61 protein-coding genes (1 of these 61 cut by a window edge) are annotated in these 57,671 nt (G+C 42.6%); 5 read left to right on the top strand and 56 right to left on the bottom strand.

Annotated features, from left to right (window positions below; all coding sequences use genetic code 11):
- Positions 1-100 precede the first annotated feature (100 nt).
- Positions 101-856: a Tat pathway signal sequence domain protein gene (locus IGJ25_RS08430; RefSeq protein ID WP_081116842.1), complete on the top strand. Its 756-nt coding sequence runs from the start codon at positions 101-103 to the stop codon at positions 854-856.
- Positions 857-951: 95 nt separating this feature from the next.
- Here IGJ25_RS08430 and IGJ25_RS08425 read toward each other — a convergent pair whose 3' ends face one another.
- The 11 genes from IGJ25_RS08425 to IGJ25_RS08375 all read right to left on the bottom strand — a co-directional run bounded on the left by IGJ25_RS08425 (position 952) and on the right by IGJ25_RS08375 (position 13,178).
- Positions 952-1,407, bottom strand: coding sequence for an S-ribosylhomocysteine lyase (locus tag IGJ25_RS08425; RefSeq protein ID WP_008382180.1), 456 nt, complete (start codon positions 1,405-1,407; stop codon positions 952-954).
- A 12-nt stretch (positions 1,408-1,419) separates the two neighbouring features.
- Positions 1,420-2,064: a class I SAM-dependent methyltransferase gene (locus tag IGJ25_RS08420; protein WP_081116843.1), complete on the bottom strand. Its 645-nt coding sequence runs from the start codon at positions 2,062-2,064 to the stop codon at positions 1,420-1,422.
- 2 nt (positions 2,065-2,066) lie between these two features.
- Complete coding sequence (locus IGJ25_RS08415; RefSeq protein ID WP_438779238.1) at positions 2,067-3,212, bottom strand: cystathionine gamma-synthase; 1,146 nt, start codon at positions 3,210-3,212, stop codon at positions 2,067-2,069.
- Positions 3,202-4,167: a PLP-dependent cysteine synthase family protein gene (locus tag IGJ25_RS08410; RefSeq protein WP_074536418.1), complete on the bottom strand. Its 966-nt coding sequence runs from the start codon at positions 4,165-4,167 to the stop codon at positions 3,202-3,204. Before IGJ25_RS08410 ends, IGJ25_RS08415 begins: the two co-directional genes overlap by 11 nt.
- A 409-nt stretch (positions 4,168-4,576) precedes the next feature.
- The gene (locus IGJ25_RS08405; protein WP_081116845.1) at positions 4,577-5,677 is read right to left on the bottom strand and encodes a glycerol dehydrogenase; all 1,101 of its coding nucleotides are present in this window, start codon (positions 5,675-5,677) and stop codon (positions 4,577-4,579) included.
- 187 nt (positions 5,678-5,864) lie between these two features.
- On the bottom strand, positions 5,865-7,034 hold the full coding sequence (gene dnaJ, locus IGJ25_RS08400; protein ID WP_005225937.1) for a molecular chaperone DnaJ: 1,170 nt from the start codon (positions 7,032-7,034) through the stop codon (positions 5,865-5,867).
- Between the two features lie 126 nt (positions 7,035-7,160).
- Positions 7,161-8,990, bottom strand: coding sequence for a molecular chaperone DnaK (gene dnaK / locus IGJ25_RS08395; RefSeq protein WP_005225936.1), 1,830 nt, complete (start codon positions 8,988-8,990; stop codon positions 7,161-7,163).
- A gap of 52 nt (positions 8,991-9,042) precedes the next feature.
- Positions 9,043-9,630 (bottom strand): nucleotide exchange factor GrpE, encoded by a 588-nt coding sequence (grpE, locus tag IGJ25_RS08390; protein WP_005225935.1) that lies wholly within the window; start codon positions 9,628-9,630, stop codon positions 9,043-9,045.
- A 38-nt stretch (positions 9,631-9,668) separates the two neighbouring features.
- Positions 9,669-10,712 carry a heat-inducible transcriptional repressor HrcA gene (hrcA, locus tag IGJ25_RS08385; RefSeq protein ID WP_225001242.1) on the bottom strand — a complete coding sequence of 348 codons (1,044 nt, stop codon included), beginning with the start codon at positions 10,710-10,712 and terminating at the stop codon, positions 9,669-9,671.
- A gap of 183 nt (positions 10,713-10,895) precedes the next feature.
- Positions 10,896-12,086: a radical SAM family heme chaperone HemW gene (gene hemW, locus IGJ25_RS08380; RefSeq protein ID WP_081116846.1), complete on the bottom strand. Its 1,191-nt coding sequence runs from the start codon at positions 12,084-12,086 to the stop codon at positions 10,896-10,898.
- A gap of 444 nt (positions 12,087-12,530) precedes the next feature.
- Positions 12,531-13,178 (bottom strand): hypothetical protein, encoded by a 648-nt coding sequence (locus tag IGJ25_RS08375; protein WP_015509594.1) that lies wholly within the window; start codon positions 13,176-13,178, stop codon positions 12,531-12,533.
- Positions 13,179-13,295: 117 nt separating this feature from the next.
- Between IGJ25_RS08375 and IGJ25_RS08370 the strand changes: the two genes are divergently transcribed.
- Positions 13,296-14,162 (top strand): aldo/keto reductase, encoded by an 867-nt coding sequence (locus tag IGJ25_RS08370; RefSeq protein WP_016610157.1) that lies wholly within the window; start codon positions 13,296-13,298, stop codon positions 14,160-14,162.
- 141 nt (positions 14,163-14,303) lie between these two features.
- Here the strand turns inward: IGJ25_RS08370 and iadA are convergent, their stop codons facing one another.
- The 4 genes from iadA to truB form a co-directional block, all read right to left on the bottom strand.
- Positions 14,304-15,488 (bottom strand): beta-aspartyl-peptidase, encoded by a 1,185-nt coding sequence (gene iadA / locus IGJ25_RS08365; protein WP_074934019.1) that lies wholly within the window; start codon positions 15,486-15,488, stop codon positions 14,304-14,306.
- A gap of 30 nt (positions 15,489-15,518) precedes the next feature.
- Positions 15,519-17,210: a putative basic amino acid antiporter YfcC gene (yfcC, locus tag IGJ25_RS08360; RefSeq protein ID WP_170927566.1), complete on the bottom strand. Its 1,692-nt coding sequence runs from the start codon at positions 17,208-17,210 to the stop codon at positions 15,519-15,521.
- A 239-nt stretch (positions 17,211-17,449) separates the two neighbouring features.
- On the bottom strand, positions 17,450-18,403 hold the full coding sequence (gene ribF, locus IGJ25_RS08355; protein WP_081116847.1) for a riboflavin biosynthesis protein RibF: 954 nt from the start codon (positions 18,401-18,403) through the stop codon (positions 17,450-17,452).
- Positions 18,404-18,405: 2 nt separating this feature from the next.
- Positions 18,406-19,332: a tRNA pseudouridine(55) synthase TruB gene (gene truB, locus IGJ25_RS08350; RefSeq protein WP_005225927.1), complete on the bottom strand. Its 927-nt coding sequence runs from the start codon at positions 19,330-19,332 to the stop codon at positions 18,406-18,408.
- A gap of 122 nt (positions 19,333-19,454) precedes the next feature.
- Between truB and IGJ25_RS08345 the strand changes: the two genes are divergently transcribed.
- Complete coding sequence (locus tag IGJ25_RS08345) at positions 19,455-20,033, top strand: phosphatase PAP2 family protein (RefSeq protein WP_015509588.1); 579 nt, start codon at positions 19,455-19,457, stop codon at positions 20,031-20,033.
- A gap of 50 nt (positions 20,034-20,083) precedes the next feature.
- Here IGJ25_RS08345 and rbfA read toward each other — a convergent pair whose 3' ends face one another.
- The 12 genes from rbfA to IGJ25_RS08285 form a co-directional block, all read right to left on the bottom strand.
- Entirely contained in the window at positions 20,084-20,434 is a 351-nt protein-coding gene (rbfA, locus tag IGJ25_RS08340; RefSeq protein WP_005225925.1) for a 30S ribosome-binding factor RbfA, read from the bottom strand.
- A 33-nt stretch (positions 20,435-20,467) separates the two neighbouring features.
- Entirely contained in the window at positions 20,468-23,173 is a 2,706-nt protein-coding gene (gene infB, locus IGJ25_RS08335; protein WP_081116848.1) for a translation initiation factor IF-2, read from the bottom strand.
- 12 nt (positions 23,174-23,185) lie between these two features.
- Entirely contained in the window at positions 23,186-23,488 is a 303-nt protein-coding gene (locus IGJ25_RS08330; RefSeq protein ID WP_015509584.1) for a YlxQ-related RNA-binding protein, read from the bottom strand.
- A complete protein-coding gene (gene rnpM / locus IGJ25_RS08325; protein WP_005225922.1) occupies positions 23,481-23,777 on the bottom strand; it encodes an RNase P modulator RnpM in 297 nt (98 codons plus the stop codon). Before rnpM ends, IGJ25_RS08330 begins: the two co-directional genes overlap by 8 nt.
- Positions 23,778-23,793: 16 nt before the next feature.
- Positions 23,794-25,008, bottom strand: a complete 1,215-nt coding sequence (gene nusA / locus IGJ25_RS08320; protein ID WP_060792086.1) for a transcription termination factor NusA — start codon at positions 25,006-25,008, stop codon at positions 23,794-23,796.
- A gap of 21 nt (positions 25,009-25,029) precedes the next feature.
- Entirely contained in the window at positions 25,030-25,503 is a 474-nt protein-coding gene (rimP, locus tag IGJ25_RS08315; protein WP_225001243.1) for a ribosome maturation factor RimP, read from the bottom strand.
- Between the two features lie 207 nt (positions 25,504-25,710).
- On the bottom strand, positions 25,711-26,052 hold the full coding sequence (locus tag IGJ25_RS08310) for a DUF2752 domain-containing protein (RefSeq protein WP_225001251.1): 342 nt from the start codon (positions 26,050-26,052) through the stop codon (positions 25,711-25,713).
- The gene (locus IGJ25_RS08305) at positions 26,049-26,483 is read right to left on the bottom strand and encodes a DUF4234 domain-containing protein (RefSeq protein WP_121261544.1); all 435 of its coding nucleotides are present in this window, start codon (positions 26,481-26,483) and stop codon (positions 26,049-26,051) included. Before IGJ25_RS08305 ends, IGJ25_RS08310 begins: the two co-directional genes overlap by 4 nt.
- Before the next feature lie 153 nt (positions 26,484-26,636).
- Positions 26,637-28,577 (bottom strand): threonine--tRNA ligase, encoded by a 1,941-nt coding sequence (thrS, locus tag IGJ25_RS08300; RefSeq protein WP_081116851.1) that lies wholly within the window; start codon positions 28,575-28,577, stop codon positions 26,637-26,639.
- Positions 28,578-28,888: 311 nt separating this feature from the next.
- A complete protein-coding gene (locus IGJ25_RS08295; RefSeq protein WP_005225916.1) occupies positions 28,889-29,065 on the bottom strand; it encodes a 2-hydroxymuconate tautomerase in 177 nt (58 codons plus the stop codon).
- Positions 29,066-29,153: 88 nt separating this feature from the next.
- Complete coding sequence (locus IGJ25_RS08290; RefSeq protein ID WP_081116852.1) at positions 29,154-29,651, bottom strand: ASCH domain-containing protein; 498 nt, start codon at positions 29,649-29,651, stop codon at positions 29,154-29,156.
- Positions 29,621-30,493 carry an aminoglycoside 6-adenylyltransferase gene (locus IGJ25_RS08285; RefSeq protein WP_081116853.1) on the bottom strand — a complete coding sequence of 291 codons (873 nt, stop codon included), beginning with the start codon at positions 30,491-30,493 and terminating at the stop codon, positions 29,621-29,623. Before IGJ25_RS08285 ends, IGJ25_RS08290 begins: the two co-directional genes overlap by 31 nt.
- Before the next feature lie 140 nt (positions 30,494-30,633).
- Here IGJ25_RS08285 and helD point away from each other — a divergent pair, with 140 nt between their 5' ends.
- A complete protein-coding gene (gene helD / locus IGJ25_RS08280) occupies positions 30,634-32,913 on the top strand; it encodes an RNA polymerase recycling motor HelD (RefSeq protein WP_225001244.1) in 2,280 nt (759 codons plus the stop codon).
- 57 nt (positions 32,914-32,970) lie between these two features.
- On the opposite strand, the gene IGJ25_RS08275 is transcribed toward helD, so the two are convergent.
- The 24 genes from IGJ25_RS08275 to fabT form a co-directional block, all read right to left on the bottom strand.
- Positions 32,971-33,630, bottom strand: coding sequence for a hypothetical protein (locus tag IGJ25_RS08275; RefSeq protein ID WP_005225912.1), 660 nt, complete (start codon positions 33,628-33,630; stop codon positions 32,971-32,973).
- Between the two features lie 214 nt (positions 33,631-33,844).
- Positions 33,845-34,567, bottom strand: coding sequence for a YebC/PmpR family DNA-binding transcriptional regulator (locus tag IGJ25_RS08270; protein WP_005225911.1), 723 nt, complete (start codon positions 34,565-34,567; stop codon positions 33,845-33,847).
- 79 nt (positions 34,568-34,646) lie between these two features.
- Positions 34,647-35,813 carry a nucleotidyltransferase gene (locus IGJ25_RS08265; protein WP_081116855.1) on the bottom strand — a complete coding sequence of 389 codons (1,167 nt, stop codon included), beginning with the start codon at positions 35,811-35,813 and terminating at the stop codon, positions 34,647-34,649.
- A gap of 27 nt (positions 35,814-35,840) precedes the next feature.
- Positions 35,841-36,569, bottom strand: a complete 729-nt coding sequence (locus IGJ25_RS08260; RefSeq protein WP_016610179.1) for a class I SAM-dependent DNA methyltransferase — start codon at positions 36,567-36,569, stop codon at positions 35,841-35,843.
- On the bottom strand, positions 36,569-36,910 hold the full coding sequence (rsfS, locus tag IGJ25_RS08255; RefSeq protein WP_034695537.1) for a ribosome silencing factor: 342 nt from the start codon (positions 36,908-36,910) through the stop codon (positions 36,569-36,571). The genes IGJ25_RS08260 and rsfS overlap by 1 nt, the downstream gene beginning before the upstream one ends.
- A gap of 11 nt (positions 36,911-36,921) precedes the next feature.
- Positions 36,922-37,521: a bis(5'-nucleosyl)-tetraphosphatase (symmetrical) YqeK gene (gene yqeK, locus IGJ25_RS08250; protein WP_225001245.1), complete on the bottom strand. Its 600-nt coding sequence runs from the start codon at positions 37,519-37,521 to the stop codon at positions 36,922-36,924.
- Complete coding sequence (locus IGJ25_RS08245; RefSeq protein ID WP_005225906.1) at positions 37,511-38,152, bottom strand: nicotinate-nucleotide adenylyltransferase; 642 nt, start codon at positions 38,150-38,152, stop codon at positions 37,511-37,513. The genes yqeK and IGJ25_RS08245 overlap by 11 nt, the downstream gene beginning before the upstream one ends.
- 12 nt (positions 38,153-38,164) lie before the next feature.
- Positions 38,165-38,476: a ribosome assembly RNA-binding protein YhbY gene (yhbY, locus tag IGJ25_RS08240; RefSeq protein ID WP_005225905.1), complete on the bottom strand. Its 312-nt coding sequence runs from the start codon at positions 38,474-38,476 to the stop codon at positions 38,165-38,167.
- Positions 38,477-38,491: 15 nt separating this feature from the next.
- Complete coding sequence (yqeH, locus tag IGJ25_RS08235) at positions 38,492-39,610, bottom strand: ribosome biogenesis GTPase YqeH (protein WP_225001246.1); 1,119 nt, start codon at positions 39,608-39,610, stop codon at positions 38,492-38,494.
- A gap of 1 nt (position 39,611) precedes the next feature.
- The gene (locus IGJ25_RS08230; protein WP_081116856.1) at positions 39,612-40,136 is read right to left on the bottom strand and encodes a YqeG family HAD IIIA-type phosphatase; all 525 of its coding nucleotides are present in this window, start codon (positions 40,134-40,136) and stop codon (positions 39,612-39,614) included.
- Positions 40,137-40,494: 358 nt separating this feature from the next.
- On the bottom strand, positions 40,495-41,220 hold the full coding sequence (locus tag IGJ25_RS08225; RefSeq protein WP_005225901.1) for an amino acid ABC transporter ATP-binding protein: 726 nt from the start codon (positions 41,218-41,220) through the stop codon (positions 40,495-40,497).
- Between the two features lie 16 nt (positions 41,221-41,236).
- Entirely contained in the window at positions 41,237-41,926 is a 690-nt protein-coding gene (locus IGJ25_RS08220) for an amino acid ABC transporter permease (RefSeq protein WP_438779237.1), read from the bottom strand.
- Between the two features lie 22 nt (positions 41,927-41,948).
- Positions 41,949-42,794: a transporter substrate-binding domain-containing protein gene (locus IGJ25_RS08215; protein WP_005225899.1), complete on the bottom strand. Its 846-nt coding sequence runs from the start codon at positions 42,792-42,794 to the stop codon at positions 41,949-41,951.
- A gap of 190 nt (positions 42,795-42,984) precedes the next feature.
- Positions 42,985-43,770 carry an acetyl-CoA carboxylase carboxyl transferase subunit alpha gene (locus IGJ25_RS08210; protein ID WP_015509573.1) on the bottom strand — a complete coding sequence of 262 codons (786 nt, stop codon included), beginning with the start codon at positions 43,768-43,770 and terminating at the stop codon, positions 42,985-42,987.
- Positions 43,763-44,632, bottom strand: coding sequence for an acetyl-CoA carboxylase, carboxyltransferase subunit beta (gene accD, locus IGJ25_RS08205; RefSeq protein ID WP_005225897.1), 870 nt, complete (start codon positions 44,630-44,632; stop codon positions 43,763-43,765). The genes IGJ25_RS08210 and accD overlap by 8 nt, the downstream gene beginning before the upstream one ends.
- A 12-nt stretch (positions 44,633-44,644) precedes the next feature.
- Positions 44,645-46,009, bottom strand: coding sequence for an acetyl-CoA carboxylase biotin carboxylase subunit (locus IGJ25_RS08200; protein ID WP_005225896.1), 1,365 nt, complete (start codon positions 46,007-46,009; stop codon positions 44,645-44,647).
- A 7-nt stretch (positions 46,010-46,016) separates the two neighbouring features.
- The gene (gene fabZ, locus IGJ25_RS08195) at positions 46,017-46,445 is read right to left on the bottom strand and encodes a 3-hydroxyacyl-ACP dehydratase FabZ (RefSeq protein ID WP_005225895.1); all 429 of its coding nucleotides are present in this window, start codon (positions 46,443-46,445) and stop codon (positions 46,017-46,019) included.
- A 4-nt stretch (positions 46,446-46,449) separates the two neighbouring features.
- Complete coding sequence (gene accB, locus IGJ25_RS08190) at positions 46,450-46,932, bottom strand: acetyl-CoA carboxylase biotin carboxyl carrier protein (protein ID WP_016610184.1); 483 nt, start codon at positions 46,930-46,932, stop codon at positions 46,450-46,452.
- A complete protein-coding gene (gene fabF / locus IGJ25_RS08185) occupies positions 46,933-48,171 on the bottom strand; it encodes a beta-ketoacyl-ACP synthase II (RefSeq protein ID WP_016610185.1) in 1,239 nt (412 codons plus the stop codon).
- A gap of 12 nt (positions 48,172-48,183) precedes the next feature.
- The gene (fabG, locus tag IGJ25_RS08180) at positions 48,184-48,921 is read right to left on the bottom strand and encodes a 3-oxoacyl-[acyl-carrier-protein] reductase (RefSeq protein WP_008378189.1); all 738 of its coding nucleotides are present in this window, start codon (positions 48,919-48,921) and stop codon (positions 48,184-48,186) included.
- 9 nt (positions 48,922-48,930) lie between these two features.
- Positions 48,931-49,854 carry an ACP S-malonyltransferase gene (fabD, locus tag IGJ25_RS08175; RefSeq protein ID WP_225001247.1) on the bottom strand — a complete coding sequence of 308 codons (924 nt, stop codon included), beginning with the start codon at positions 49,852-49,854 and terminating at the stop codon, positions 48,931-48,933.
- A gap of 123 nt (positions 49,855-49,977) precedes the next feature.
- Complete coding sequence (locus IGJ25_RS08170; protein WP_005225890.1) at positions 49,978-50,202, bottom strand: acyl carrier protein; 225 nt, start codon at positions 50,200-50,202, stop codon at positions 49,978-49,980.
- Between the two features lie 52 nt (positions 50,203-50,254).
- The gene (locus IGJ25_RS08165; protein WP_016610187.1) at positions 50,255-51,217 is read right to left on the bottom strand and encodes a beta-ketoacyl-ACP synthase III; all 963 of its coding nucleotides are present in this window, start codon (positions 51,215-51,217) and stop codon (positions 50,255-50,257) included.
- Positions 51,218-51,226: 9 nt separating this feature from the next.
- On the bottom strand, positions 51,227-51,667 hold the full coding sequence (gene fabT / locus IGJ25_RS08160; RefSeq protein ID WP_008378199.1) for a fatty acid biosynthesis transcriptional regulator FabT: 441 nt from the start codon (positions 51,665-51,667) through the stop codon (positions 51,227-51,229).
- A gap of 320 nt (positions 51,668-51,987) precedes the next feature.
- Here fabT and IGJ25_RS08155 point away from each other — a divergent pair, with 320 nt between their 5' ends.
- Positions 51,988-52,929, top strand: coding sequence for a GIY-YIG nuclease family protein (locus tag IGJ25_RS08155; protein ID WP_225001248.1), 942 nt, complete (start codon positions 51,988-51,990; stop codon positions 52,927-52,929).
- A gap of 68 nt (positions 52,930-52,997) precedes the next feature.
- Here IGJ25_RS08155 and IGJ25_RS08150 read toward each other — a convergent pair whose 3' ends face one another.
- The 5 genes from IGJ25_RS08150 to ptsP all read right to left on the bottom strand — a co-directional run.
- Positions 52,998-53,228 (bottom strand): YkuJ family protein, encoded by a 231-nt coding sequence (locus tag IGJ25_RS08150; protein ID WP_005225886.1) that lies wholly within the window; start codon positions 53,226-53,228, stop codon positions 52,998-53,000.
- A gap of 83 nt (positions 53,229-53,311) precedes the next feature.
- Positions 53,312-54,187 (bottom strand): NAD(P)-dependent oxidoreductase, encoded by an 876-nt coding sequence (locus tag IGJ25_RS08145; protein WP_225001249.1) that lies wholly within the window; start codon positions 54,185-54,187, stop codon positions 53,312-53,314.
- Between the two features lie 74 nt (positions 54,188-54,261).
- The gene (locus tag IGJ25_RS08140) at positions 54,262-55,494 is read right to left on the bottom strand and encodes a glycosyltransferase family 4 protein (protein WP_081116859.1); all 1,233 of its coding nucleotides are present in this window, start codon (positions 55,492-55,494) and stop codon (positions 54,262-54,264) included.
- A 31-nt stretch (positions 55,495-55,525) separates the two neighbouring features.
- A complete protein-coding gene (locus tag IGJ25_RS08135; protein WP_081116860.1) occupies positions 55,526-56,536 on the bottom strand; it encodes a glycosyltransferase in 1,011 nt (336 codons plus the stop codon).
- Between the two features lie 264 nt (positions 56,537-56,800).
- A protein-coding gene (gene ptsP, locus IGJ25_RS08130) for a phosphoenolpyruvate--protein phosphotransferase (protein WP_005225882.1) crosses the window boundary here: on the bottom strand, positions 56,801-57,671 show its 3' portion. Its footprint extends 857 nt past the window's final position; 871 of the gene's 1,728 nt are visible here — the last part of the coding sequence; the start codon falls outside the window, past its right edge; it ends in the stop codon at positions 56,801-56,803.

Genomic DNA, 57,671 nt, shown 5'->3' with positions numbered 1-57,671 from the left:
TAAGCGATCTCTCGTAACTAAGATTGGCAAAATGCGTGATGAAATTCAAACACCTCTATTATCATGAGTCGTCTAAAAAACTTAGGAGTTGAAGGATAAAATGAAACTGAATCGTCCTCTGAAAAAAATCCGGGAGCATCGCAGAAGAAGTCTTTTGCTTTGTTTGGGCATTAGTTGTTTTTTACTCGGAGCTGTCCTCTTCTACAGCGAAACTCAGCCAGCAGCTGCCTACGAGCAGTTTTTAGAGATCGATTACTTAACTGCTTTACTGGAAGAAAGGCCTTCCCCTGAATCCATCAGCGATCTTGGCCTCGATCTCATCAAACGTAGTGATCGGGTAAACCAAGAGCGCAGTGCCATTAACCGAAAGCGGCGCCGCGAAAATGTGATCGTCACGGAAGAGACTAGAAAAGTTTTTTCTCCCGATCAAGGAGCAATGGTTGATGAAGTAAGAAAAGTAACCACTCGTTTACCTGATTCAGCCATTGATTTGTTATCAACGATGGCTGACAGCAGCGCTCTCGAGACAAAAAGAGTTCCTTTAGGTTCAAGGGACAAACTGTCCAAAATCAGCTTTGATTTTGACTCGGATAACGCGGGAAATGAACATTTATCTAGAATCACATTGGTTGATGTCCCAGAATTTTTCGGTATTGATTTCTCACAATTCGGGAAAGAGGATGATATTGAGGAGATCAAAGAGACATTGATCGAACAGTATGGTTTAGATGCTCACATCAGAGACGTTAGCGCCATTCGGAGACTTTTCTTTATTCATGAAGGATTTGAGTTTTACATTAGTCAAACCTATAATCCAAACGGAGTCGGCATCACTGTCCAAGCAGTAGAACCATAAACAAAAACTATCGAACCCCCGTCTCTTTGCGGGTTTAACAAAAAAGGCGTCTGCGAATCCAAACGCAGGCACCTTTTTTCTACTTCTATTTTTATTTAGGCAAAAACGGTCGACCAATTGTCACGTTCATCAAGAAATTCTTGCGCTAATTTTTGGGCACCCTCTAAGGTATGGTTCGCCGCCCAACCGCATTGCACTTCATTGCTGGCAGGTACTTCAGTTGCTTGCAAAACGTCCTTCATGGTTTTTTCTAGGACGGTCAAAATCTCTTCATAATCGTCATGATTCAAGACAGTCAAATAAAAGCCGGTTTGGCAGCCCATTGGCGACCAGTCCACGATATAATCCGCATGATTACGAATCAATTCTGCCGTCAAATGTTCTAGCGAGTGCAGACTTGCCATATCCATATGCGCTTGGTTCGGCTGCTTCAAACGGACATCATATTTGATGATGGTATCATTCGTTCCTTGTTTTTTATCGGCAACCCGTACATAAGGTGCTTTGACTTTCGTATGATCCAAATTAAAGCTTTCAACATTCATTTTCATTGTACTTCTCTCCTACTCTTTTTGTGCTTCCACAAGCCAAACATACTCATTGATCTGCTTAAAACGACTGGTAAACCCATGCTGACGAAAGTATCGTTCGATATCCGCTGTGACTGGATAGTACTCTCTTTGCAGATCAGCGGCTAGTCGCTGGTGACCAGCTTGCCGTGCTTCATCGATTCGTTCCATTTTGTGGGCTAGAGAAAGAAACATCGTATCCCCGAAAAGCACTTTCCCGCCTTTGGGCAGCATCGCAGCATATTTGCCGATTGCCCGTTGTTTTTCGTCCTCCGTAAGATGATGAAAAACATAGGTAGAAACGATCGTATCAATCACATCCGTGATCTCAGGAAAAACCTCCATATCACCATCTACAAAAGTCACTTTAGAAAGACTGGGTTTTGACTTGGCGATTCGCCGCATCTCTGGCGATGGCTCGATTGCCAGCACGTTTTTTCCTTGATCAAGCAGAGCTTGTGTTAGATTTCCAGTTCCACTACCAAATTCTACCACAGACTGCCCTGCTTTTTCAGCAATTTCAGCGAGTAACTGTTCATATTTGAAAAAAACCGCTCGATATTCTTCATCCTTACCTGCAACTGTTTCATCGTACTCAGCTGCCCAGTCAGAAAAAATTGGAATAAACTCTCTCCCCATCACTAGCTACCTGCCTTTTCAAACGCTTGCTCTAAATCTGCCTGCAGATCCTCACCGTCTTCGATGCCGAGAGACAACCGAATCAAGCCATCTTTGATCCCAGATTGCTCACGAATTTCTTTAGGGATCGAGGCATGGGTCATCACGGCTGGCACTTCTACCAAGCTTTCCACGCCACCTAAGCTTTCTGCTAAAGTAAAAATCTTTAATGATTCAACAAATTCTGCTGTTTTCGATTCATCGTTTAGTTCAAAAGATATCATACCGCTATACCCAGACATCTGTGATTTGGCGATCTCATGTCCTTCATGGGCAATCAATCCTGGATAATAAACCTTTGCGACAGCTGGATGTGCTTGTAAGTAGTGGGCAATTCTCATCGCGTTGTTTTGATGTGCTTCCATCCGCAAAGCAAGTGTTTTGATGCTTCGTTGGATCAACCAGCTATCATGAGGCCCCAATACACCACCAATGGCGTTTTGTAAAAAAGCAATTCTTTTGGCGATTTGCGGCTCTTTGGCAACCGCTAACCCAGCTACTACATCACTGTGTCCACCGAGATACTTGGTAGCACTGTGAATCACAATATCTGCGCCTAATTGTAGCGGCTTTTGAAAGTAAGGGGTCGCAAAGGTATTATCCACGATCGTCAAAATGTCCTGTTTTTTAGCTAGTTGGGCAACGATTGCGATGTCCGTGATCTTCAATAATGGATTAGTCGGCGTTTCCAGAAAGATCGCTTTGGTTTCTGGAAGGATGGCTGCTTCAACGGCAGCTAGCTCATTTGTTTTGACAAGTGTATAAGACAATCCGCTTTTTTCTAATACTTGATGGAGCAAACGAAACGTCCCGCCATATACATCATCCCCTAAAATGACATGGTTTCCAGTCTGAAACAGCGAGAAGACCGCATGGGTGGCTGCTAATCCAGAGGCAAAAGCAAACCCTTGGGCGCCTTCTTCCAGATCCGCAATCAATTCTTCTAAGGCAAATCGAGTTGGATTGCCTGAACGACTGTATTCATATTGCTTTGGCTGACCAAGAGCATTTTGCCGATAGGTTGATGTTTGGTAAATTGGCACACTAACAGCACCAGTCATTTCGTCTTCGCTGATACCGCCGTGGATTACTTTTGTATTAAAATGCATGGTTTACTCCTCCTATGAATGGGGTGATTGCTGATTCACCCGCATAAATCTGTTTTGATAGATAGCGATCGCCTCCATCTGGAAAGACGGTAACGATCGAGCTTCCAGTTGGTAATTCGAGGCTTTCTTTTACTGCTGCTGCCATCGCCGCTCCACTTGAACTTCCAACAAGCAAACCATAGTTTCTTGCCAAGTAACGAGTAAAAGCAAAGCCTTCCGCATCACTGATCGTATAAATTTGATCAATAAGCAAATCGTCAAAAAATTGTGGAATGAACTCAACACCGATCCCTTCAATCTCATGTCCATGGGCAGGCCCGCCATTTAAGATCGATCCTTCTGGTTCAACGACAGCAAGTCGAGTGCTTGATTTTTGCTTCTTTAAGTATGTTGCGACACCCGCGAAGGTCCCCCCGCTGCCAGCTCCAGCAACAAAGCTGTCAATTTTCCCAGATAACTCCTGAAAGATCTCTGGGCCTAAGGTTGCTTGGTAGGCTGCAGGATTGTTTTGATTGTGAAATTGCATTGGCATATAACTATTTGGTAGCTGTTTTGCTATTTCCTTTGCTTTTTCAATCGCCCCTTGAATGCCTGCTTCAGTGGGCGTATGAACGATGGTCCCGCCCAACGCTTCAATCAGTTGCTGCTTTTCAAGGCTAAATTTTTCAGGAATGACAAAAATCATTTTTAAGCCATACTCGATTCCAGCTAAAGCTAAACCAATTCCAGTATTTCCCGCTGTCGGTTCGATAACGGTTGTCTCATGATCGATCACATGCTCGCGAAACGCTTCATCGATCAAATACTTTCCTAAGCGGTCCTTGATACTTCCACCAGGATTTAAATACTCAAGTTTCGCATAGATGGTACTTCCCTTTTTGCCGCCAAATGCTGCGGCATCAAATTCAAAGAATGGGGTGTGCCCAATCAATGCTTTTATATTATTAACGATCATCGCTCGACTCCTCGCTCAACTTTGTTTGGCACAACTCGTATGCTTCATGTACCAATTTTCATTTGCAATCATCAGCCGTCGCCAATGAAAGCGGTAAAAAACAGCAAACAAAAAGGGGTACTGACTATTACATCAGTACCCCAAAAAAATGTCGTCTTATCCGGAAAGAAGTGAATCACTAAAGAAACTTCAGCGATCTTCTGCGACAAAGGAACTAATAATAGGCATGACAAATCGGTATGCTGCTTTTTGCACCATACAACAACAACAGGTAGTTTGTGTGTTGACGTTTGTCATGTCTTGTTCCCTCCTTTAATTTGCTTGTTATCAAAATAGCACGACTCTTTTTTATTGTCAAACGTTTTTTGAAATCACCGAGCACACATTGATGATCTTTAATAAAATAACATCATAGAGGATAGTAAGCACTCACATAGGCATCCACGGCTTTGATCGCTGCTGCAACATCTTCTGCAGAAACCGGAAATGGCATATTGTGGATCGTTTCCCCTTCGATGGTTGCTTGCTCGCCAATTTTTAATAGGTCTGCATCGCTGGCTTCCGCAAGATGCATGTCGGATAATGTCGTCGGTAATTCTAATGCCTGATACAATTCTATATATTGGTCGAGCTCTTCAGGATCTGCATTTTCCAGCATCAATTGAGTGAGTGTTCCGTAAGCAACCTTCTCACCATGGGTCAGATCATGAACGTCTCCTTCAAGGGCTGTCAAGCCATTATGAATCGCATGAGCTGCTGCCAGACCTGCACTTTCAAAGCCTAATCCACTAAGCAAAGTGTTGGCTTCCACGATTTGTTCAAAAGCTTCGGTAACGACTTGTTTTTTATTCGCTTGATAGGCTTTTAAGGCATTCTCAAAAAGGATCTCTTCGCATTTTTCAGCGATCGCCATGCTGGCAATTGGTTGCACCCCGCCGACCATATTTTTACTATGGCTTCGAGCAACAGCACGTGCCTCGACATAGGTTGCGAGTGCATCCGCAATACCAGCGGCTAGCAATTTGGCAGGCGCTTTGGCAATCACAGCGGTATCCACTAAGACAAGTTCAGGATTTTTGTTATAAAAACGATACTTTTCAAAACGACCTTCATCAGTATAAATAACAGAAAGTGCCGAAGTTGGTGCATCAGTGGAGGCAATCGTTGGCAAAACAGCAATCGGTATTTTCAATTCATCCGCAACAGCTTTCCCAGTATCGATGGCTTTCCCACCACCTAATGCGGCAATCACTTCGATTGATTCACTTTTGGCTTTAGAGACGATACGATCGATTTCATTTGCAGAAGCTTCTCCACCAAAAATTTCTTTTACCGGATCTAACTCGGCTGCTTTCAGGTTCTCAAATAGTTCTTCACCGGCAATTTTCCAAACAGTTTCATCGGTCAAAAGAAGCACTTTCTTTCCTAAATCTTTGATATGGGATAACCCATGCTTTAAGACCCCTTTTCCTTGAACGTATCGTGACGGACTCGCAAATATTCTTTCCATTGTATCTCCTCCTTTAATTGGTCTACTTTTATTGTGACACACTAAGCAAGCGATTTCAAAGGAAAAGAAAAAAAGATGGCCAAGAAGATTCGATTCTTGCCCATACTGCACATTTATAGCCATACAAACACTCATTCCCTTATAAAACGGATGGTTTTATAAGGGCATGAGTTGGATTCTTTCATGGTTATTTCTTTTTCCCACCAAAAGCATCTTTCATTTTATCAAAAAATCCTTCTGGTTGTTGTTCGTTCGTTTCATGGCCACTGGCTTTTGCATAAGCCCGCAATGCCTCTTTTTGTTCCTCATTTAAGTTCTTAGGTGTGATCAGCTTCACTTTGACCTGTTGATCGCCATTGCCGCCTCCCCGTAAGCGAGGGGCTCCCTTACCGCGTAAGCGGAAGTTTGTGCCTGTTTGCGTACCAGCTGGAATTTTTAATTTCACATTCCCATGAACCGTTGGTACATTGACTTCGTCGCCTAAAGCAGCTTGGACAAAGTTTAACGGCAGTTCGTAATAAATTTCCGACCCATCACGGTCAAAAATATCACTTTCTTCCACTCGGAAAACAACGTACAGATCACCATAAGGACCACCATTGGTGCCAGCTTCTCCTTGACCAGACAAGCGCATTTGTTGTCCATCTTCGACACCTGCAGGTACGTTGACTTTCACGCTGTGTTTTTTCTTTTCATGGCCAGTACCATGACATGTTGTACATGGTTCTTTGATTTCTTTCCCAGTTCCATGACAAACATCACAGGTTTGACGGCTCATCACACGACCAAGCGGTGTTTGACGTTCAACATTGATGGTACCTGCACCATGACATTTATGACAGGTTTCTGGTGAAGTACCTGGTTTTGCCCCGTTTCCACCACAGGTATGACAGGTTTCTTCACGATTGTATTGAACAGTTTTTTCCACTCCGAAAATCGCTTCTTCAAAGGAAAGATCAACCGCATATTGCAAGTCCGCTCCTTGTCGAGGTGCATTAGGATTGGCTGCTCTGCCGCCTCCACCACCGAAAAACGATTCGAAAATGTCTTCAAATCCACCAAAACCGCCTCCGGAGAATCCGCCACTGTTAAAGCCGCCGAATCCACCGCCATAACCGCCTCCGTAGTTCGGATCGGTACCAGCATGACCATACTGGTCATAAGCAGCTCTTTTTTGGGAATCACTTAATATTTCATAGGCCTCAGAAATTTCTTTAAACTTTGCTTCTGCATCAGGTTCTTTATTGATGTCTGGATGATATTGTTTTGAAAGCTTACGATAAGCTTTTTTGATTTCGTCATCCGAAGCCCCTTTTTGTAGACCTAAGACCTCATAATAATCTCTTTTGTCTGCCATTGGCTTCCCTCCACTATATTCTTGCGTCTCTCGTATTTTAGCATATAATTCGCTCTAGAAAAATACGTTTCGCAAATTCATAAGAAAAAGCCAAAGCGGTGACTTTGGCTTTTTCACAAACAGCGATTATTTATCGTCACCGTCTACTTCTTCAAAGTCGGCGTCAACCACATCGTCTGCGCCGCCTTGTGCAGCTTCTGGATTTTCTTGTGCTTGTTGTTGTGCTGCTTGTTCGTATAACTTAACAGTTAAGTTTTGTACGATTTCATTCAAAGCATCACGTTTCGTTTTCATTTCTTCTAAGTTGTTTGCTTCAAGTGCAGCTTTCAACTCATCACGAGCTTCTTCCGCTTTTTTGACTTCGTCTGCATCCACTTTGCCTTCAAGCTCTTTCAATGTTTTATCAACAGTGAACAACAAAGCATCGACGTCATTGCGTAGATCAACTTCTTCTTTGCGTTGTTTGTCGGCTTCAGCGTTTGCTTCAGCATCTTTTACCATGCGTTCGATTTCTTCATCTGATAAACCTGAAGATGATTTGATCGTGATTTTTTGTTCTTTTTGTGTACCTAAATCTTTTGCAGAAACATTGACGATCCCATTTTTATCGATATCAAATGTTACTTCGATTTGAGGGATGCCACGAGGTGCTGGTGGAATATCCGTCAATTGGAATCTACCTAATGTTTTGTTGTCAGCTGCCATTGGGCGTTCCCCTTGCAAGACATGGATATCAACGGCTGGTTGATTGTCTGCTGCAGTTGAGAAGACTTGTGATTTACTTGTAGGGATCGTTGTGTTACGATCGATCAGTTTTGTGAAGACGGCACCCATTGTTTCGATACCTAATGATAATGGTGTAACGTCTAGTAAGACGACATCTTTCACATCACCTGTGATCACGCCACCTTGGATCGCAGCACCCATCGCTACCACTTCATCTGGGTTTACTGATTTGTTTGGTTCTTTATTGGTTTCTTTACGAACAGCATCAACTACTGCTGGAATACGTGTTGAACCACCAACTAAGATGACTTCATCGATTTCTGATTGTGATAAGCCAGCATCTTTCAAAGCTTGGCGTACTGGAATTTTTGTCCGTTCGACTAGGTCTGCGGTCAATTCATCGAATTTCGCACGAGTCAAGGTCATTTCCAAGTGCAATGGACCAGCATCACCAGCTGTGATAAATGGCAAGCTGATTTGAGTACTTGTTACACCTGACAAGTCTTTTTTTGCTTTTTCAGCAGCATCTTTCAAACGTTGCAAGGCCATTTTATCTTTTCCAAGATCAATGCCGTTTTCTTTTTTGAATTCTGCTACCATGTGATCGATGATTTTGTTATCAAAGTCATCCCCACCTAGGTTGTTGTCCCCAGCAGTTGATAATACGTCAAAGACGCCATCCCCTAATTCAAGGATCGATACGTCAAAAGTACCGCCACCTAAGTCAAAGACTAGGATTTTTTCATCTTTATCTGTTTTATCTAACCCATAAGCTAAAGCTGCGGCAGTTGGTTCGTTGACGATCCGTTCTACTTCAAGACCGGCAATTTTACCAGCATCTTTGGTTGCTTGACGTTGTGCATCGTTGAAGTATGCAGGAACAGTAATGACTGCTTTTTCAACTTTTTCACCTAAATAGTCTTCAGCAAATCCTTTGATGTATTGAAGAACCATTGCGGAAACTTCTTGTGGTGTATAGGATTTGCCTTCAACTTCTACTTTGTATCCAGCTTCACCCATATGGCGTTTAATAGAAGAAATCGTATTCGGGTTTGTTACTGCTTGGCGTTTTGCAACTTCCCCTACTTGGATCTCACCGTTTTTGAATGAGACAACAGAAGGTGTGGTACGGTTTCCTTCTGGATTCGTAATGATTTTTGCTTCGCCGCCTTCAAGGACAGCAACAGCTGAGTTTGTTGTTCCTAAGTCGATACCGATAATTTTACTCATAAGTAATACACTCCCTTTTTTAATTTAAACATCTACTTATAGATAGAAAGAACTATTGTGCAACGATGACCATGCTTGCACGCAAGACACGATCATGCAATTTATACCCTTTTTGCAAGACAGTAACGATTGTGTCTGCCGGTGTTTCATCAGAGGCAGGTACAGTCTGCACCGCTTGATGCAAGTTCGGATCGAACATTGCACCTTCAGCAGGAATCTCTTCGATTCCCTCTTCTTTTAAGGCTTGACGCAGACTTTCAAGAACCATTTCAACGCCTTTTTTCAAATTCGCAGCTTGGTCTTGATCGACATCTGCTGCCATCGCTCGTTCCAAATTGTCGATTGCTGGCAACAGTTTTTTGCCAAGATCTTGCGAGCGGTATTTTTGTAAAAGTTCCCGCTCGTTGCGGTTACGTGAAGTGATATTTGCGATCTCTGCACGAGCACGAAGGAATTGATCTTCCAATTCGTTATTCTTTTCTTGCAAAAGTTCCAATTCGCTTTTTTCCACTGCTTCTTCCTCTGGTTGAGGAGTCTGTGCTTCAGTTTCAGTTGATTCATTTGAAGATTCAGTTGTTTCTGCGGTTTCTTCAGCAGTTTTATCTAATTCTTCATCTAAACGCTCTTCTTTTTCCGTCACGTTTCAACCATCCCTTCTACGATTTGTTTCATTGCCGCTTATTCATTGGCAGCGTCTAATGCGCGATAATAATCGGCCAATTTTTTTGCTAACTCGCCTCGAAAAACTTCCATCAATCCAAACATCCGTGAATACGGCATACTTGATGGACCTAATAAAGCGATCGTTCCTTGTCCATGACCTTCGATTTCATAGCTGGCTTGGATCAAACTCATATTTTGTAACAAGTCGTTGCCAAGCTCAGAGCCGATTCTGATTTGAATCGCAGAATCTCTTGGCGCCAGTAACTGTGTCAGCTGATCTGCGTTTTTCATAAATGAATACATCGATTTGAACTGACTAACATCTTGCGTCGGTTCAAAATTCAGAAGATTCATTCGCCCGCCGACGAAGATTTTTTCTTCAAAAATATGGCTCAGCATCGTATCAAAGAGATCAACGATTCCGTCAGTCGTTTGAAAATACTTATGCAGAATCATAGGAATCTCGGTTCTTAATCGATGGTAGACCGTCATTAGAGGTTCACCGATCAATTTGTCGTTGATGATCCTTACCATTTTTTCCAAATCTTCGCTGCTCATCGATTCAGGAAGAGTAAAGACTTGATTTTCGACATTTCCTTTATCCGTCACGATGATCGCGATGATCTGTCGTGCATTCAAAGGGACGATTCGAAAGCCCGTCAATTTCCTTTCCTTCATATCTGGTCCGAGAGACAACGCTGTATAGCTAGTCAAGTTGGACAAGATCGTGGCAGACTGCTGGATGATTTCATTGATTTCATGAAAATCTTTTCCAAAAGAATGACGAATGGTTTGAATTTCGTTTTGGTCAACTTCAGATGGCTTCAATAAGTGATCAACGTAATAGCGATACCCTTTTATTGATGGCACACGCCCTGAAGATGAATGTGTTTTTAGCAGAAGTCCAGCTTCTTCCAGCGCCTTCATCTCATTACGAATGGTGGCAGAGCTAGCTTCAACCCCATCTTCCATCAATCGCTTCGAGCCCGTGGGCTGACCAGTATTCGTATAGTTTTGGATGATGAGGTGTAAAATCATTTGTTGTCTAGGTGTCAACATTTTATCCACTCCTCCGTTAGCACTCATTCCTATTAAGTGCTAACACGATTATAAATATACCATATTTGCTAGGAATGTCAAGTATTTGCATCACTTTTTTAGCACTCTTTCTAAGAGAGTGCTAAAAAAAGAAATCAAAAAAAGAAGCAGCGCGAAATGGCTACTTCTCTTCCTTGTTCTTTCTTATTTTTCTCCATCCAAGAGAAATGCTTCAAACACTTCGTTGCCAATGAACATCCCAGCTTTCGTTAAAAAGACACGATCACCTTGACTAGCCAACCAGCCTTTTTGAATCAACTGTTCGCTAGTTGAACCATAGATTTCCTGAAAAGACTTCCCGAATTTTTCTGCAAAGCGTATTTTTGAAATGCCAGCCTTTTTACGAAGGCCTAAAAACAGTTCCTCTTCCATTTGATTACTGGTTGTCAATTCTTCGGTTTCATGGATTGGCAATTGATTTTCCTGTAATGGTTTCAAATAATGCTGGATTGGACCTTTATTCTTGTAGCGGGTCTGTCCAAGATACCCGCTGGCGCCTGCCCCAAAGCCAAAATAATGTTCATTGTTCCAATACACTAGATTATGCAAGGACTCATACCCTGGTCGTGCAAAATTACTGATTTCATATTGATTCAAGCCAGCTTTTGTCATCGCGGCGATCGCCTCATCAAACATCTGCGTTTCAGCTTCTTGAGAAGGCAGCGCCATTCTCCCTTGGCGAACCCAGTTCATAAACATGGTTTTGTTTTCTAAAATCAAGGAATACATCGCATAGTGAGGCAACCCGAGATCAATCGCTCGCGTCAGTGTATCACGGAAGCTTTCTATGCTTTGTCCCGGAAGTGCATAAATCAAATCGATCGTCACATTCTGAAAATCATGTTTTTCCAGCAGCTGAATGGTTGAATAAACATCTTCAGCGGTATGCTTGCGGCCAATTTTTTTAAGCAAGCGATTATCAAAGGTTTGGACCCCCATCGACAAGCGAGTGACTTGATGGTTTTTCAAAACCAGCATTTTTTCTTCACTCAAATCACCAGGATTTGCTTCCACGGTAAACTCTTTGGTTGTGTGGGTCGGCAGCAATTCATGCACACCTGAAAGCAATCGATCCAGCTGGTTCGCCGAAAGCGACGTTGGCGTCCCGCCGCCGATATAAATTGTTTCCGCCTCATTGATAGGCTGACGCAAGAGGGTCAGCTCAATTTCTTTTAGTAACGCTTCGATGTACTCATCCACTGGCTGCCCTTCTAAAAACACTTTGTTGAAGTCACAGTAATAGCAGATATGTTCACAGAATGGTATATGTATATACGCAGAAATATTTTGCGCGCTTTTTGTAGATGGATCGTTTATTGTTTGATCTTCAGGCATTCCTAAGTGATTCTCCTCTACCTTCTTTTTTTGCTCCCAGCGCTGAGAGCATCGGCACTCATTGTAGCATAGTTCTTAGAATTCTCCTATCACTTGGACTATTTTTGGGCAAGAAAAAACACCACTTCCAAGAAGTGATGTCTTCAAATAGTCATAGCAAAAATTAAGAGCACTACTCTTATTAAGTACGGTAAAATACCGCTTTTGTTCTTATCCCACCCAGAAAAAAATCTGTTTGTTACAAGAACTAACACTTCCCCCAAACTGTTAGCGCCACAATAGATAAGCTGTTGCTGACGGCTTACTTAACAAGAGCAGTACTCTTATTCTTGAAAGACAATTGCTTGTCTTATCTGACTTAAGTATACCTTTTTTAAAAAATTAAGTCCTATCATCTTTTTCACCAGTCTATGAAAACGATGAGAATTATCCCCTTGGCGACCGTTATAGAATGTGTAGCAAAATATCGATCAGATAGCGGATCAACCGATACGCAATAAATAAGAAGAAAATATTTCCCAGCAAGAATTGAAAAACATTGCCGATCGATCCCTTAAAGGAGCGAAAGCTGAAATAACGCGACCAACGATTGAACCCGTTTTGTCGATTTCGTTTCAAACGATACGCTTCATCATACTTCATTTCCAAGAGGTCATAGTAAAAAATCATCAAGGGTTGTTGCACAAAGAAAACTTTTTTATAGCCTGCCATCAACGTGTACTGCTTATTATTGGAAGGGAAGTTGCGATTGCCGTTTTTCTTAACGCGCATCGTTGTTCCATCGTTCATTGGGAACGCATAATGATCCTCGAATTCTGTCAGTTGATGAATTTGCGGCACCTGATTTTCTTCTTCAAAAGCACGTACGACCTCACTCGCCTTCTGAGAAAGTGAAACCAGCCACGCCATCATCCCTAGCAAAATACCTAGCAAGATGATATTTAAAAGCAAACTTTCTTGTAACAAAAATAAATAACCTAAGATAATCAAAATCGCTACACCCAGGGCAATCATTCTTCTACGGAAATAACTGCGATACATCAATTCAAAAGAGCGCCGATAATAGGCAAAATCTTCTTTTACAAAATCCATTTTTTCCACATCTTTCTGCGTTTAGGTTGCTGATAATGTATCAAAGATCCTTTTGAAAGTCAATTTACCGAAAAAGTTTCAGCGTCTGATTTGTTTCAAACAAGAAAACGTTTTATAATGGAAGATGTAACAAAAAAAAGCGATGAAAGTAGGTTGAGATACGTGATATTACAAGAAACATTTACCTTGCAGAACAAACTGACGATTCCTAAGATTGGCCTTGGAACCTGGCAATCTTCTCCAGAAGATGCTTACAACGCCACAAAATTTGCCATTCAAAACGGTTATCGACATGTCGATACAGCGGCAGCTTACAAAAACGAAGAAGCGGTTGGGAAAGCTGTGCGCGATTCAGGCGTTGCCCGCGAAGAAATTTTTGTTACCACGAAAGTACCTGCTGAGTTGAAGACCTACCAAGAAGCGGTTGATAGCATTGATGCTTCTCTAAAAAAACTTGACTTAGGGTATATCGATTTGATTTTGATCCACGCCCCTCGTCCTTGGAAAATCATGGGAAACAATCCAGAAAACAAAGATTTTTATCTTGAAAACATCGATGTTTGGAAAGCATTAGAAGAAGCCTACTTAAGTGGGAAAGTAAAATCAATTGGTGTTTCCAACTTCGATCAAAAAGATTTACAGAATATTTTTGATCATTGCGATGTGAAACCGATGGTCAACCAGTTTGTTTACCATATTGGACGCACAAATGAAGAGTTATTGGCATTTTGTAAAGACCACGAAATTTTAGTGGAAGGCTATTCTCCAATCGCCACCGGTCGTTTACTCGATAACGATGCAGTGAAGACGATTGCGGAAGCTTATGGAAAATCTATTCCACAACTTTCAATTCGTTACTTGCTACAAAAAGACATTCTGCCATTGCCAAAATCCGTTCATGAAGAATACATTGCTGACAATGCCAAAGTTGACTTTGAAATTTCTGAAGAAGACATGAAGAAATTGGATGAGTTACAAGCTTAAGAATGCTTGCGTTTAATTGAAAAAAAGCAGTCCGATCAAGTCCAGTAAATGCTGGTCATGGATCGGGCTGCTTATTTTTTATCTTCTACAACTCTGTTTAGAAAAACAACCGTTTCTTAGTTTGTCAAAGCTGGAATCTTCTTATGTTAGTTGCTCAAAGGTACCCCACACTTTTACTTCTTGTTTTTCTACCATCGTTCTGCCTTTCGCTAGAACCGTTTCTACTACTAATGTTTCTTTGTTCAGCAAGCAAATATCAGCATCCATCCCTGCTGCAAGACGTCCCTTTTGATCAAGCTTCAATACTTTCGCTGGATTAGAAGTGATTGCTCGAATGGCGATCTCCAATGGAATCTGCTCTTTTTGGACTGCTTCTTTAATGCCTACCATCAGCGCTCGCGAACTACCGACACCCAGACCTATGAATTGATTGTTTTCATCAAAGTACGGGAGGCTGCCTTGCCCATCAGAGGTCATGGTAAATTGATCCAGCCCGATCCCTTCTGCTAACAAACGCTTCAATCCTTTACTGAAGCGAACCTCATCGTCTTCTTTTTCCCAGAAATCAGGATCCTCACTCGCTGTAAAATCAATCGTTCCACCCATTTTTGCAAAAGCAATACTTGCTTCGAAAAGCTCGCTGGTCCGATTGGCATGTGTCGGTAAAAATTGGCTGATTGGAATCTCTGTTTCTTCGATGGTTCGTAAAAGTAGCTCATATTTTCTCTTTCCTCCACCTAAGTGGACGTTTACGATGCCTGCTTTTCCAGAAAGCATCCCACCAACACGGGCATCCGCCACCGCGCGGGTAAATTCTTCGAAACTCGGTTGTGAAGAACGATGGTCAGAAACGGCAATTTCACCGATACCAATGATTTTGTCAATAGTCAAAAAATCTTGAATGATAGAATCGGTGACCGGAGTCAATGGCAATCGATAAGAACCGTCATACAAGTACGTCGTGATGCCTTCTGCCTCTAGTCCACGGGCCTTACTGATCAAGGCAGTCATATCTCTGCCTACTCCGTCAGTACCCAAACACCCAACCACTGTCGTTACCCCCGCAGAGGTCAGCTGAGACAATTTCACTTCTGGTGTCCGGTTCTGAAAGCCGCCTTCCCCGCCACCTCCTAAGATATGAAAGTGGCAGTCAATAAAGCCGGGAACAGCGAGTAACCCTGTGCCATCGATTTCTTCAAGAGGAACCCCTGAGAATCCTCCTTCGATCGAATCTTCAATAGCAATGATCTTGTCTTCGCTTAAAAGAATATCTTTTTTTCCTAAATAGTCAGGCGCATAAACCTCCGCTTGTCGTATCACCTTCATGAGTGCTTCCTCCTCGTGTCTGATTGCTTCTTATTGCAAGCCGATCGCGACTGCAATAAAGATGAAGATCGTTCCTAATACAAATAAGAACCCTTGCATTTTGATCTGGAATTTCGCCCATTTCACCCATTCGATTCTTGCGACACCTAGCACACCGATCAGACTTGCCGATACTGGGGTGAAGGCATCCATGAAGCCTGAGCCTAATTGATAAGCCAATACAGCGATCTGTCTTGAAACACCTAAAAGATCAGCTAATGGCGCCATGATCGGCATGGTCAATGCAGCCTGACCTGAATTGGAGGTCACGATCAAATTGAAGAAGCTTTGGAAAATGTACATGAACCATGCACCAATAAATGCTGGAACATTGCTTAACAAACCACCGATGCTGTGCAAAATCGTATTCAAGGCTGACGGCACGTTGGCATCAGAACCGCCGAGAACCAGAAGAATCCCTTTGGCCATCCCTACAACGATTGCAGTTCCCGCTAATTCTGAGGCCCCTGATTGAAAGGCACTCGCCACATCATTCAAGCCCATATTTTCTAATTTGAAAAGAACCGCTATGATTCCTGCCCCTAAGCCCATAACAAAGAATTGAGAAGCGATCTCGGGAATATAATAGCCTTTTTGTGTCACACCCCATACGATCCAGATCAAGACCGCCAGCATTTCAACCAAGATCAATTTATGACCTAATAAAAATGGTTTTTGCTCACTGGAGGTTTTTTCAAGATGATTTCGAAAATACGCATCTGATTGATACGTGAGCGATTTCTCAGGATTCTTGCGAATTCTTTCGGCATAGATCATGAGGTATCCTGCGGATAATGCGGTAACCACGACCCACATGATGATTCGGAACGTTGCGCCTGAAAGAACGGGAATACCTGCGATCCCTTGAGCCACTGCCACACTAAATGGACTCATCCACGAGGTGGCATTCCCAATCTGGGAGGCGACATAGGTGACAGTGACCGCCACGATCGAGTCATACCCTAATGCGATCACGAAAGGCACCATGACCATCGAAAACGGAATGACTTCTTCTGCCATCCCAAAAGTAGCACCACCAAATGAAAAAGCAAAGAACAACAGCGGCAATGCCAAACGTTCTAATCCACGGGTTTTGCTGATAAATGCAAAGATCCCCGCATCGATCGCTCCGGTTTGCATGATAATACCAAATGCACCACCGACCACTAAAATCAGTGCTGCAATCCCTACTGCTGAGCCGTATTTGTCGCCAGAAACCAACCCTTCAAAAACGAAATTTAAAAAGCCGAAACCGCCAAAGTCATCGGTTCCCCAAACCTTGGCTGTTTTATGCAGTTTTTCTGAAGTATCATAAATCTTTTCGCCATAAAGGCTGTAAAGGGTGTCATCCGTTAGCCCGACCTCATCTAATTGACTCTGGGACAACTCTTTAGGCCCTTCAGCTAGAACAGCTGCTAAAGCCTCAGGATCGACATCTAATTCTTCCAGCTCTTGTGGATCGTCTTCCAATTGATTCAACTGTTGATAGACGTATTCGTTATCTAACGGGTAGGCATAACGAAACGAATCTTGCATCAAGACCGTTCTGGTACTTATGTCCCCATTTGCATCGGTATACTCGATTTCTTGTGTACTAAATTTCCCAGCAGGAACTAAGAAAGTCAGCAACCATGCCAACAGCACAACCCCAAAAATGATGACATACGTATGCGGCGTTTTCATTTTGGTTAAATCTTTCTTTTCTTTCCCCTTTTTCGCTTTTTTTCCAATTGTCACTTTTTCTCTCCCTTTCCCTTTGCAGCGTACTGCATAAATTATCATTTTAGCCTATTTTTTAGTATATCGAAAAAACGTTTTTTCCTCATGGGGAAAGCATTAGAATTCAAATAAACTACGTTATAAAAAGAGAGAAAAAGAAAAAGTGAAAAGAAGCCAGAAACGCTTCTTTTCACTACGAATGACTAGTTTTCTTCAGAAAGCCCATTAAAAAAAGCTTCAGTGTCTCGTTCATCTTGCTTTAATTGCTCGATCAACGCTTGTGCGCCATTGAAAGCGACTTGATCACGTAAGAAATGATGCCAACGGATCGCCACGGTTTCACCATAGATATCTTGGTGAAAATCGAGAATATAAATCTCTACTGTTAACTGGCGACCTTGACCAAACGTATCATTGTGACCAATCGATCCCATCGATGGATACCACTTGTCACCAACTTTGATTTCCGTCACATAGACGCCTTCTTTTGGCAATCGAACGGTGCTCTTCACTTTGATATTTGCGGTTGGAAACCCAAGTTCTCGTCCTCTAGCATCACCGTGAACGACGGTTCCTTCAAATTCATAAATATACCCTAACAAGCGATTGACTTGCGCCATATCACCATTTTGTAGTGCAGAGCGAATGCGTGTGGAGCTGACCTTTTCCTCATGAAACGATTCTTGCGCGACAGTCACGACTTCAAAACGTCCTTCTGCATAGGTTGGCAAAAGCGCCATGTTGGCTATCTCTTTCTTGCCATAGGTATAGTCAAAACCTGCAACAACAACTTTTGCATGCAGTCCGATCATGTATTCATCTACAAATACTTGCGGTGCCAAATTTGCAAAAGCAGAAGTAAATTCAATGATATAAAGAATATCTACCCCAAGTTGTTCCATGTGCGCTTCTTTTTGCGGCAAACTGGTCAGGTATTGCATTTTTTCAGGATCAACCTTTTGAAAAACGATCGAGGGATGCTGATTAAAGGTCATCAACGCCAATTTTAACCCTTTCTCCTCTGCAATCTTTCGTCCTGTTTCAATGACTTTTTGATGACCTAAATGCACGCCATCGAAAAAGCCTAAAACTAAGACGATCTCCTCATCAGGAATCGCTGCGTGATCATAAGGGTGTCTTATTTCAATGATTTCCATATTCATTCTCCTATTTCTGTACGGATGACTTTTACCGGTTTCATCATATCCTGGTATTTGTCATGAGCTTTATAGATACTGATCAATTGTTCTCGATAAAAAATCGCCACTAATTCCTCTGGGCGCTTTGGTAATCCAAACGCGCTGAAGGGCAAACGCATGCCATTTTTTACTTTCTGCCAGAGGTCTGCATCGATCGTCACTTGAAGAAATTCTGATACCCCGTATTCTAAAGGTAGTAGTAGTTCCGAAACACGTTGTTCATCGACTGCCTTTTGCACCTCTGCAATCGTGTAGGATTGTTCTTTTGAAAAACCACCGCTTTTTAGGCGAGTCAAATCAGACATATGCGCGGGTACACCCAGCAATTTCCCTGTGTCGACCGCTAATGTGCGAACATAGGTCCCTTTTCCACAAGCAACTTCAAAACGCCAGCTTTGCGTATTGTTCTCATGAATAATCGGCTCTGAAATTCGTTCAAAGGAATAAATTTCTGCTTTGCGCTGTGGCCGCTCGACAGTTTCATTGTTACGAGCATATTCGTAAAGTCGTTTGCCATTGACTTTGACCGCCGAATACATCGGCGGGATCTGGGTAATCGTCCCCGTCAACTGTTTCATTGCCTGATCGATCTCTTCCTTCGTAAAAGGACGAGTTAGTGCTTGTTGTTCAACGATATCCCCCGACCGATCTTCTGTAGTGGTACTGAAGCCCAAAGTGATTTCCCCGGTGTAGACTTTTCCAGAATCAACCAAGTATTCGACGATCTTCGTTCCTTTTCCGATACAAATGGGCAAGACACCATCCACGTCAGGATCTAGTGTGCCGCTGTGTCCGATTTTTTTTGTCTTTAATATTTTTCGTAATTTAAACACGCAGTCGTGACTTGTTTGTCCACGCTCTTTCCATAATGGTAAAATCCCGTCCATCGTATTCCTCCATTTCACTTCAACTTGCTTATTATAACATATAAAAAAAATTCATTGCACGACAAAATCCTTTTCGCTCTTTCTCATTACATGATAAACTAAGCATATAAGGAGGTCCTAAAATGGTTGTTTTAACGATAGGGTCATTTATTGGATTTGCCATTTTTTTGATCATGATTCAGCTCGGCACGATGCAGCGTTGGGAAGAAGCGTTTGCTTTGCAGATCATCCAAAGCCGTACGCCCTCTTTGACGCGCATGATGCACTTTTTTACCAATTTAGGAAAAGCCTTTCCGACAGTTGCGATCGCTTTACTGTTGTTTGCCTTTCCATCATCGCGGGCGGATCTTGCACCAAAAACAGCAGTCAGTATCTTCATAGTATCAGCAGCTGCTTACTTGATCAAACGAATCGTCCGACGAGATCGTCCTATTGATCATCGTTTAGTTGAAGAAAAAGATCACAGCTTTCCTAGTGCTCATGCTGCCACATCCGCTGCCATGTATGGAACGATCGCCTTGAATCTTGGACAATTGGTTCCCTCAGCTGTCATCCCGATGACCTTACTGGCAATTTTGCTTAGCTTTATGATTGGCTTTAGCAGAGTCTACTTAGGGATCCATTTTTTAACAGATGTGATCGGTGGTTGGCTCTTAGGGGCAGGTGTTGCTGGACTGGTTACTTTACTGATGAATTCCTGATGCTTTTTCCAAATAAAAAAGAACAGCTTCGACTGGAAGCTGTTCTTTTTTTATTCTTCTGAGTGCAATGCGCGAATCATTTCATCAATTTTATTCCCGTATTGTACAGATTCATCCAACTCGAATTGGATTTCTGGAACTTTGTAGAGCGTTAGCGCTTGGCCAAGTTCACGACGAACCAACCCAGTTGCTTTTTCCAGTCCTGCTTGGGCTTTTTGCTTATCTGAAGCCAAGTCCGTCAAGGTGCTGTAAAAGATCGTTGCTTGCTGCAAATCTCCAGTTACTCGTACATCTGTGATCGTCACATCTTGCACGCGAGGATCACGAACTTTTTTACGAAGAATTTGATTGACTTCTTTTAAGATTTCTTGCGCCACTCGGCGATCTCGATAGTTAGCCATTCAAAAAGCCTCCTTGTATAGTTGTCATTTCGTTTATTTTGTTGGTACTTCTTCCATGACATAGCCTTCGATCACATCATCGACTTTTACGTCGTTGAATTTCTCGATCATCGCGCCACATTCAAATCCTAGCTTCACTTCTTTGACATCGTCTTTGAAGCGTTTCAAGCTGGCAAGTTTGCCTTCATAGATGACGATACCGTCACGAATCACCCGTACACCACTGTCACGGCGAATGCTGCCTTCCGTCACATAGCAACCAGCGATCGTACCAACTTTAGAAACTTTGTAGGTTTCACGAACGATCATTTGACCGGTGATTTTTTCTTCAAATTCAGGATCAAGCATCCCTTTCATCGCTGTTTCGATTTCTTCGATCGCTTTGTAGATAATGCGATGCAAACGAATATCGACTTCTTCTGCTTCCGCTTGCTGTTTGGCTTGCGGTGTAGGGCGGACGTTGAATCCGATGATGATGGCATTACTTGCTGCTGCTAGCGTTACGTCACTTTCATTAATGGCACCAACGGCTGAATGGACGATGTTTACTCGCACACCTTCAACATCGATTTTCTTCAATGACGCAGCTAACGCTTCGGCTGAACCTTGTACGTCTGCTTTGATGATGACGTTCACTTCTTTCAGTTCGCCTTCTTTTAGACTTTCAAACAAGTTATCCAATGTCACACGACTGCTTGATGCACGTTGTTCCATCAAGGCACGTTTTGCACGTTCTTCACCTGCTGCCCGAGCCGTTTTTTCATCTTCAAAGGTAACGAAACGGTCACCTGCTTGAGGGACATCGTTCAATCCTGTGATTTCGACTGGCGTTGCAGGTCCAGCTGCTTTATCACGACGACCTAAATCATTCGTCATCACGCGGACACGACCGAAAGTGTTCCCTACAACGATTGGATCACCAACATGAAGAGTTCCTTGTTGTACCAATAGTGTTGCTACAGGACCTTTGCCTTTATCAAGGCGCGCTTCAATAACGGTACCGATCGCTCGTTGGGTAGGATCAGCTTTCAAATCTTCGACTTCTGCTACTAAGAGGATCATTTCAAGCAATTCTTCAATGTTTTGCCCAAATTTCGCTGAGATTTCAACGAAGATCGTATCCCCACCCCAAGCTTCTGGGATCAACTCATGTTCACTTAATTCTTGCATCACATGTTGAGGGTTAGCACCTGGTTTATCGATTTTGTTAACTGCAACGATGATTGGCACTTTTGCTGCTTTCGCATGGTTGATCGCTTCCACCGTTTGCGGCATGACACCATCATCAGCTGCGACAACTAAAATCGTAATATCAGTGATACTTGCTCCCCGTGCACGCATACTGGTGAACGCCGCGTGTCCAGGAGTATCTAAGAAAGTGATTGGTTTGCCATTGATGTCGATTTGGTAAGCCCCAATATGCTGCGTGATTCCTCCAGCTTCACCACTTGTTACGCGTGAATGACGTAACGTATCAAGCAATGTTGTTTTCCCGTGGTCAACGTGACCCATGATGGTAACAACAGGTGGTCGTGATACTAAATTCTCTTCAATTTGTTCTTCTGCTTCGAAGAATTTATCGATGTCTGCGATATCCACTTGAACTTTTTCTTGTGGTTCGATTCCGTAATCGGTAGCAAGCAGTTCAATCGTATCTTTATCTAAAGGTTGGTTTTGATTGACCATAACCCCCATCATAAAGAGCTTCTTGATGATCTCTGCTGGTTCACGGTAGATTTTTTTCGCGATATCCGCTACGTTCATGCCTTCTGTATATTCCAATACTTCTGGCAGTTCACGGAATTTACGTGCTGGAACTGGCGGTTTCTTTTCCGTCTGCTGACGGCCTTTTTTCCCTTTTTTGTTAAATTTATTGCGATTGTTGTTGTTGAAATTGTTATTGCGTCCACCGTAATTTGACTTGCCGCGGTTTTGATTTCCTCCACGGGAATCATTCGAGCCTTGCGTACGGTTGTTGTTACGGTCTGCCCCTTGCGTATTTCCAGAAGATTGAGCGGCTGGACGGTTTTGTTGCCCTTGATTGTTCGGACGATTTTGTTGTCCTTGGTTGTTTGGACGGTTTTGCTGTCCTTGGTTATTCGGACGATTTTGTTGCCCTTGGTTGTTTGGACGGTTTTGTTGTCCTTGATTGTTTGGACGATTTTGTTGTCCTTGGTTGTTTGGGCGATTTTGTTGCCCTTGATTGTTCGGACGATTTTGTTGTCCTTGGTTGTTTGGGCGATTTTGTTGCCCTTGATTATTCGGACGGTTTTGTTGTCCTTGGTTTGTTGGGCGGTTTTGTTGCCCTTGATTGTTACGATTCTCTTGGTTATTCACTCGATTATGACTTCCTTGGTTATTTGGTCTGTTACTTCCTTGACTGTTCGTGCGCTCTACTTGTCCTTGACCAGCAGGACGGTTATTGCTTTGCGTAGTTCGCTGTTGACTTTGATTGTTATGACGGTTTTGGAAGTTAGGATTATTTCTTTGCGTTTTAAATTTCTTTTGTTCTTGTTTTTCCGGCTGGTTGGCTGGTTTCTGATTTGCGGGATTTGAGTTTGCAGATGTTTTACCATTTGGATTGCCGCCTAATGACTGCTGCAATTTCTGCGCCTCTCCATCTGAGATCGCGCCCATATGATTTTTGACATCAAAGCCTAAAGATTGTGCTTTTTCAACAACCTCTTTGCTCGATTTGTTCCATTCTTTTGCAAGTTCATAAATTCTTTTTTTCCCCATGCAATCACCTTCCTAACCTAATATTAATTCCTGCACCTTCCTTGCAAATCCTTGATCTAAGATGCCAATGACCATTCTTGGTTTCCCAATGGCCGCACTGATTTCATCAGCAGAAAATGCATCTAGGAGCGGAATTTCGTAATAAGAACTTTTGTCCTTAATTTTCTTTTGTGTATTTTTACCAGCATCACTGGCGACAATGACCAAAGCAGCTTTCTCATTGCGAATCTCTTTTAAGGTCATTTCTTCACCAGTCACTAATTTCCCAGCACGCATGGCTAGTCCTAACATATTTAATGCTTTGGTTTTATTCATTTGCAAATAACTCTTTTCGCGCTTTTTGGTGCGTTACATAGTCCAATAGTTCTTGGTAAAATTCATCTGTTAATTTCGTTTCCAGCACCCGATCCAAGATCCGCTTATCCCATGCTTTCTGGGCTTCAGCCGGTTCGATCGCTATATAAGCTCCTCGACCTGGCATTTTTCCTGTTGGATCGATGGAAACAACGCCTTCTTTTGAACGAGTGATACGAAGCATTTCTTTCTTAGGCAGCATTTCGCCTGAAATCACTGATTTTCGTAAAGGAATTTTTCGTTTTTTCATCACGATCTCACCTCAACTATTTTTCGTCAAACTCAACATTTTCATAATCATCCGCAGTCATATCTGATGAAAGGATCGCTTCATCAACTGTTTCTGCAGATTCTGTTGCTTCTGTGCTGCTTTCTTCAGCAGCTTCTGAAGCAGTTGCATCATACTCATCGATATAGTCGCCTTCATCCAGCTTCGCATAAAACTCTTCCATATCTGTTTCTGATTTGATATCGATTTTGAAGCCAGTCAATTTGGCTGCTAGACGAGCATTTTGTCCGCGTTTACCGATCGCCAATGATAATTGGTAATCAGGAACGACAACAGTACATGCTTTCGGATTATCAACGTCGAAAATAACGTCGCTGACTTCTGCTGGATTCAACGCATTGGCGATAAAGATCGCTGGATCTTCATTCCATTCCACGATGTCCATGTTTTCGCCTTTTAGTTCATTGACGATCGCTTGAACCCGTTGACCTTTAGGGCCGACACAAGTGCCGACTGGATCGACGTTGGCATCAAAGGAACGAACAGCGACTTTGGCACGATCCCCTGCTTCACGAGCAATACTTACGATCTCTACAGTACCATCATATACTTCTGGCACTTCTTGTTCAAATAATCGGCGTAGCAAATCTGGATGGCTACGGCTAACGAATACTTGAGGGCCTTTCGAAGTATTTTCAACACGAGAAACGAATACTTTGATCCGATCATGGGGTTGATAAAACTCATTTGGCATTTGGTCTTGTTTTGAAAGCACGGCTTCAATTTTGCCTAAGTTTACATAGATATAACGATTGTCTTGGCGTTCAACGATTCCTTGCAGAATGTCTTTTTCGTACGCACTAAATTCGTTATAGATAATGTTTCTTTCTGCTTCACGGACCCGTTGCAAAATGACTTGTTTTGCCGTTTGCGCCGCAATACGACCAAAGTCTTTAGGCGTTACTTCAAAACGGATTTTGTCGCCGATTTCATAAGCGGGATTGATTGTCATCGCTTCTTTTAATGAAACCTCTAGTTGCGAGTCCATGACTTCTTCTGTCACTTCTTTGACTGCATAGACGTGGATGTTGCCTTTTTTCTGATCAAATTCAACTTCCACATTTTGTGCTTGCCCGTAATGACGTTTGTACGCTGAAACCAATGCCGCTTCCAAGGCATCGATGACAATCTCTTTTGAAATGCCTTTCTCTGCTTCTAATGCATCCAATGCATTCAACATTTCTTTACTCATGATTCTTTCATTCCTCCGTGTTTAAAATTGAATGGCTAAACGAGCTTTGGCAATATTTTTCCGGTCGATCGTTCGTTCTTTTTCTCTGGTTTTGATTCGGGTCTTAATAGCTAGCTGATTTTCGTCGAATGACTGTAAAAAGCCTTCGAACTGTTTTTCTCCATCAATCGGTTGATATAAAGAAACATGAATGTACTCGCCGACTGCCCGTTGATAATCTGCTTCTTTCTTCAATGGACGCTCGGCGCCAGGGGAAGAAACTTCCAAGAAATAGGCCTGTGGAATAGGATCAGGTTCGCATTGGTCTAATTGTTCACTAAGTTGTTCACTGACAAAGGCACATTCCTCGATATCGATTCCGCCTTCTTTATCGATGAACACACGAAGAAACCAATTTTTCCCTTCCTTCACGAATTCTACTTCAACTAATTCAAATTTTTGCGCATCCAGAATAGGGGTCACTATATCTGTAACAGTTTCCACTACCGTACTCACAACATCGCCTCCTTTATTTCTCAACGAAACGAACTTCATTCCATTAAAAAGAGTGAGCGAAAAAACCGCTCACTCACTCTAAGTATCATTACATTGTAAATATAACACAATTTTCATAAAGATTCAACTACTGTCGCATGTTCCCTTCGCTTTCAGAAAAAAACAAAGCATTTTCTTAAAGATTTTTAATGCTTAGGTGAAGGGCTGTTAGTGAATCCCTTGACCAATCCGGCGTAGTAGTTGTGGGAAAATGCTCTCTGGATCAAAGTCCATTGGCGCGTCATGTGGGAAATGAAGCCAGAGCCGACCACCATAAACCACTAGTACCAAAAGTGTCAAGGTCAGCCACAGGTTGTGACTGTGGTAAAGTTTGCTGATTTTCGGATTTTTTTTGAACAAAACGATTCCGAATACGATCGGCACTAACCAAAACAAGGGATGAAAATGCAGCGCACCTTCAAGATCACCCTGAAATAAGTGCAAGTAGGCGCGCGTCATGCCACAACCTGGACAAGGAAACCCCGTTAACCATTTAAACGGACAAATCAATAATCGACCCAATCATCTGAATCAGACGAATCGTTTGATGTAGCAGATGACATCATGGCATTTTGATCAGCAGCTTCCCACATTTGGTTCATATCTCCTTGTAAAATCGCCATGTTGATAAAATCAAAACCAAAAAGGCTCAAGACGACAAAAAGGATTTTGTTGTCACTCAGACGAGGCATATTCGCTCGTTGCTGTGCACTCATAAAGATATCCGCAATTCGGTACCACCAATAAATTTGGTACAATCCGCAAGTAAGGATCGTGAGTAAGATCGATGTTTCTGGCGAAAGACGATTATCCCCGCTGTATTCTGCCAGCTCTTTGGTTGTTTGGTACATCCAAAAGAATGTATAAATGCCACAAGTAATAAATGTTAATAAAATGACCGATACAACCGATTTCTTTCTAACTCCGTAATTATAATTCATCACAAACTCCTTTTCTTTTTTTTCATTTTTGCCACTTATCAATTATACTACAATATAATCATCATAACAAAACCTATTTATTTATTTTTGTTAATTTAGACAAAAAAAGCACCATCTTAAAGAAGGTGCTTTTTCGCTTTATCCATCATAAAACTATTTGCGACTATAGTTTTTTACTTCTGCAGCCATTGCATCAACAAACAGATTCAATTCTTCGACTTGGGTCTCTTTGCTGCCGTAGCGACGGATATTGACTGTCGCGTCATTGACTTCTTGATCCCCAACAACGATTTGGTAAGGAATTTTTTGGGTTTGTGATGCGCGGATCTTATACCCCATTTTTTCGTTGCGGTCATCCACTTCTACCCGCAGTCCTTGTACCTGCAAGCGTTCTTTGATTTCGTAAGCATAGTCACTGTGAGCTTCGACTGAAACTGGAATGATCGATGCTTGGATCGGCGCCAACCAAGTTGGGAATGCGCCTTTATAGACTTCCGTTAGATAAGCCACAAAGCGTTCCATCGTTGAAACGATGCCGCGGTGGATCACCACTGGACGGTGGTTGTTTTCACCATCTTCACCAACATACGTTAGGTCAAACCGTTCAGGCAACAAGAAATCTAATTGGATCGTTGACAAGGTTTCCTCCATGCCTAAAGCTGTTTTCACTTGGACATCTAGTTTTGGTCCATAGAAAGCTGCTTCGCCTTCTGCTTCAAAATAATCCAATTCTAATTCATCCATAGCGGCTTTTAGCATCGTTTGCGCATTTTCCCACATTGCATCGTCATCAAAATATTTGTCTTTGTTTTGTGGATCACGATAACTTAGACGGAAACGATAATCGGTGATATTAAAGTCTTCATAAACACCGATCATTAAATCAAGTGTCCGTTTGAATTCTTCTTTGATTTGATCCGGACGGACGAATGTATGCCCATCGTTTAAAGTCATTTCCCGAACCCGTTGCAATCCAGATAATGCCCCTGATTTTTCATAGCGGTGCATCATCCCTAATTCAGCGATCCGAATCGGTAGCTCACGATACGAATGAATGTCATTTTTATAAACCATCATATGATGCGGACAGTTCATTGGTCGCAATACTAACATTTCCCCATCCCCCATATCCATTGGCGGGAACATGTCTTCATGGTAATGATCCCAGTGCCCTGAGGTTTTGTATAGATCCACGTTTGCCATGATTGGTGTATACACATGTTGGTACCCTAAGCTGATTTCTTTGTCCACGATATACCGTTCGATCGTACGACGGATCGTAGCTCCTTTTGGCAGCCAGAAAGGCAAACCAGCGCCGACTTCAGGTGATAACATGAACAATTCTAATTCTTTTCCTAATTTGCGATGATCGCGTTCTTTTGCTTCTTCCCGTAAACGGATAAATTCCTTCAAGTCTTTTTTATCGAAAAAGGCTGTTCCGTATACCCGTTGCATCATCTGGTTGTCAGAGCTTCCACGCCAGTAAGCACCTGCCACTGATAACAATTTGTACACTTGGATACGACCAGTTGATGGGACGTGAGGACCGCGGCAAAGATCGACAAATTCACCTTGCTGATAGGCAGTAATCGTTTCATCATCTGGTAATTCAGTGATCAACTCTACTTTGTATGGATCTTCGGCAAAAAGAGCTAACGCTTCTTCTTTTGTTAACACGCGGCGTTCGATTGGCAGATTTTCTTTGATGATCTTCATCATCTCTGCTTCGATTGCTGGTAGATCTTCTGCAGTTATTGGGTTTTCCCCATTGTCTGTGTCATAGTAAAAACCAGAATCAATTGCAGGTCCTACCCCAAAATGGATCGATGGATAGAGTCTGCGCATAGCTTGAGCCATTAAATGAGCTGTCGAATGACGAAGTAAGCCTAAGGCGTCTTCATGATCGGGTGTCACGATCTCAATCGTTGCATCTTCTTCGATCGGACGTGAAAGATCGATCAGTTGTCCATTGACTTTTCCAGCTAAGGCTTTCTTTGCAAGACTTTTCGAGATACTTTCAGCAATCTCTTTGGTTGTTACCCCAACAGCAAATTCTTTTTTTGCGCCATCAGGAAATGTAATAAATAATGACATATGAATGTCCTCCTTTGATGATTTCAATCAATAAAAAAAGTCCTAGTATCGGTTACGATACTAGGACGATCACTCGTGGTTCCACCTATTCTTCAAAAACAGAAAAAGTCTGTTTTCCTCTTCATGAGATAACGGTTCAACCGCCTCCGTTTCAACAGAGGTCTTAAAAAAGTGGTCATCCTTTGGTTTTCTTCTAGGAAATTTTCAGCCAAGATTTCCCTCTCTTATCGAAGACTCTCAAATTCAGGTGTCTTTTTTATTGATCGATTATGGCTCAATTAAACCACTCTCTTGATAAAAAAGCAAGAGAATTATTTCCAATCGCCATTCACAGCATAGGTTCCTTGCTTCATTTCATTGATGATAACATGGATATGCTCTTTAGGGGCGCCTGTATTTTTATGGACCGCCTCAGTGATTTCTTTCATCATATTCGTCAGTTGCTCTTGCGAACGTCCTTCAACTAGTTCGACATGGATAAATGGCATACGACTTCCTCCTTTGTTTGCTTTTGATTATACACCTTTTTCAAAAAGACAAAAACTATTACCTTGGTTTCCAAAGAAAACCATGACTTTATTCTTCCTGATAAACGACACAAAACTTTTCGCAAACACACAGCATTTGATCGTGAAAAGACAACCCCGCTGAGGCATAAGCTCGTCGAAAAAAAGCTTCATGAACACGGCGCCAATAAGCCAAAGTGCGATCTCCTTCCCCTTCTAAAAAGGCAAAGTCTGCTGTCACCTCATCAAAAGGCACGATCGACACTGACTCTAAGTAAAGAACAGCTTTTGGTACATCCGACCCATTTAAAAGGACACTATAGGTTCCTGATTGCGGCAATGCTTCTTGCTCGATTTCATAGAGCGCAGCGGCAGATGTCGTTGCCGTCTTTTTGCCAGCTAAAACCAGTGCTGCCAGTTCATCGGCCATTTGTGGTGTATCACCAAAGGACCAAGCATCTTCATAGGTCAAAGGAGATTGATTTCTTGGATTTGCTTTTAAAAACCGCTGCCAAAACGCCTGAATCTGACAGTCTTTTATTTTTGATTCTCTGGTTTCATCTGCCAATTTTTTTCACTCCAATACTTCGTATATGTTTGGACATTCTCAGCTTCTTGCCAATCATAGGCCAGCCCTAATTTCTCGCTGATGTTCTTTGCTTGGCCATCAAAACGTTTTTGCATCTTCAAGAGGGACTGACCGCAGGCAGTGATCGTGGAAAAATCAAGCAATGAGGTCAATTCCCGCCACTCCTTTTCCGTTAGAAACGACTGTAGGTATTTATGATTTTTCCCTGTACTCACCTGAAATTGCTGAGCTTGGGCAACGAACAAATCTTCAATCCATAACAATTCTTGCCAACAAATAGTGTATAAATGATCCGCAGCATAAATCAGCTGCTTTCGAAGCAGCCCTTTCACGACATACGTGCTTACCCACCAAAATTCGTTGCAGTGTTCCTGAAAAGCGGCTTGGGTCGGGCGCTTGATCCAGTAATGCGAATGATTTGCTTGATTAGCAAAACTTAGTATTTGGTCTGGATCAAGCAGCGGATGCAAGCCTGGTTCGTTAGCCAGACGATCGACCAGTGCAAGAGGACATAGCATGAGATCGATTCTTACTCCGTCTAAAAAATGCATCAAGTACGTAAAACACCCGCCCAAACTTGACGGATAGATGGTGCTAGCTTCCGGTGTTTGCCTGATCATGATCGGTCCAAAGGCTTCTAACCATGAAGGATCATCGACCAAGGGCTGAATATCATCCATTACGTAAACCACATCAAAGTCTTGCAAAAAATCTTTTGGCGCCTGTGGATCGGTCCGTGAACCAGATAAACCGATGGCACGTGCCCCAACACGTTGCCCCACAGACAGGATCAATTGGTGCAATTCTGCTTCTTCCCTCACCGTCTCCACCTCTTTTTCGTTTCGTTTTTGAACACCTAAGCTCTTTTTATAAATATTAGCATAGTTTCTTTTTTTCCACGACATTCGCAGGGAAAATATGCTATAATTTTATGTCGCAATTTTTTTAAGGAGGATCCTTCGTGAACGAACGTCAAAAAGAACAACAACATGTCAATGAAACCATTGCTCTGATCCACAGAGAACAAGCGATCCTTTCGCAGCAAAAACAAGAGTTAGCCGCTAAAATGGATGATCAATTAAAAGAAATCGCCGATAAGAAAATTCGCGGGGGCGACAGTGAAGCCTTTTATGAATCAGTTATCGAGTACCAGCAGCATGAACAAGAATTGCTGATAAAATACCAAACCGCAGAATCACAAGAAAAACGCGTCAAAACCTTAACAACGATGGCGGGCAATCCGTATTTTGCTCGAATCGATTTCAAAGAAGAACAAGAAACCGAGACCCTCTATTTGGGGATCGCTTCATTGCGAGACAAAGATGAAGAAACGATCGTCATTGACTGGCGCGCACCGATCGCCAATCTTTATTATGAAGGAGAGCTTGGTGAAACCTTCTACGAAACAGACACTGATCGGTTTACGGTAGAATTGCTTTTGAAACGCCAATTTAAAATTCAAAATGGTGAAATCTTGTCGATGGTCGATACTTCGGAGATCATCAATGACGAATTTTTGTTGGAAATATTGGATGAAGCCTCTTCTTCTCAAATGCGTAACATCGTTTCGACGATCCAAAAAGCACAGAATCAAATCATTCGTGATACCACCAATAAATTCTTACTGATCGAAGGGATTGCTGGAAGTGGGAAAACCTCTGCTTTGTTGCAACGGGTCGCCTTTTTACTTTATCGGAATCGCAAATGGTTGGACGAAAAACAAGTCTTGCTGTTTTCACCCAATCATTTGTTTTCTGACTATATTTCCATGGTCCTGCCTTCTTTAGGTGAAAGTGAAGTGCCCACAAGAACCTTCCACCACTTTATCCAATTGATTCTGACTGGCTATGAAGTGACGAAAGAAACCCAACAAGAAGAAACCTTTTTAAGCGGCGACGATGATGCCATTGAAAAAATCAAAAGTAGTCTTTTCTTGGTGGAAAAAATCAACCGTTATGTCCGTTCGATTGCACCAATCGGTCCCTTGTTCCGTGATCTAAAAATCCAAGGGCAAACCTATTTGACAAAAGAACAGATTCGCCGCTGGTATCAAGAAACCAATAACGAACTGCCGATTTACCAAAGAACCCAACTGCTTCAAACGAAATTATTAAAAAAAATCGGCGGCTTGGAAAAAGATGAAGCCAAAAAAGACTGGGTCAAAGAAGCGACCGAAGAACAATTGCAACAAGTATTTGCCAATGATCCTCATCAAGAATACAGCGAAGAAAACGAACGCCGTTTGCGGAAGAAACTTAGACAGCAGATCGTCCGCAAGAAGTTCCGTTCCTTGACGCGGGGAGTGAAAAACTTTCAGTTTATCAACCAAGCCAAGCAATACTTACACTTTTTACAATCGGTTGAGTCTGCTGCAGTCAAAGAAACTGGCATCGAGGCTGCGACTTGGCAGCAAAGTATTGCCGATATTCGACAAGTCATGCGCCAAAGACAGATCAAACAAGAAGACGCCGTTTTGTTTTTCTTACTGATCAAACAGCTTTATCCTGTTCATGTCGAAGAAAAAGCTCGGTTTATCTTTATCGATGAAATGCAGGATTTTCCACCAGCACAAGTGGCCCTACTGCGTCAGCTTTATCCAAAGGCTGGCATCACCCTATGCGGCGATTTGAATCAAAAAGTTTATGGCAATGAAACGATCGTCGGGACATTAGCAGAATTATTCCCCCGCGAAAGTGTGAAACGTTATCAATTGAAAACCAGCTATCGTTCGACTAAGGAAATCACAGATTTCGCCAATCAATTTTTAGTTGGCAGTGATCAAGTGGAATTGACGGCTCGTAAAGGGGCGGTACCAACAATTGTTAAAGGAACTGCAACTGAAAATCTGGCTTTCCTAGAAACCAGTATTCGTGACGCCGCTGAGAATCAGCGTTGGCGCACCGCGATCATTTGTAAAACCGCAAAGGATTGCCAGCAGTTATATGCCCAGCTGGCAGAAACAATGCAGGAACAAGTGCAGCTGATCACCTCTGAAGAAGACTTCATGAAACGCAATGTGATGATCTTCCCGGCCTTTTTAGCAAAAGGGCTAGAGTTTGACCAAGTATTTGTCTGGACACCAGGTGCCACTTTCGTGACTGAACAAGACCAATTGATTTTTTATACAATGGCGACACGGGCGATGCATCAGTTGACCGTCCTCACCCAAGAGGAATTGCCGCTGCTAGCAAAAGCTGATCCTACCACTTATCAGTTCCAAGAAGCATCAACGATCGGATAACAAAAAACATCACTTTCGGCGAGTTCCCAAAGGAAACAAGCCGATCGTGATGTTTTTTTAGCCTTTTAACTCGCCAATAAATAAACGGGTTTCTGGATAGCGCATCCCTACGATGGTTAAAATCATTTGCAGCTCAGAAACGTGTTCGGGATCTTCTGGAACAAATAATTTTGTATGTCGTCCAATGCTGCCGTTATCGATCAAGCGATGGGTACGATTCCACTCACTAAATTCTTCAATCGTCGTAAAGCGACTAAGAGGAAAGCCAGCGCCATCTAGAATTTCTGTCAATCGAAAAAGTACATAGGAACTGTCGATGACAAATTCTTTTCTATGAGGCAAAGCACGCGTTCGTTTATAATCAATAATTGCTTTTTCTGGTCGGTGCTCTAAAAGCCAATCCAACAGCAAGAAGAACCCTTCCATTCGATACTCATCGATAAAGAGCCGTTCAGAGTATTCCGACATGCGAAAGACTAATGGAATCAAGAATCGCTCTTTATAAATTAATAAGGGTGCGCGATCAACGACGACATTTAAATAACGATTCAAATAAGAAGAACCACGATAATCACCTAGACGATACCCTTCTACCCCATACTTTTGATATTTCCGACAAAGAGCCGAGCAGTCAGAAATCGATACAGACACTTCTGCTAGCTTTTCAAAACCACTTAAGATTCGATTAAATGGCTCTAAAACGATTTTTTCTTCCATGTCTGCCCCCTAACGATTTGTTTGCTTATGTAGTAAATCATAACACATAAAATGTATAGAAACCAACTGAAAAGATGATCAACACAGAAGAATTTTCAGTAAATGAGCAACGCTACCGCTTCATTATTTCTCTTGCATAAGCGACAAAGCCTCTACATAAAAAAACATACTAAAAAAATGGCAGCCAGATTGTCTCTAGGCTGCCAAGTGACACTTATTCTTCCGCGTCTGCCACATTGTGATAGACGTTTTGTACGTCTTCAAGATCTTCTAACACATCGATCATTTTTTCGAATTTTTCTAGATCGTCACCCGTCAAGGTTACTTCATTTTGAGGAATCATTTGCATTTCTGCAATTGAGAATTCAGTGATTCCTTTTTCTTTCAAGGCTTCTTGAATGGCATGGAAGTCACTTGGTTCACCGTGAACGATGATTTGTCCATCTTCTTCAACGACATCACGAACATCGATCTCTTTGTCCATCAAGTATTCTAAGATTTCATCCGCATCGTCACCAGCAAAGCCAAAGAGTGCCGTGTTATCAAACATATAAGCAACGGCCCCTGAAACACCCATATTCCCGCCGTTTTTACCAAAAGCGGCCCGAACATCGGCTGCGGTACGGTTGACGTTATTTGTCAACGTATCGACGATCACCATTGATCCATTTGGTCCAAATCCTTCGTATCGAAGTTCTGAGTATTGTTCATCGCCAGAACCTTTGGCTTTTTCAATCGCACGGTCAATAATGTGTTTTGGCACATTGTAGGTTTTCGCACGTTCGATAACAAAGCGTAATTTTTGGTTCGCGTGAGGATCAGGATCACCCGATTTTGCTGCTGCGTAGATTTCGATTCCAAATTTTGCATAAACTCGGCTATTGTTTGCATCTTTAGCAGTTTTTTTCGCTACGATATTTGCCCATTTACGACCCATGATTTCACTTCGCTTTCTTGTTTTTAAAAATCCTTATTCATTATACTTGTCAAATGGCGTTCTGTGAAGTAATTTTAACTTATTTATCAATAAAAAGCGGAATTTTTCGAAAATTTTGTTCTGTGATTTGAGGATTCCCTTGCTGATAGATCTGGTCGATCCGCAATGACAAGCCATAGCGCTGTGCTTCTTGCTTACCAAATTTAGCGATCAGCGGCAGGGTCAGCTCTTTTTTGACCTCTTTTAAATAGTGCTGCCCTTGCTTCGTATACCCTAAGACTCGAATAAAGGAATGTTCTTGAGCTTCCTTCATTTCAGCTTTTGTCACTTGGAACAATACATAACAAGCAAGACGCTGCAGCCGCGTTTGGGTATAACGTTTCGTCTTTAACAACTTGATAAAATCTGCAAAAGAATCCGCCGCCGTCACATATTGTTTTAGTCGATATTCTAATCCTTCTTCCATCTGGTAAATAGCAGCTAATTTTTCGATTGGGGCAGAAATGATCTGGTATTGAAGATACGGCCAAAAGGCTTCCCAGTCGACTGTTGCTTGTGAAAGAAAGTTTTGTGTGGCTTCAGGAACAAAATCCACAACAGCTGCACCTTGTTTGATTGCTTGGCGAATGGCTGTTGCACTGGCGATCGTGGGATGATCGAATTGTTCTGAATGATAAGACGCCGCAACGCGTTGGATGGGGACCAAACGCATTGGTTTTTCATAATGCAGCACTTCCCGTGCATACGCCATACCCAACAGATGATTGGGCTGGTCTTTTTCTTCATGGTACTCAGGATATAGCTCACTGAGGACCGCACTCATTTTTTGACTATAGGTAGCATTTTGCCTAGCTAAGCGTTGAAATGCGTCATCGATCATTAGTTGATTTTCTTTTTCAAAGTGAGCAAACTTGGCATAGTCGAAGGGGTGTTTCGTATCTGTGCCAAAGCATAACAACTCACATTGCAGATCCTGCAGAATCCTAATCGCTCCCGATGCAAAAAAATCAGCAGAGTGGACGGCCCAAGCGGGTGGCAATTCGACGATCAAGTCTACCCCATGTTGTAGTGCTGCTTGAGCTCGCTGCCATTTATCGATGATTGCTGGTTCGCCACGCTGTAAAAAATTTCCACTCATCACCGCAACGACGACATCAGCATTCGTTACTTGCCGTGCTTTTTCCACATGGTATTGGTGTCCATGGTGAAAAGGATTGTATTCTACGACTAGTCCGCAAGCCTTCATCGACATCCCTCCTGTTTTACATAACGGTTACTTATGGCAGACAAAAAACCAGCGACGGCTTTTTTCATTTGGTTTCGTATCGATAAAATCAGCATAGCATTCAACATTAGCAAAACCAGCATTTTCTAACATTCTTAAATAGCTTTCAAGAGGATAGGTTCTTTCTTGATGAAGCTCATCTAAGCGTTCAAACAACCCATTCTCTTGTGCAACAAAAAAGGTCAAGAAGTGTTCAATGCTATGGTCTTTTTCGCCTTGATAGCTTTCCCAAAGAAAGGCAAATTCATCGGTTTGGTAATGATAGCTATAATCAGGAAAGACTTCATCGATTTGATATAAGGAATGTACATCAAATAAAAAGACGCCATCTTCTTCTAAACAACTGTAAACACCATCAAACACTTGCTGCACACTCTGCTCGTCTTCCATGTAGCAAAGGGAGTCAGAATAGCAGGTAATTGCTTGATAGGTGCCAACATCTACGAGATCCAGCATGTCACCCGCAACAAATTGCACAGCCGCCTCTTCTTTTTCAGCCCGTTGACTAGCGATCATCAGCATCTCTTCTGAAAGATCTAACCCAGTCACATCAAAACCAGCCTTGGCAAACTCAACGGCTAACGCACCAGTTCCACAAGCCAATTCTAACAGCTGTTTTCTTTTTCCTAAATGACGACAAGAAAAATCCAGCCACTTTTTATAGAGACTGGAATCCATTACTTCGTCATAGACAAATGCGAAGGTTTCGTAAGCCATTACGCCACGACCCATTCATTAAGATCCACAAGCGGCGCATCAGACCATAATTTTTCTAGGTTGTAAAAAGCACGTTCTGAGGCACTGAATACGTGAACGATCACGTCACCTAAGTCGATCAAGACCCATTTTCCACCATCTTTTCCTTCGACACGGCGAACAGATACTTGATTTTCTTCTTCTTTATCGATGACTTCATCAATGATCGCATTGATTTGACGTTCGCTATTTCCTGAACAGATCACAAAGTAATCTGCTAGCAAAGAGATTTCCCGCACATCTAATGCCATAATATCTTCGGCATGTTTTGAATCGGCGGCTTTTACAGCAATTTCTAATATTTTCTGACTATCTATGGTAATTCCCTCCTATATTTGGCTACCCAAAAATTGTAGGTTTCGATCGTTTTTGGGTAGATAACTGCTTCTGTTTCGATCAAATGAAGCAAGGTATGTTTCGTTTCGTAAGCAACAGCGGCATCTAAGTCAATCATTGCGATCTCTCTGGCTTCAACGACTCCAGGAAACGTACGTCCGGGTTCGATATAATCTGCCACATAGATGATTTTATCTAACAGGCTCATCTTAGCAGCTCCGGTGGTGTGCAAACGGATCGCTTGTAAGATTTCTTCGTCATCGATTTCTAATTCTCGTTGAACGAAATCAGCACCGACGAGTCCATGCCAGATAGCATTGTTCCAGTTCAAGAGATCCAAGTCGAATCCGTCTCTACGAATGACTAATTGAAATTCTTCATCGCTGCGTTCCTTCGCATAATCATGCGTCAAGGCGGCGATGCTGGCTTTGACCGGTGAAGCACCATATTTTTCCGCAAGGGCAACGGCCGTTTTTTCGACACCTAACACATGCTCAAAGCGCTTTTGACTCATCTGCATTTGGACCTTTTGCATCAAAAGTTCCCGTTCTGCTTGTGTGTAGTATTCACTCTTCATCCAAGTACAACCCCTTTTCTTGAATATAGTGTAACACATTATCTGGCAATAAGTAGCGAACCGAACAACCTTGTTGCACTTTTTTACGAATTGTTGTTGAGCTGACATCCATTAGCGGGATATCGATCCAAATAATCGGGTATGGGCTATCGATCGGCACTTCTGGACGACGAACCCCCACAAAAGTCACCAATTCCATCAGCTCATCGATTTGATGCCATTTTGGTAAATAGTTCACCATATCCCCGCCAATGATAAAATAATAATTGGTATCTGGATTCTTAGCTGTCAATTCCCGCATCGTATCAACCGTATAACTCTTGCCTTTTCGTTCCAACTCAATGGTCTCTACAGCAAATCGCGGATTATCGGCGATCGCCAACTCCAACATCGCCAAGCGGTGCTCAGCTGGGATCGTCTTTTTCTCATCAACATGAGGCGGTAAATACTCAGGCATGAAATAAACTTTATCCAGCCCTAATGCTTGCCCTACTTGCTCACCCATGACCAGATGTGCGTAGTGTACTGGATTAAAATTCCCACCAAGAATGCCCACTTGCTTTTTCGGTACAAGTTCTTGTGTTTGTGTCTCTAAAACCGTTTGTACCTTTCCAAATGTTTGTCCTTGCATGCCTTCTCCCTCCTAAATTGAACGAACTTTGCTTGAAATCGTTTGGTATTTTTCTTTGCTTGACGGTTTGAATAAAACGATCACTCGTCCGATGATCTGTACCACTTCACAGCCGACTTTCTCACGGATCGTTTCAGCTGCTTCGTCAGCAACCTCATCGGTATTTTGGAGCAATGAGACTTTGATCAATTCTCGTTTTTCTAGCGCTTCTTCAATTTGCGCCATCATCGCGTCATTCAAGCCGCCTTTGCCGATTTGAAAAATCGGGTTTAAATGGTGCGCTTCACTTCGTAAAAATCTTTTTTGTTTTCCTCGTAAGTCCATATTCTTCCTTCTTCCTTATACTAATGCTTTACGTCTAAGCACATCGACACCCTTTGGCGCCCACCCAGCGATGACACACGGTTTGGTGATCGTGATCCAGCCAAGTCCAGCAAAAACGATATCGGTTTTTTCTTTGATTGAAAATTCGAAACGGACGAGTTCAGGAAAATCCGCCACTTCATCTGCTCGCGGCGGCTGCAGCAGCCCACCAACATGTTTCTCATAAAACTCATCGGCTTTCGTTAATTTGGTCCGATGGATCGCCACATCATTTGCTACATAAGCAATAAATGAACTGCGTTCTCCTTGAATGAAATCAAATCGGGCAAGTCCTCCTAAGAACAAAGTTTGTTCTGGATTCAACTGATACACCTTTGGTTTGATCTCTTTGGCTGGTGCCACGATTTTTAGATCTTTTTTACCTAAATAATGCGCCATTTGATGACGATGAATGATTCCTGGTGTGTCGATCAAGAAGTGTCCGTCATCCAAGGGAATCTCGATTTTATCCAATGTGGTTCCTGGGAAACGCGAAGTCGTGATCAATTCGTTGATCCCCGTTGTTTGTTTGATGATTTGATTGATCAATGTTGATTTTCCAACATTCGTCACACCCACCACATAGACATCGCGTCCTTCACGATACGTTTCGATCGCTTGCAGTAAAGCTTCCGTTTCACCTGGCTTCTTGGCACTCGTCAATAATACATCCACTGGTCTTAAACCAGCTTCATGAGCACGTTCCTTCATCCATTGGGTCATCTTCGATTTTTTCAAAGATTTTGGCAAAATATCCACCTTGTTGCCCACTAATAAAACAGGATTATTGCCGACGAAGCGGTGCAGTCCTGGGATCAATGAACCATTAAAATCGAAAATATCAACGACATTAACGATCAAAGCTTCTTTTTCCCCGATTTCATTCAGTAGACGCAGAAAATCATCGTCGGTAAGGGAAACATCTTGGATCTCATTGTAATGGCGCAAACGGAAACAGCGTTGACAATAGACTTCTCCTGATTCAAGTCCTTTTTCTAATGCGGATTGCGGGGTGTAGCCCAATTCATTGGGGTTCGTTGTCTGAATCACTGCCCCGCAGCCGATACAGTGAATTTCTTCGATTCCTTCTGTCATATTAAATTCCTCCACGCCATTTTAACTCTGGGTTATGCTTCAATAAATAGTTCATGATTTTTCTTTCTGTGGCTCGATTAAATTGGGTTTTCCAAGAATCCGTTGGGATCACTGGTTTCACTAAAATACTGCGAACACCGGCACGATTGGCACCTCGTACATCCGTCATGATTTGATCGCCGATCATCACGACCTCTTCTTTTTTCAAGCCTAATTGTTGATAGCCTTGTTTGATCCCTCTTGAAAAGGGTTTTAATGCGCGGTGTACGTACTTTAAACCAAAGGGCGCAACTGCCCGTGCCACTCGTTCACTATTGTTGTTGGAAACGACAACTACCGGTATCCCAGCATTTTTCATTTCCAGTAGCCAGTTTTTTAGTTCTTCGGTTCCGTCAGGATTGTTCCAAGCAATCAAGGTATTATCAAGATCGGTCAAAATCCCTTTGATCCCCTGTGCCTTTAGTTGGCTAGGGGTGATTTTATAAATCGCATCGACCATCCAAGTCGGTTTATAATTTGAAAACATAAAATCTCCTTTGCTGCATGATTTCTTCACGTATTAAAAATCGGCGACTAGTCATCGATCCAAATTGTCGATCTTAAAAAGAAACAGTCCGATCTGCCTACAATCACGCAGATGGTTTCTATCAAGATCAGACCTCTTCAACCTGTAATTATACAATAGAATCTTTTTGAATACTAGCAAGTGCGCCAGTTTCTGCAGGTTTCTTGTAAAAGAACTGAAAAAGGAACCTGCCAAGACAACCGTTTGTCCTATCACTTCTTTAAAGTAGTCTTTTTTCCGTCAAAAAAGCATCCTTTTACTGAAAGGATGCTTAGGAAAGGTCCAAATTTATCACTAACAACTGCGAACTTCTCGCAGTTTACAATACTTTACTCAAAAAATCAATGGTTCGTGGATTTTTCGGATGATCAAAGATCTGTTCTGGCGTTCCTTCCTCCATAATGATTCCCTGATCCATAAATAAAATCCGATCCGCGACTTCTTTCGCAAAGCCCATTTCATGAGTGACGATGACCATCGTCATTCCTTGCTGAGCCAAACGCTGCATGACGGACAATACTTCGCCAACCATTTCTGGGTCTAACGCTGAAGTCGGTTCATCAAAGAGCATCACGTCTGGTTCCATCGCCAAGGCACGTGCGATAGCGATTCGTTGCATTTGTCCACCAGAAAGACTTTGAGGATAGGCTTTTGCTTTGTCTGGTAAGCCAACATCATTTAGTAGTTGTTTTGCCAACTGATCAGCCGCCGATTTTGCTACCTTCTTGACTTTCGTCGGGGACAAAGTAATGTTTTCTAAAACCGTCATATTCGGAAAAAGATTAAAATTTTGAAATACCATACCCATTTTTTCACGCATCTTATACAAATCATTCTTTGGATCGGTAATATCGGTTCCTTCAAAAAAGATTTTTCCGCTTGTCGGTACTTCTAATAGGTTCAAACAGCGTAAAAACGTGCTTTTTCCTGACCCAGATGGCCCAATCACCACTACGACTTCTCCTTGATCGATCGTCGTTGTGATCCCTTTTAGCACTTGATTGCTGCCAAAGGTTTTGTGTAAATCTTGAATATCTAACATCATAGCTTGTCTTCTCCTTTTAACGACGATAGCCTTTGCCTAGTTTCTTTTCCCATAAACTCAATAGTCGCGAAGTCGTAAACGTCAAGATGAAGTAAATGACCGCCGCCACATAGAAAGGCGTTAATGGTTGGAAAGAACTGGTGACAACGATCTGCGCACTGTTCATCAGCTCGTAGATGCCGATCGTTGAAAGCAAAGAGGAATCCTTAATCAAAACGATAAATTCATTGCCTAGTGGCGGCAAAATGTTGCGTAGTGCTTGTGGCAATACGACATAACGCATCGTTTGAAAAGGCCGCAACCCTAAAGAACCAGCCGCTTCTGTTTGACCGTAATCAACGGCATTGATTCCCCCTCGGACGATCTCAGCAACATATGCCCCAGAATTAAGCGAGAGCGCAATGATCCCAGGAAATAGCCGCCCAAAATCAAGACTCAACACGCCGATCGAGACCGTCGGCAAGGCAAACATTCCTTGCAAAAGACCAAAAGCGATCAATATCTGCACCAGCATCGGTGTGCCGCGGATGACTTCAATATACGCATTAGCAAACCAGCTCAAAGGCGTCACTTTTGATAATTTCATTAGGGCGAAAATCACCCCTAGAATCGTTCCAAAGATCACGGTGATGATAGAGATCACGATGGTGATCACCACACCAGAAAGAAAATAAGGGTAATATATCGCTAAAAAGGATAAATCCATAATTGTGTCTACTCCGTTCTATCTATTGCGCCGCATTTTCGTTGGCTAGATCTGTGTTCTTTTGTACATACTCATCAATTGTACCATCTTCAATCAATTCTTTCAAAATACTGTTTAGTTCTTCTTGTAATTCGGTACTCCCTTTAGGTAAAGCAATTGCATAAGAATCGCCTTCAGATGCTTCTAATGCTACATCAGTGATCACGAGGTCATCATTTTGTGCAACATACGATTCAGCAACCGCACTTTCAAGGACCAAACCGTCGATCGAGCCTTGTTTCAATTCATTGACTAGATTCGGAACTTTGGCGATGGAAACCAATTGCGAATCAGCTAATTGATCTTGAACGATCATTTCTTGGATCGAGCCTTTTTGAGCGCCTACTTTTTTGCCAGACAAGCTTTCGATTGAATCAAATGCCGATTCATTGTTTTTATTAACAACTAATTTTTGTTCTGGTGTAAAATAGTTATCGGTGAAATCAAAAGTCTGTTTACGTTCGTCAGTTGCTGAGATGCCTGAAACAGCGATATCGGCTTTCCCTTGTTGCAAAGCAGTCAAAACAGCATTGAAATCAAGGTCCAAAATATTCACTTCGACACCAAGACGATCAGCGATCTCATTGACCATATCGATATCTGCGCCCACGATCGTATCTTTGCCATCGATCAAGGCATGAAATTCAAACGGGGCAAAGTCAGCAGAAGTTGCCACATTTAACACACCAGCTGCTTTAATGGCTTCCAATTGATTATCCGCCGAACCGCTGGCACTAGAACTTCCAGTACTCGATGAGCCGCCATTCCCACAAGCTCCTAAAACCAAAATCCCCGTCAATACAACAAGTGCTCCAAATAATTTTTTCATTAAAAACGCTCCTCTTCAAAACAAATATTTATGCAATATAATCTTCTTATATTCAGAATATATACATAATAGCACAGAATAATTAAATTTTAAACTAAAAACTTCGCCATTTGTACGATTTATTCAATAACACTTTTAATAAAAAAATACTAGGATACCCATCCTCTAATCAGAGTGGATATCCTAGTTTTTAAAATCGGCGAAAACGTTGATACCTTGCCTCAAGCAATTCATCTGTTTGCAAGGTAGAAAGTTCGGCAAGTTTCTTTGAAATTGCCGCTTTCATCTGTTCCATCAATTGCTCTTTCGGTAAAAAGGCCTCTTCATGGGTTTCAGCAATCACTTTTTCAATAACACCGAGTTCATATAGTTCTTGAGCTGTGATCTTCATCAAGCCAGCAGCTTCTTTGGCACGGCTGCCATCTTTCCATAGGATCGAAGCAAAGCCTTCGGGAGATAAAATGGCATAGATCGAATGTTCCATCATCCAAACCTCATCGCCTAATGCCAGTGCTAAGGCACCGCCGCTGCCGCCTTCACCAATGATGATTGCCAAGATCGGCACCGTTAAATCGGACATTTCCATCAAGTTACGGGCAATCGCTTCGCCTTCTCCGCGCTCTTCCGCGCCAATACCGCAAAACGCCCCTGCTGTATTGATCAATGTGACCACAGGTCGCTGAAATTTTTCTGCTTGCTTCATTAAGCGTAACGCTTTGCGATAGCCTTCAGGATGTGGCGAGCCAAAGTTTCTGCGTAAATTTTCAGGCAGATTACGGCCTTTTTGAATACCGATCACGGTCACGGGCTTGCCATCTAAACAAGCAATCCCGCCAACAACGGCTTCATCTTCGCCAAACAGACGGTCTCCATGAAACTCTTCAAACTCAGAAAAAATGCCGTCAAAGTAATCCAGTGCCGTCAAACGGTCTTTGCTGCGAGCGAGTTCAACGATTTCGTGGGCTGCTCTAGTCATTGCGATCCCATCCTTTCCGCGTATGCAAAGAAATCAAATGGTGGATTTTCTCCCGCAAGTTCGTCCGTGGAACGATTTGATCGACAAAGCCATGATCTAACAGAAACTCTGCCTTTTGAAAGTCTTCAGGTAGTTCCTGACGAATGGTTTGTTCAATCACACGTCGTCCAGCAAAACCGATCAAGGCTTGCGGTTCTGCCAGGATGATATCCCCTTCCATCGCAAAACTAGCGGTGACGCCACCGGTTGTCGGGTCCGTTAAAACCGTTAGATAAAACAAGCCAGCTTTACTGTGGCGTTTTACCGCCGCAGAGATTTTTGCCATTTGCATCAGTGACAAAATTCCTTCTTGCATCCGCGCACCACCTGAAGCGGTAAAAAGAACAACTGGTAGCTGTTTTTCGATCGCACGTTCAAACAAACGGGTGATCTTCTCCCCCACGACCGTTCCCATACTGCCCATGATGAAATTCGCATCCATGATCCCGATCGCTAACGGCAATCCTTGAACTTTTGCTTCTCCTGTGAGGACAGCCTCATGCAACCCAGTTTTTTCTTGCATTTGTGCGACTTTATCCAAATATCCAGGAAAATCAAGAGGATCTTTTGTGGTTACATCTGTGTCCCATTCTTCAAAACTTTTCTCATCAATCGTGATAGCGATCCGTTCCCAGGCACTGATTCGGAAATTATACCCGCAGTGAGGACAGACTTTCTCTGCCCCCATCTCCTTCGTATAAAGCGTTCGTTTGCAACTAGGACATTTCGCCCAAAGATTATCTGGTACGACTGGTTCGTTCGTTGGCAGCTGACCTCGATTAGGATTGATGCGAATGTAGTTTTTCTTCTTAAATAAAGCCACTCATCTTCCCTCCTATTGTTCAGGTGTCCAATTTGGCAGAAATTCCTCTTGTAAAAAGGCGGTTGTATAGTCTCCCGCAATCACTTTCGGGTGACTGATCAAGTCCATTTGGAATTCTGCATTCGTAATGACACCATCGGTCACTAATTCGGCTAACGCCCGCTGCATCTTCATCAACGCTTCGAAACGGTTCTCGCCGTGAACGATCACTTTAGCGATCATAGAATCATAATAAGGTGGAATCGTGTAGCCAGAATACATGGCACTGTCTACACGAACGCCTAGGCCGCCACTTGGTAAAAACAAATTGTTGATCTTGCCTGGTGACGGTGCAAAATTGAAGGCTGGATTTTCTGCATTGATCCGACATTCGATCGCCGCGCCCGTCATCTTGATGTCTGCTTGCGTCAAGCCTAGCGGTTCGCCACTAGCGACTTCAAGTTGTTTTTTGACTAGATCAATGTTTGTCACCATTTCGGTGATCGGGTGTTCCACTTGAATTCGAGTGTTCATTTCCATGAAATAAAACTCCCCAGTGTCCGCCATTAAAAACTCGATCGTGCCAGCATTACGATACCCTACCGCTTGTGCGGCACGTACCGCTGCTTCTCCTAGTTCTGCTCGCTTGCTTTCAGAAATCACCACAGAAGGGGATTCTTCCAACACTTTTTGGTTGTTGCGTTGTAGCGAGCAATCGCGTTCACCAAGGTGGATAATATTACCAAAAGAATCACCTAACACTTGCACTTCTATGTGTCGAGCAGGATAAATGATTTTTTCAATGTACATTTCATCGTTGCCAAATGCCGCTTTCGCTTCTTGCTGCGCCGAAGCAAAATGATGCGGCAACGCTTCTTTATCGGCGACTTTCCGTATTCCTTTACCGCCACCGCCGGCCGCAGCTTTGAGCATGACTGGGTAACCAATCTCTTCAGCGATCGTTAAAGCTTCTTCCACATCAGAAATCGCGCCTTTGCTTCCGGGAATGACCGGTACTTCTGCTTCGATCATCAAGCGTCTTGCATTGATTTTGTTTCCCATTGCATCGATAGTCTCACTCTTTGGCCCAATAAAGACGATATTGCATTCCTCGCACATCGCAGCAAAGCGGCTATTCTCTGAAAGGAAGCCAAATCCAGGATGGATCGCCTCAGCCTTTGTGACGATCGCAGCGCTTAGGATCTGCTGTACATTCAAATAAGAGTCGGCTGCTTTGGCAGGTCCGATACAAATCGCTTCATCGGCAAGCTCTGTGTGCAACGCTTCTTTATCTGCTTCTGAATAAACGGCGACCGTTTGAATACCTAATTCGCGACAAGCGCGAATGATACGTACGGCGATTTCGCCACGGTTTGCGATCAATACTTTAGAAAACATGTCTCACCTATCCAATCATGAAAGTCAATTCTGCTTCCGCCACTTTTTTCCCATCAACATAGGCAATTCCTTTGCCGATGCCAGCTGCAGATTTCACTTTGATTATTTCTACTTCTAAGATCAAGGTATCGCCTGGTGTTACTTTTTTTCTGAATTTCGCCTTGTCTAAACCGCCAAAGTAGGCAGTTTTCCCACGAAAATCTTCCAATGATAGCAATGCCACAGCACCTGCTTGTGCCATTGCTTCCACGATCAATACTCCGGGCATCACTGGTTCATGGGGAAAATGACCTTGGAAAAACGGCTCATTGATAGTAACGTTTTTCTTCGCAACGACCCGTTTGCCTTCTTCTAACTCCTCTACCCGATCCACTAAAAGCATCGGATAACGATGAGGGATGATTTCTTTGATTTCTTGAATCGTTAATGCGCTCATTGCTTTACCCTTCTTTCACACGGAATAATGGTTGATTGTATTCAACGATTTGTTCGCTTTCAACCAAGACTTCAACTAATTCGCCATCGACGTCGCTGACGATTTCATTCATGACTTTCATCGCTTCAACGATACAGAGAATATCACCTTTTTTCACGTGATCGCCGATTTGTTTGAAGTTGTCTTTATCAGGACTTGGTTTCAAATAAACGACACCCACTAATGGAGAGACAACTTCTTTGCCCTCTAAAACAGGTTTTGCCGTTTCTACTGTGTCCGGTGTTGCTGAGACAGCAGGCGTTGGTGCAACAGGAGTTGGCGCAGCATTCGCTGCAGGAGCAGATGCAGGTGCAGAGGATGCACTTTGTAGCCCACTTGTCGTATTTTTATTAAAATAAAGTTCAAATGTCTCTTTTTTTAATTGAAGCTCAGTTAACGTCGATTGATCGAATTGGCTGAGCAGCTCTTTTACCTCATGTGTTTCCAATTACGCTTCCTCCCAACGTTTCAGCAAGATCACTGCATTATGACCGCCAAACCCAAGTGAATTACTCATGGCATAGGTCAATTCTGCTGGTTGGCTTTGATTGATAACAACGTTCAAGTCGATCTCAGGATCTTGTTCTGTCACGTTGATGGTTGGTGGAATAAATTGATGTTGTAATGCTAATAGTGAAGCAATGGCTTCGATTCCACCAGCCGCTCCAAGCAAATGACCAGTCATTGACTTTGTACTGCTGACATATGGTTTTTTATAGTCTTCGCCCAATCCGTATTGGATCGATGTCGCTTCTGCACTGTCATTGGCAGGCGTGCTTGTACCGTGGGCATTGATGTAGCCAACTTCAGCCGGGGTGATCGCTGCTTCTTGCATCGCCAATTTCATTGCTTTTCCAGCACCTGATCCATCTGGATTTGGCGCAGTCATATGGTAGGCATCACAGTTCGCACCATACCCTACGACTTCACCTAAAATCGTTGCCCCACGTTTTTGCGCATGCGCCAATGATTCTAAAATGAAGACACCGGCGCCTTCACCCATGACAAACCCACTACGATTTTTATCAAACGGAACGGAAGCTTTGTCAGGGTCTGATTCAGTGGTTAACGCCGTCAGAGACGCAAAACCAGCGATACCGATTTCACAGATCGTTGCTTCTGAACCACCAGCGATCATGACATCTGCGTAGCCATGCTTGATGTTCCGAAAAGCTTCACCGATTGAATGGGTACCAGAAGCACAGGCGGAAACAGTCGTCGTACAAATGCCTTTCGCACCTACCCGTAATGCAATGTTGCCGGCAACCATATTTACGATCGACATCGGTACGAACATTGGTGATACCCGATTTGCTCCTTTGTCATGCATCCGAATCACTTGGTCTTGAATCGTTGGCAAGCCGCCGATCCCTGAACCAACCATCACGCCAAAACGATCCACATCAATGGTTTCTGTATCTAACTTCGCCATTTCCATCGCTTCTAACGCCGCATAAATTCCATAAATGGAAAAAAGATCCATCCGCTTCGTATCTTTTTTAACGAAGTACTTTTCTAACGGAAAATCTTTGACTTCAGCGGCAACTGAGATCCCTGTTGCTTCTGCGTCAAATTTTGTAATCGGGCCGATGCCGTTGGTCCCGTTTTGTAAACTTGCTAAAAATGTTTCTGGGTCATTTCCGATTGGAGAAGTGACGCCGTATCCTGTAACTACTACTCGATTCATCTATTCTTCCTCCTACCCTTGCATTGCCATCCCGCCGTCTACACTGATCACCTGACCAGTGATGTAGGGGCTTTTTGCTAAAAAGACTGCTGTTTGCGCAACATCCTGTGTGGAACCAAAACGCTGTAATGGAATATTTGCCAATGATTGTTCTTTGACTTTATCCGACAGCACTTCAGTCATCTCTGTTTCGATAAATCCTGGGGCGATCGCATTGCAGGTGATCCCCCGAGCGGCACCTTCACGAGCGGCAGATTTCGTAAAACCGATCACGCCAGCTTTACTTGCCGCATAGTTGGCTTGCCCGATATTTCCCGTCAAGCCGACCACACTCGTCAAATTGATGATGCGGCCTTCTCGCAGCTTCATCATTTTTTTCAACGCGTGCTGCGTCATATTGAAGGTACCAGTCAAATTGATTTTGATCACTGAATCAAAATCTTCGGGTTTCATTCTCAACAATAATTTGTCATTCGTGATCCCGGCATTGTTGACTAAAATGTGGATCGGTCCGACTGCCGCTTCTGCTTCTAAAAGCATGGCTGCCGCTTGATCAAAATCAGAAATGTCCCCATTGATCGCTACACATTTCACGCCGTAGCTGGTGATGCGATCGATCAGTGACTGGGGAATTTCTTTTCGTCCATTTAAAACGATATTCGCTCCTTCTTTGGCAAAGGCTTCCGCGATGGTAAAACCGATCCCTCGCGAGCTACCAGTTACAAAGACGTTTCTATTTTGCAGATCCATAAATTCCTCCTAGTTGAATCGGGCTAGTGTATCTGCCAACGTTTGGCTATCTTCTACACGCGCAGTCTGTATTTCTTTGTCTATTTTCTTCATAAAACCGCTCAATACTTTTCCTGGTCCGATCTCGATGACTTGTTGGATGCCAAGCTGCTTCAGTGTCGCAATGCTTTCGTAAAAACGCACTGGCGATTTCACTTGCAGCGTCAACAGTTCCTTGATTTGGTCTTGCTGCATTGGCTGCGCGGTCGTATTGCTGATGACAGGTACTTGTAACTCATCAAAGGTGATTTGAGCTAATTCCTGTGCTAATTGCTGCGATGCGGGTTCCAACAAAGCAGTATGGAAAGGACCGCTGACATTTAAAGGAATCACCCGTTTGGTTCCAGCAGCTTGTAACAATTCCACCGCTTTATCCACTGCCGGCGCTTCACCGCCAATGACGATCTGCTGCGGCGTATTGTAATTCGCTGGTGTCACGATCCCCACTTGACTTGCTTCTTTACAGATTTCTTCAATCGTTTCAGCGGGTGTGTTCATCACAGCGACCATTTTCCCAATACCTGCTGGCGCCGCACTTGCCATATACCGACCGCGCTTTTGCACCAATGCGACTGCTGTCTGGAAATCAAGCGCACCACTAGCGACTAAGGCTGTATATTCGCCTAAACTCAAGCCAGCAACAGCATCTGCTTTGATTCCTTGCGCATCCAAAAGTCGCCAAAAAGCCATACTTACCGTTAAGATGGCAGGCTGCGTATATTCCGTCTGGTTTAAACGTTCGTTTTCAGTAAAGCATAGCTCGGCCATATCATATCCTAGAATGGTGCTGGCTTGTTCAAACGTCTCACGAACGATGGCTTCTTGGTGATAGAGCTCTTCTCCCATTTTGGGGTACTGTGCGCCTTGACCGCTAAATAAAAAGGCTGTCTTCATCTTGCACTCCTTCATTACTTTGATCGTTGTCGTTGGAGAACATGGCTTCTTGCAGTTCGTCTATGAATCAGCAAAAACACGTTCTTAAAAAGGAAAGGCTAGGCTGTCTGCCTAGCCTTTGTTTTATGCTTGTTGTTTTTCTACATATTTAACTAGATCTTCAACGGTTGTGATACCATCTTCTGTTTCGATCTTCACATCGAATTCATCTTCGATCTCGTTAATGATTTGGAAAAGATCCAAGCTGTCTGCTTCTAAATCTTCTTGGATGTTTGTGTTCAATTTGATTTCTTCTTTTTCTTTTCCTAATTCTTCTGCTACGATTTCTTGAATTTTTTCGAATACCATGTGTATATTCCTCCAATGTGTTTTTCAATAGTAATTTTGTTTCGTGAACAAGTTATAAGGTGGCTAACATAGTTCCCCATGTCAATCCGCCGCCAAAACCTGAGAACACCACTTTTTGACCACTGCCAAGTGACAGTGTACCTCGTTTGATTTCTTCATCTAGCAATAACGGAATCGAGGCTGCCGAAGTATTGCCATAATCTTGCATATTTTGCAAAAATTTCTCACGGGGCTGCTTCAGCTTGCGAGCAACTTTGTCTAAAATACGTGAATTTGCTTGGTGAAGCAAAAAATAATCGATTGCTTCATTTTGTGTCAGATCATTGATCGAGGCGACCACATCACGCGTCGCAAAATCAAAGATTTCTCGTCCAATCATTTGCATACAAGCACTATACGCCGGAGCGTTTTGTGAAAAAGGATTCTCATTCGTGCGAAAACCAGATGTTAAGGACATGCCTCGCGTCCCATCTGCTTTTAAAGACTCTTTGAGCAAATGCTGCTCTGAAGATGCTTCCAGCAATAGACCGCCGGCACCATCTCCGAATAAAACAGCCGTCGAACGGTCGTTCCAATCCAAGACTTTTGAAAGTACTTCTCCACCGATGACCAATCCTTTTTTAGCGCCCGTTCGAATCAGTTTTTCAGCCATAGACAATGCATACACGAAACCAGCACATGCTGCACTGATATCAAAAGCAAAGGCATTGACTGCCCCAATCGCCCCTTGGACTTGGCAAGCAACCGCCGGTGTATTGAAATCCGGTGTGATCGTCGCTACCAAGATAAAATCTAGACTTTCTGCTGAAAGCTGAGCATCTTGCAAGAGCGTTTGAGCGACGCGAATACAAAGGTCTGAAGTGTTTTCGCCAACAGCGACTCTTCTTCGTTTGATTCCCGTGCGAGAATGGATCCATTCATCTGAAGTATCCATCAAATTTGATAGATCATCATTTGTTACGATTTTTTCTGGAACATAACTTGCAGTCGCGGTAATTTTTCCAAACATATTCATCCATTATTCTCACTTATAATCTTGTAAAAAGTCATGCAGATTTTTCAGTGCTTTCAACAGTGCCTGTTCCTCTTCAGGAGACATCTGACTCAAGACACCTTTCACCATCTCACGATGAAAATGCTGATGAACACGATAAAGGAGTTTTCCTTTTTTCGTCAAACCTAGTTTGACGACTCGCCGATCATCTTCACTGCGAATCCGTTCTACATATTCTTTTTTCACCAAACGATTGATCGCGATGGTCAAAGTCCCAACAGTGATCGAAAGCTCTTTGGCAACTTCAGTCGTGGTCTTTTTTTTGTACATCCCGATGGCTTCGATGGTATGCATTTCGGTAATTGAAAGATCTTTGAATTGAGATTTTTTCAATTCAGATTCTTCAATCACTAAGATGTCATTAAAGACGCTGACTAAGTAGTCATTAACTGTTTCTAAATTGGGTTCCATAACCTTCACCATCCGAATACTTTGATAATCAAATCATTTGATAGTCAAACTATATCGGAAGTTATTGAGAAATGCAAGAATTTTTTCGAACTTTTTTTATTTTTAAGCGCATTTTTATTTAAGAATTGATTTTCTAAGATTTTAAAAGCTGCGAGTTGACAAAATAATCCGTTTCCGTTATAGAGAAATTTCCTTTGAATGTCAAAGTTTATCATTTTGTTGCCTCCACTCTATTTCTAATTTTTTCTTGTCGATAGCCAACAAACGTTGCTCTCTTACGCTTCATCTGCTACTCTTTGAAGGAAGGAGAGGAACGATCGATGAATCCGAACAAAGAGTTTCAAAAAAACAAAGCAAATGCACTGCCTGAAAAGCCTGGTGTTTATTTAATGAAAGATCAGCACAACGAAGTCTTGTATGTAGGAAAAGCCAAATCATTGAAACAGCGTGTCGTTTCTTACTTCCGAAAAAATCAGCAGCATGCCAATAAGGTGCTTCGACTTGTTTATAATGTCGTTGATTTTGAAACGATCGAAACAGATACAGAATTGGATGCACTATTACTTGAATGTCGTTTGATCCAAGCTTTTCATCCTATCTACAACCGACAAATGAACCATTCAGCCAACTATTGCTTTGTTGACTTGACGAATCATACCTTCACGATCACTCAAACACCACAAATTGGCAGTTATGGTCCCTTTCGGCAAACAAAAAAATTGCCAGCATTGTTTCAAGTATTGTCAGAAACCTTTCAATTGCCGACTGTCAACGAACTGACGCTATTGACCTTGCGTAAGCAACTCCCTCAAATGGATGCGTATCCCTTGGAACAGAAGTGGCGAGAAATCGGCTGTTTTTTTGCAGGAAAGAAGACCGACTGTTTTTCACTCCTTAAAAAACGCTTAGCATATCTGATTGATCACCTATTGTTTGAACAAGCTAGTGTACTGCAGCGCCAGATCCATTTAGCACAAAGCTTTTACCAAGAAATCGTGAGGGTCAATCAGTTTATTCAAGAACCAGAAGTGATTTTTTCTATTCTCCTTGACTTAGAGGAGCCAGGATCACAGACGACTCAAATCAAATACTATCAAGTTAGCTTTGGCAAGTTGATCCAAACAAAAGTTCTTTCTCCCGAGGAAACATTCCAGCCACTCCCGCCAGCAAGCGCTGCGCTTCCTTTAGCCCCGGAAGATCTCGATCCATTAGGGATCATCCTTAATCACTTGTATCGCCAAGAAAAAGCAGCAGATAAATAAAAAACAGCAAGCCCAAGTAGGCTTGCTGTTTAGAAATGAGAAAGCGACGACGAACGTCCCACTCATTCTTATTGGATCAAATCATAGATTTCCATGGCTACAATATCAACATTATCAAATTGATAAGATTGACTTGATTCTGCTTCCGTTAATTCAAACGTTTCTGTCGAATTGTCATAAGTAACGGTACATTTTTCGACGCCTTCTTTTTCAAAACGACGTACTTGAACTTCATTGTCTTGCGCTTCGACCATCGCTTCTAAACGTTTGATGATAGCGACTAATTGCGAACTTTTCATTCGTAAGCCTCCTTTTTCTGTCCGTTATATTGTATCAAAACATCCTCTATCTTGCATTGATTTTTCGTATTTTTTTTGTCATTTTAAGATTTTTTTCCATCTTGCCACCAAAGTTTAATCAGCGCCTGCGTTCCGTCATTTTCGAAGCCTTTTTCAGCTAACTGATCATACAATTTTTTAGCTAAAGCGGTGCTTGGCAAATCCAATCCCATCTTCTTGGCCTCATCCAAAGCGATCCCCAAATCTTTGATGAAATGTTTGACAAAAAAGCCTGGAGAATAATCCTCTTTTAGGATACGATGACTGTAATTCGTCATGGACCAATTGGCTGCCCCACCGCCAGAAAGCGTGTCAATCACTCGTGGTAAATCAAGACCGGCTTGATTCGCATAGACCAGCATTTCTGTCATCCCCGTCATGGTTCCGGCAATCATGATCTGATTGGCCATTTTCGTATGCTGACCCTTCCCTGCCCCTCCTTGAAGTTGAAACGTCTTTCCTAATACTTCAAAAAGTGGTTTTACTTGTTGGTAAGCTTCTTCATCGCCACCAACCATAATCGTTAGTGTGGCGTTTCTCGCACCAAGATCACCACCAGAAACTGGCGCATCGATACTCGCTGCTCCTTTTTCCTTCGCTGTCTGGTAGATTCGTTCTGCCAAATCAGGTGTACTGGTGGTAAAATCCACCAATGTTTTGCCCGTCACAGCCGTTTGAAAAATCCCTTGAGGCCCATAGTAAACTTCTTCAACGTCGGATGGATAACCAACCATTGTAAAGATAATTTCACTTTCTGATGCAACTTCTGTTGGGGTGTCACACCAAATTGCTCCATTCGCAACGAGTTCATCAGTTTTTTCTTTCGTCCGATTGTAAACATTCACTGTATGTCCTGCAGCTAAGAGATGACCAACCATCGCTTGACCCATGACACCAGTACCGATAAATCCTAATTTCATGCAGATCCCTCCAAAATAAAAAAGTTCATGTCTTTAGTATACGCTAAAAACATGAACTTGCGAAAATTTTCTGTTTAATCGATCGTTCGGCGAAAGGCCTTTAATTTTACTTTGAATTTTTCTAGCGTCTGCTCGGTTTCTTTTTCGATGCGTTCTGTTTCATAATAAGCGACCATGTCATGGTAGAAAGATAGCATCGACTCACCGAAGCGCAATGCCGAGATCTCGTACATTTTTCTAGCAAGAACTTCGGGATCAGCAGGAATCTTTCGTTCATAATAATCAATAAATGCTTTTGCGAAATCCCGATCACTCTCATAGGTGACGCCTAAAGACGGATCGTCGATCAAGGTATTTAAGTAGTCATTTCCTTCAACGACTAACGGTGTTCCAGCAGCCATTGCTTCCGTGTAAGTCAGTCCTTGTGTTTCTGATGTGGAGGCACTGACGAAGTAATCCGCAGCATGGTAATAGATCGCCACTTTATCATTTGCCACTTCACCGACAAATTGAACATGGTCAGATAAAGCCATATCCACCACTTTTTCTTCTAATTTTTCTTTATGCGGACCTTTCCCAACGATCACTAATTGCGCATCAGGAATCTTCGTTAAAATTTCTGGCATGCCGTCGATGATTGCTTGGATATTCTTTTCATAAGAAATACGACTGAGGGAAAGCAGCATGGGTTGATTCTCAGTGATGTCCAATTTCTCCCGCAATTCTTTTTTCATGTCAGTTGTAATATCCGGTCGGCGAAACTTCTCAACTTCGATCCCTGTGGGGATGATCCGCATTGGTGAAACCACACCATACCCTCTCAGCGTATCGATGACCCGTTCACTTGGACAAACAACACCTGTCGAGTGGTTGGCAAATAGCCGTGAAAGATATTTCACGTGAGATGGCCGCAAGACCTTTCCGTTTGCGATGTAGTGCAAGTAATCTTCATACATTGTATGGTAGGTATGGATCACAGGAATCTGCAATTTACGCCCCACCATTTTCCCCAACATCCCAGAACCAAACTCTGTATGGGTATGGATCAATTCCAATTCTAATTCTTTGGCGATCAAATAGGCATATAACATGCCGCGAACCACGATTCGCCGATCTTTGAAGGACACAAACGGGACACTTGGCATGCGAATGATATCTTCTTCGTCCAGATCAGCATTTGGATCGGTCGTTGTAAAGATATACACTTTATGGCCTTTTTTCTCAAGCTCTTCTTTCAATGTCTTGATCGATGTCGCCACACCACTTACCTGGGGGAAGTAGGTGTCAGTAAAAAATCCGATTTTCAAAACGGTACCTCCAAACTTTACATTAGTTTCTTCATTCCGTATTCATCACTTTTGTATAAACCTCTTGTAATTTAAACCCAATTTCATCAATACTCTTTTGCTTTGCTGTTTCATAACCCGCTTCACTCAATGGTGGTAACGTGCCTTCCACGATTCCTTTGATTTTCTCAATAAATCCTTCATTGGTTTTTTCCATGTATGCATTGCGCCCATTACTTAGCCACCCTTTATAAACAGGAATATCCCGAACAAGCACATTTTGGCGGCTGGCTAACGCCTCAAGGACTACGATCCCTTCTGTTTCTTCATAAGAAGGAAAGAAGAATAAATCGGCAGCGGAATATGCGCCTTCGATGATATCCCCTTTGATATAACCTGGAAACAACACATTTTCTGGATGGTCTTCATTGACGAGGTCGCGGATCTGTTTAGGAATCGTCATCATTGGTGTATGACCAAACCAGATAAACGTATACTCAGGCAATTGTCTAGCTATCTCTACAAAATCAAGAATGCCTTTTCGTTCAAAAAATAAACCGACGGATATAATGACTTTTTGATCTGATAAGAGATTGAAATACTCACGAAAGGCTTTTTCTTTCTCTTGATCCGGCTGATATTTGTCAAGATCGATGCCGTTTGAGATTGCCTCGATCGGTACTTGGATACCATACCCTTCCAAAAGTTCTTTCGAATAAGGAGTCGGTGTGATCAACTGATCGGCTCTAGAATAGAGATTGATCAAATATTTTTTATATAATGGCGAAAGCTGGTTTGAGCCGATAAATGAATTCCGAAAATCCTCTTCTGTAGAATGGGCATGGTAAATCACTTTTTTCCCTTGTCTTTTGGCTTTGTTGACCATGTGCATACTATTGATCCCATACGTGTTGATATGAAGGATATCATAGTCCTCATCATTTTTATCAAGAGTAAAAGGAATCCCGACAGATGTCAGTGCTCGTTGCTGATGGGCCAACGCTCGACCGATACCTGATTTAGCTAATAATTTTTCTCCTTCAAAATAAAGAAGTACTTTCAAAGATGATTCCTCCTTGGAAATGCTTATATCTGATATTAGTATACCATAGGCAATCGGAGACATACTCCTACCATGGTCCTAGATTTTGTTCCCCATTTAATCATGATACGTGAAAAACTTACGGAATCATAGCTTTATACAAAGATATGACAAAATTGTTCGTTTTCTGAAAAACGAGCAGGCTATTGCAAGTCAAATCGAACAAGAAGGCTTCTTATAACAAAAAAAAGGCAACAAGCAAAATTGCTTGTTGCCTAGAAATGATTAGTTTACATACTGTTCGATTAGCTCAACAACTTCTTCCATTGTATCGCAATCTTCTAAAGCACGTTTTGCTAATTCTTGCATGTCAGTCGTTGACAAGCGTTTCATTAAGCTACGTGTTTTCAGAACAGATGTTGCACTCATTGAGAACTCATCTAAGCCCATACCTACAAGAAGCGGCACAGCAGTTTGATCGCCCGCCATTTCTCCACACATACCAGCCCATTTGCCTTCAGCATGCGCTGAGTCGATCACGTTTTTGATCAAACGTAAAATTGATGGGTTGTATGGTTGGTACAAGTAAGACACGCGCTCGTTCATGCGGTCTGCAGCCATTGTGTATTGGATCAAGTCATTGGTACCAATACTGAAGAAGTCAACTTCCTTCGCAAACTTGTCTGCTAAGACAGCAGCTGCTGGAATTTCGATCATGATTCCGACTTGGATCTCGTTAGAAACCTCAACGCCTTCGTCAATCAATTTTTGACGCTCTTCTTCATACATTTTCTTCGCAGTACGGAACTCTTTCAATGTTGCCACCATTGGGAACATGATACGTAAGTTGCCGTGAGCAGAAGCACGTAACAACGCACGAAGTTGAGTACGGAACATGTCATCCCCAAGTTCAGATAAGCTGATACGCAATGCACGATAGCCTAAGAAAGGATTCATTTCATGAGGCAATTTTAGGTAAGGAAGTTCTTTATCGCCACCGATATCCATTGTACGGACAACCACTGGTTTGCCAGCCATTCCTTCTAAAACTGCTTTGTATGCTTTGTATTGGTCTTCTTCTGTTGGGAAATCAGGAGAATCCATGTACAAGAATTCAGTACGGTATAAACCGACTGCTTCTGCACCATTGTTGTGG

Origin of the sequence: Enterococcus sp. DIV0240d (assembly GCF_051711245.1) — a bacterium.
In the GTDB taxonomy this organism is placed as follows: Bacteria; Bacillota; Bacilli; order Lactobacillales; family Enterococcaceae; genus Enterococcus_D; species Enterococcus_D casseliflavus.
The sequence above is the reverse complement of the archived record's forward strand: the minus strand, read 5'-3'. Positions and strand labels throughout refer to the sequence as shown.

Bases quoted from the DNA above. Each gene is read 5' to 3' on its own strand.
- IGJ25_RS08430 (WP_081116842.1), top strand. From the start codon at position 101: ATGAAACTGAATCGTCCTCTGAAAAAAATCCGGGAGCATCGCAGAAGA.
- IGJ25_RS08425 (WP_008382180.1), bottom strand. From the start codon at position 1,407: ATGAAAATGAATGTTGAAAGCTTTAATTTGGATCATACGAAAGTCAAA.
- IGJ25_RS08420 (WP_081116843.1), bottom strand. From the start codon at position 2,064: ATGGGGAGAGAGTTTATTCCAATTTTTTCTGACTGGGCAGCTGAGTAC.
- IGJ25_RS08415 (WP_438779238.1), bottom strand. From the start codon at position 3,212: ATGCATTTTAATACAAAAGTAATCCACGGCGGTATCAGCGAAGACGAA.
- IGJ25_RS08410 (WP_074536418.1), bottom strand. From the start codon at position 4,167: ATGATCGTTAATAATATAAAAGCATTGATTGGGCACACCCCATTCTTT.
- IGJ25_RS08405 (WP_081116845.1), bottom strand. From the start codon at position 5,677: ATGGAAAGAATATTTGCGAGTCCGTCACGATACGTTCAAGGAAAAGGG.
- dnaJ (WP_005225937.1), bottom strand. From the start codon at position 7,034: ATGGCAGACAAAAGAGATTATTATGAGGTCTTAGGTCTACAAAAAGGG.
- dnaK (WP_005225936.1), bottom strand. From the start codon at position 8,990: ATGAGTAAAATTATCGGTATCGACTTAGGAACAACAAACTCAGCTGTT.
- hrcA (WP_225001242.1), bottom strand. From the start codon at position 10,712: ATGTTGACACCTAGACAACAAATGATTTTACACCTCATCATCCAAAAC.
- hemW (WP_081116846.1), bottom strand. From the start codon at position 12,086: ATGCCTGAAGATCAAACAATAAACGATCCATCTACAAAAAGCGCGCAA.
- IGJ25_RS08375 (WP_015509594.1), bottom strand. From the start codon at position 13,178: ATGGATTTTGTAAAAGAAGATTTTGCCTATTATCGGCGCTCTTTTGAA.
- IGJ25_RS08370 (WP_016610157.1), top strand. From the start codon at position 13,296: ATGGAAGATGTAACAAAAAAAAGCGATGAAAGTAGGTTGAGATACGTG.
- iadA (WP_074934019.1), bottom strand. From the start codon at position 15,488: ATGAAGGTGATACGACAAGCGGAGGTTTATGCGCCTGACTATTTAGGA.
- yfcC (WP_170927566.1), bottom strand. From the start codon at position 17,210: ATGAAAACGCCGCATACGTATGTCATCATTTTTGGGGTTGTGCTGTTG.
- ribF (WP_081116847.1), bottom strand. From the start codon at position 18,403: ATGGAAATCATTGAAATAAGACACCCTTATGATCACGCAGCGATTCCT.
- truB (WP_005225927.1), bottom strand. From the start codon at position 19,332: ATGGACGGGATTTTACCATTATGGAAAGAGCGTGGACAAACAAGTCAC.
- IGJ25_RS08345 (WP_015509588.1), top strand. From the start codon at position 19,455: ATGGTTGTTTTAACGATAGGGTCATTTATTGGATTTGCCATTTTTTTG.
- rbfA (WP_005225925.1), bottom strand. From the start codon at position 20,434: ATGGCTAACTATCGAGATCGCCGAGTGGCGCAAGAAATCTTAAAAGAA.
- infB (WP_081116848.1), bottom strand. From the start codon at position 23,173: ATGGGGAAAAAAAGAATTTATGAACTTGCAAAAGAATGGAACAAATCG.
- IGJ25_RS08330 (WP_015509584.1), bottom strand. From the start codon at position 23,488: ATGAATAAAACCAAAGCATTAAATATGTTAGGACTAGCCATGCGTGCT.
- rnpM (WP_005225922.1), bottom strand. From the start codon at position 23,777: ATGAAAAAACGAAAAATTCCTTTACGAAAATCAGTGATTTCAGGCGAA.
- nusA (WP_060792086.1), bottom strand. From the start codon at position 25,008: ATGAGTAAAGAAATGTTGAATGCATTGGATGCATTAGAAGCAGAGAAA.
- IGJ25_RS08305 (WP_121261544.1), bottom strand. From the start codon at position 26,483: ATGAATTATAATTACGGAGTTAGAAAGAAATCGGTTGTATCGGTCATT.
- thrS (WP_081116851.1), bottom strand. From the start codon at position 28,577: ATGTCATTATTTATTACATTTCCTGATGGCGCAAAAAAAGAATTTGCT.
- IGJ25_RS08295 (WP_005225916.1), bottom strand. From the start codon at position 29,065: ATGCCATTTATCCATGTCGAACTAGTTGAAGGACGTTCGCAAGAGCAA.
- IGJ25_RS08275 (WP_005225912.1), bottom strand. From the start codon at position 33,630: ATGGAAGAAAAAATCGTTTTAGAGCCATTTAATCGAATCTTAAGTGGT.
- IGJ25_RS08270 (WP_005225911.1), bottom strand. From the start codon at position 34,567: ATGGGTCGTAAATGGGCAAATATCGTAGCGAAAAAAACTGCTAAAGAT.
- IGJ25_RS08265 (WP_081116855.1), bottom strand. From the start codon at position 35,813: ATGAAGGCTTGCGGACTAGTCGTAGAATACAATCCTTTTCACCATGGA.
- IGJ25_RS08260 (WP_016610179.1), bottom strand. From the start codon at position 36,569: ATGGCTTACGAAACCTTCGCATTTGTCTATGACGAAGTAATGGATTCC.
- yqeK (WP_225001245.1), bottom strand. From the start codon at position 37,521: ATGAAGAGTGAATACTACACACAAGCAGAACGGGAACTTTTGATGCAA.
- IGJ25_RS08245 (WP_005225906.1), bottom strand. From the start codon at position 38,152: ATGCAAGGACAAACATTTGGAAAGGTACAAACGGTTTTAGAGACACAA.
- yhbY (WP_005225905.1), bottom strand. From the start codon at position 38,476: ATGGACTTACGAGGAAAACAAAAAAGATTTTTACGAAGTGAAGCGCAC.
- yqeH (WP_225001246.1), bottom strand. From the start codon at position 39,610: ATGACAGAAGGAATCGAAGAAATTCACTGTATCGGCTGCGGGGCAGTG.
- IGJ25_RS08230 (WP_081116856.1), bottom strand. From the start codon at position 40,136: ATGTTTTCAAATTATAAACCGACTTGGATGGTCGATGCGATTTATAAA.
- IGJ25_RS08225 (WP_005225901.1), bottom strand. From the start codon at position 41,220: ATGATGTTAGATATTCAAGATTTACACAAAACCTTTGGCAGCAATCAA.
- IGJ25_RS08220 (WP_438779237.1), bottom strand. From the start codon at position 41,926: ATGGATTTATCCTTTTTAGCGATATATTACCCTTATTTTCTTTCTGGT.
- IGJ25_RS08215 (WP_005225899.1), bottom strand. From the start codon at position 42,794: ATGAAAAAATTATTTGGAGCACTTGTTGTATTGACGGGGATTTTGGTT.
- IGJ25_RS08210 (WP_015509573.1), bottom strand. From the start codon at position 43,770: ATGACTAGAGCAGCCCACGAAATCGTTGAACTCGCTCGCAGCAAAGAC.
- IGJ25_RS08200 (WP_005225896.1), bottom strand. From the start codon at position 46,009: ATGTTTTCTAAAGTATTGATCGCAAACCGTGGCGAAATCGCCGTACGT.
- fabZ (WP_005225895.1), bottom strand. From the start codon at position 46,445: ATGAGCGCATTAACGATTCAAGAAATCAAAGAAATCATCCCTCATCGT.
- fabF (WP_016610185.1), bottom strand. From the start codon at position 48,171: ATGAATCGAGTAGTAGTTACAGGATACGGCGTCACTTCTCCAATCGGA.
- fabG (WP_008378189.1), bottom strand. From the start codon at position 48,921: ATGGATCTGCAAAATAGAAACGTCTTTGTAACTGGTAGCTCGCGAGGG.
- fabD (WP_225001247.1), bottom strand. From the start codon at position 49,854: ATGAAGACAGCCTTTTTATTTAGCGGTCAAGGCGCACAGTACCCCAAA.
- IGJ25_RS08170 (WP_005225890.1), bottom strand. From the start codon at position 50,202: ATGGTATTCGAAAAAATTCAAGAAATCGTAGCAGAAGAATTAGGAAAA.
- IGJ25_RS08165 (WP_016610187.1), bottom strand. From the start codon at position 51,217: ATGAATATGTTTGGAAAAATTACCGCGACTGCAAGTTATGTTCCAGAA.
- fabT (WP_008378199.1), bottom strand. From the start codon at position 51,667: ATGGAACCCAATTTAGAAACAGTTAATGACTACTTAGTCAGCGTCTTT.
- IGJ25_RS08155 (WP_225001248.1), top strand. From the start codon at position 51,988: ATGAATCCGAACAAAGAGTTTCAAAAAAACAAAGCAAATGCACTGCCT.
- IGJ25_RS08150 (WP_005225886.1), bottom strand. From the start codon at position 53,228: ATGAAAAGTTCGCAATTAGTCGCTATCATCAAACGTTTAGAAGCGATG.
- IGJ25_RS08145 (WP_225001249.1), bottom strand. From the start codon at position 54,187: ATGAAATTAGGATTTATCGGTACTGGTGTCATGGGTCAAGCGATGGTT.